We start from the raw sequence: 57047 nt of genomic DNA on the forward strand, positions 1-57047 counted from the left end.
GCAAACTGCAAACTGCAAACTGCAAACTGCAAACTGCAAACTGACGTTACTGCCCCACCATAAACACGGCATTGCTAAATAGCAGTTTACCGTTTTCCCAGAAACTGCGGAACAGCGGGTCATCAACCATATAAACCACTGAACCACGGCCCATGGGTTGTACGCCGAGCAGCAAACCGTTATTGATTTTCTTTTTTGATTCCTGACCAACAAAACCTGATACGTAGCCATCCTTTTTAATAGTACCAACATTCCAGCCGTCATCACCCGAAAAAAGGTCGTAGATATCATCATTCAGCTTTAATGAATAGTAGTAATCCGGCAAGCCAAAGCCAAGCGGATGGGTATTATCAAGGTTCAGTTTATAAATAGCACCGGGGATGGATTCGCTAAGCGCCAAGCGGTCACGGTCTCCATATAATTTAACGGTTTTATCCTTGTCCTTTTCTTTGTCCTTGTCTTCTTTTTTCTCTTCCTTATGCTTAATCAGGAAACCTTTTTTATCAACCAATAATGATACGGCATTATCCACAGCTATCAGCCTGCCGCCATCACGGATCCAGTTCTGTAGTTTCTCGGAAGGGAAATCTTCATAACGGCCATCGGGGCAAATCACCACATCAAACTCTCCCAATTTTGTGCGAGCCAAGTCCTGATACCTTATTAAAGTAACCGGATACCCAATTTGCGCTTCAAACAAATGCCAAACCTCGCCCATAGCTTCCGAGTTAATACCATCACCGGCAATCAAAGCTATTTTGGGCTGATGGATATATCTTACCGCATCCGAACCTATATCCGATCCCTTATCAACAAACCCGGTTGAAATAGGGGTAAGCTCCTGGTTGAGCGATGCAGCAGTTTGCGTAACCACCTGATCAAAGTCAGCCAGATCATTGCCTGCGCGGGTAACAATTAATGAGCCTGCTGTGAACTGCTTGCCACCGGCTTCAAAAGGCTTTTCGGCATAGCGAACTTTGATCTTCTTTTTAAGCAAGGCAGCCAAAAATTTCACATCATTAACAGATTGCCATGCCGATACATAAGCGTAAGCATGGGTATTTACCAGCGGCTTAGGCTCAGCCACGCTCCATTCTGTACTGGCAGGTTTAAAAGACTCCTTGAGCCCGTAAGCCTTTAAACCATAAGCATATGGAAGCGACCATGCTGTAATATCGTATGTATTGGAATCGGGTATAAATGTTTTTGGTTCCAAAAGTACGTGCAGCAATACTGCTTTAGGCTGATAGGCATTAATTACCAGGTCATTTGCACCAACATTATATTGTTCTGTTTTTTGGGTAACATAATTAAAGCCGGTAACCGCCTTATTAGCTAAACCAAAACCATACTGAATACCGTTGCGGCCCAGCATTTTTGCCAGTGCGTTAACTTTGTTGTTATTATCATTTTTGATGACATAAGTTTTGTATTCGCCCGGAGGGTTGGCACGGCTGTTATCAAAAAACTTTTTGTACTCGTCCAGAAGTTTTTGAGTATTTAATGCGGCTATCTCCAACGTGCTTAAGCTGGTTGAATGGTGATGGGCCACGCGCTGCACCAATGTAAGAGTATCACCGTTACGGGTAACCACAGCCAAACCGGCACTAATGCCACCTTGCTCATAAGTCATGCCGATAGAACCATTATATAAAGGATAAGTATCGCCGTATGACGGGTACAGTAAATCAAATTCATATTTGGTGAAATACATCCAGCCGTTCTGATCAAAATACTTGGCGTTATTTTTACCAATAGTGATCTGGAACTGGCGCTGCCATGCGGTGATATCTTTGTGGTATGGCTCGGCAGCAGGGGCAAAGTAATATGGTGCATTGTAACCTTGTTCGTGATAATCAACATGAACCTGTGGCAGCCATTGATTATACAAGCCAACACGTGCCTGAGTTTCTTTTTGTTGTTGCCATGCCCAATCGCGGTTAAGGTCAAAGTAAAAGTGGTTTACCCGGCCACCCGGCCATGGTTCAACGTGTTCACGCGATGTAGGGTTAGGATCCGGAGCAGCGCCAACTACAGAGTTGTAAAAATTCACATAGCGGTCGCGGCCGTCGGGATTTAAACAAGGGTCGATAACAACAACCATATTTTTGAGCCAGGCCTTAGTGGCGATGTTTGCCGGATCAACCAGGTCAAACAAAGTCCACATTGAAGCTTCGCTTGATGCTGGCTCATTACCATGCACGTTGTAGCTTAACCAGGTAACAACCGGCATGGCGGTGCTGCCGCCACCGCTTTCAATTCCGGCCAGCTTAAGGTTATTATGACGAATCTCTTCCAGCCTGCCAATATTTTCATCAGATGCTATGAACATCGCCAGTAAAGGCCTGCCCTCATTGGTAGTACCAAACTGCTGCAGCTTTACATTTTTTGAGGCCGAAGCTACATATCTAAAATATTCAACAATACGGTAATGTGGCGTAAAATGCTCTCCCAGCTTATACCCCAGAAACTCCTGCGGCGACTGAATTTTTTGCGCAAAAACCGGGCAAAAAAAGCTGATAAATACAAAGAGAAGTAAATGTCTTTTTATCATATAATATATAATAATGTGTAGGAGAAAAGAGATAAGCTAATATGCATAAAAATATTGGCAGATTAGTGAATGTGCAAATTTCAGATGTGCAGATATTTGAATGTGCAAATTTCAGATGTGCAGATATGCAAATGATTGAAAGATGCTTTGCTGTTATTTATAGCGATGCAAAGTATTTTTAAATTTGTACATCAGCACATCTGGAATTTGCACATTTATTATTTAAAATCTGCACATCTGGAATCTGCACATTTATAATCACTCATCCATCATTTGCATATCTGCACATTCGCACATCTGAAATTTAAATGAATTCTGCACATTTGCATATCTGCACATTTGAAATTTATCATGACACCTATCCAGGCCCTGCAAAAATATTTTGGTTATAGTGCCTTCAGGCACGATCAGGAAGCTATTATTCAAAATATACTAAAGGGGCAGGATGTTATGGCACTGATGCCTACTGGTGGCGGTAAATCATTGTGTTATCAACTGCCTGCTGTATTACTTGATGGGCTTACCATTGTGATATCGCCGCTTATTGCGCTGATGAAAGACCAGGTAGATAGCCTGAATGTTAACGGCATCCCGGCGGCTTTTCTTAATTCGTCACTAAACCCTGAAGAAACAAGGGTTTTAGTGAACAGATTGAGGAACAACGAGATCAAACTACTTTACCTTGCCCCCGAACGCCTGTTCAGCGCCGAGAGCAAGGATAACAAAGAGAATAAGCTCATCCCCTTTCTGAAAACGCTGAAAATAGCCCAGATAGCCATTGATGAAGCACATTGTATCTCGTCATGGGGGCATGATTTCAGGCCCGAGTATTTAATGCTTGCCGGGCTTAAGGAAGAATTTCCGGCTGTACCGGTTATAGCACTTACAGCTACAGCCGATAAGCTCACGCAAAAAGATATTCTGGAGAAATTAAATTTGCATTCGCCGGCAATATTTGTATCCTCATTTAACAGGGCAAATATCACTTACCGGGTAACTCCTAAAAAAAATAGCTTTAAACAGCTCATTGCCTTTTTGAATGAGCATAAAGATGAGTCGGGCATTATTTATTGCCTCTCCCGTAAATCAACCGAAGCTTTGGCCGAGGATTTAAAGGATGAGGGCTTTGCTGCCGAAGCTTACCATGCCGGCTTAAGCAACGATGTGAAAGCCCGCAACCAGGAAGCCTTTTTACGCGATGACCTGAAGATCATTGTGGCAACCATCGCTTTCGGCATGGGTATCAATAAATCAAACGTGCGCTATGTGGTGCACGTTGATCTGCCTAAAAACATTGAAGGCTATTACCAGGAAACCGGCAGGGCAGGGCGCGATGGCTTACCATCCGAAGCATTGCTGCTTTACTCGCCCGGTGACGCTATGAAATTACAAGGCTTTGCCAAGGTTGAGGGTAACGAACAACAAAGCCGTATCATGCTCAATAAGCTTAATGATATGGTGAAGTATTGCCAGCTGCTGTCATGTCGCAGGCAATACCTGATGAAATATTTCGATGAGCAATTTCCGGCCAAATGTGGTTCATGCGATGTTTGCCTTACCGAGTATAAACGTTTTGACGGTACGCTGATTGCTCAAAAAGCGTTATCGGCAGTAGCCCGGTTAAATGAACGCTTCGGGGCAAACTACGTGATCGATTTTTTACGGGGATCAAAAAGCGACAAGATCCGCGAAGAGCATAAACAGCTTAAAACCTACGGCATTGGCGCAGATATCAGCAAGGCCGACTGGCAACATCATATCCGCGAACTGGTAACCATGGGATACCTGCAAACCGCCGGGGATGAGTACCCGGTTTTAAAGCTTACGGCACAAAGTGCAGATATATTAAAAGGCGGCCAAAAGGTTGAGTTTATTGAGATAGAAAAGGTAGAAGAAGTTCATCACGAAGAAACCTTACCATACGAAATACCATTGTTTAACCGCCTGAGAGAGGTTAGGAAAGGCATTGCGGAAGGCGAAAACGTGCCTGCTTACGTCATCGTATCGGATGCTACTTTACAGGAAATGGCAACATACCTACCTCAAAGTCTTGATGAATTGCGAATGATCTCTGGTTTTGGCGACATTAAACTTGCCCGTTACGGTCGCGAATTGCTTGAACCCGTTAAGGTTTATTGTACCGAAAAAGGCCTCGGCTCAAAAATAAAGCAGAAATCACCGAAACGTGAACGAAAGGCGAAATCACCAGGGCAAGCCAAATCTTCTTCGCGAAGCAGTGATACTAAAGCCGAAACGTTTAATTTATATCGTTCCGGAAAAACCATTGCCGAAATAGCTGCTGAACGTGGTTTCACTACATCAACAATAGAAACGCACCTGAGTTATTATGTACAAAACGGCGATCTGGACATAACCGAAATAGTACCTCAGCAAAAGATAGCTGCTATTTCCGATGCTGTTGAAAGTTACGGAGCAGAAAAGCTGTCACCATTAAAAGAGATCTTAGGCGAGGACTACAGCTACGGCGAGATCAGGGCTGTGATAGACTGGATGAAGAGGTAGGAATAATTTTTGTTAAGGCTAATTTAACCATGCGCTCGTTTGCAGCCACCAAGACAAAAAATATGTCATTGCGAGGAGGAACGACGAAGCAATCGCATACTATACAGAGCAGAGATGCATTGGCTACGGGATTGCCACGCTACGCTCGCAATGACATAGGCTTTAACCTTGCACTCGTTTGTAACGAGCGCTCAATATGGGTTTGCGTTTTAAACGCAAGCCCTGGCGATACAATCGCCAAACTACGTTAAGCACTCGTTACAAACGAGCGCAAGATAATTGTACTTTTGATTTACGTTTGCCATTATAAATACACATGACTACTACAATCACACTCTACGATATATACACCAAACACCCCGTAATCAGCACCGATACCCGGAGGATAACGCCGGGCAGCCTGTTCTTCGCACTCAAAGGCGATAAGTTTGATGCCAACACTTTTGCGCAAAAAGCAGTGGAGGCAGGTGCGGCTTACGCTGTAATTGATAACTCTGAATATCAACTGGGCAATCAATATTTATTAGTTGAGGATGTTTTAGCTACATTACAGGATCTGGCCCGCCACCATCGCCGCCAGCTTAGTATCCCGGTTGTTGGGCTTACCGGCACCAATGGCAAAACGACAACCAAAGAGCTGATCAATGCCGTGCTTTCACAGCATTTCAAAAGCCAGGCTACCCAGGGCAACTTAAATAACCACATTGGCGTGCCGCTTACTTTACTAACCATCGATGCCAGTCATGAAGTTGCCGTGATTGAAATGGGGGCCAATCATCAAAAAGAAATAGAACTACTGTGCAGTATTGCTCAACCATCGCATGGCTTAATTACCAATGTTGGTAAAGCACACCTGGAAGGTTTTGGCGGAGTTGAAGGTGTAAAGAAGGGTAAGGGGGAGTTGTATGATTTCTTTGCCGCCCTGCCCCTTAAAACGGGGGCAAGCAAAACAGATGGCGTTGTCTTTGTTAACAGCGATGATACTGTTTTAATGGAGATGGCTGCAGCCCGTCGTTTGCCTCATGTGGAGTATTATGGAACCGATGCCATCGATAACCTCATCAGTGGCGAACTGCTGGAAAATTCTCCGCTCCTGACTTTGGAGTGGACCAACAATAAAACCGGCGACAGTTATAAAGTTAAAACCCAGCTAACCGGCACTTATAACCTGCCTAATATTTTAGTGGCGATATGTATCGGCACATATCTGGGCTTATCGGCAAATGAAATTAATGCCGGTATCGAAGGCTATCAACCTAAAAACAACCGCTCGCAAATTGTACAAACCGCCACCAACACCCTCATTTGCGATTACTACAATGCCAACCCGAGCAGCATGTTTGTGGCCATTGAAAATGTGGGTAAAATTGAAGCAAAAAGGAAAGTGCTTATTTTGGGGGATATGTTTGAAATGGGCCCCGAAGCAGCCACTGAACACGCGTCTGTTATCCGCAAAGCAATGGATACTGCTGTTGATGAACGGATCTTTATCGGCAAGGATTTTTTAAGTCAACAGTCTGAAGCCGGAAGTGGGGGTGAAGCAACCTTTTATGAAACATCTGAAGATGCTATCGCAGGCTTGAAAGCTCACCCTATCACTAATTCAACTATCCTGATCAAAGGATCAAGAGGAATGGCTTTGGAGCGGCTGGTGGAATTGTTTTAAAACATGAATACAATCCTATAAAAGCGTCATTGCTGAGGCACGAAGTAATCCCAAACTATACCGAGCGGATCTGCTAATAGGAGATTGCTTCGTACCTCACAATGACGTGTTTTTTTCGTCACTTGTCTTTATAGTAAATCCACATTACTCCCGCCTCAAACTATCAACAGGATTAGCCAGCGCGGCTTTAACCGATTGGAAACTGATAGTAATAAAGGCTATTAAAAGGGCAATTACGGCAGCTAAGGCAAAGGTTGTCCAGTTTATGCCAATGCGATATGCGAAAGCATCCAACCAGTGGCTCATAGCCAGCCATGCTATAGGGAAGGCTATTACAATAGCTATCAACACCAGCTTAATAAAATCTTTCGCCAACAGGGTAACCACACTTCCTACTGTTGCGCCTAAAACTTTTCGCACGCCTATTTCACGGGTTCGTACCTGAGCTGTAAAGGCTGCCAAACCAAGCAAACCAAGGCAGGAAATAAAAATCGCTATGCCGGCAAAGTAATTAAACAATGCTCCTTCACGCTGTTCGCCCTGGTAAAGGTTATTGAATTCTTCGTTCAGGAAGTTATAAGAAAAAGGAAACTCCCCGTTGTATTGCTTAAACTGGCTACCCACTGCGGCTATAGCTGCGGCAGCATTATTGGTGCTGGTTTTTATATACATAGTTTGATAAACGGCCGGGCGATAAAAGAAAATAGCGGGTGCAATTTTCTCGCGCAGACTGGCAAAATGAAAGTCTTTAATTACGCCGATGATAGTCCCGTTTGTTTTTTGGAAACGGAAATGCTTGCCGATAGGGTTTTTCATCCCGATTTCCTTTACGGCGGCTTCGTTAAGTATAAAATGAGTGGAATCTGCTACTGCGCCGCTAAAGCTGCTACCTTGCTGCATTTTGAGCTTAAAAAACCGGATAAAGTCCTTATCTATCCCCATGGGGTGAAGGATAAATGTCTGGCCCGGGGCCTTGCCATCCCATGAATTATCCCCCGATATCATGCCGCTACTAATGATACTGCTCGTTGCATGGGTTACGGCCTCTATGCCGGGCTCCTTCAAAAGCTCGGCCTTTATGGCATCATAATGCCTTGAGGCGTCACGCAGCCAAACACCAAAAACGCGGCTTTTATCGTACCCTAAATTTTTTGATTGGATGTATTTGAGTTGCCGGGTAATAACCAAAGTACTCACAATAAGCACCACCGAAAAGGTAAATTGCAGCACCACCAGTATCTTACGAAAAAGCACATCGCCTATACCATTTGATATTTTGCCCTTAAGTGCCTTCAATGGTTCGAAAGATGAAAGCAACAATGCCGGGTAAATGCTGGATAATAACAGGGTAGCGATTATTGTTCCCGCGATAACCAGCCAAATATGGTAATCGGAAAGGTTAAACACCAGCTGTTTACCTGCTATTGTATTAAATACCGGCATCACATTATAAATTACCAGCACCGCCAAAACCGACGAAAGCACGAACAACAAGGCTGTTTCGATCACAAACTGCATAAACAATTGTGTTTTTGCGGCGCCGATGATTTTCCGCATGCTGATCTCCTTGGCCCGCAGCATGGCCCGCGCGGTTGAAAGATTAACATAGTTAATGCAGGCAATAACCAATATTACTAAAGCTATAATAATAAAAATGCGTACAGTGCTGATCCCGCGGTCGGTGCCATCGGCATTGTAAAGATGCATTTTACCGATAGGCAGCACGAGATAGTCGGCATCAGTATCCTCGGGCTTCCGTTTCAGGTGAATACTATTCAAATCGGCCGATAGCTGTTTTAATGATGTGCCGGGTCTTAGCTGCAAATAGGTTTCATAGGCATAATTACTAAAATCATGGTTCACATCAACTTTAAAGACCTTAACGTGATAGCTCATGGGCATGATCATGTCATAATGAATGCTTGAGTTAAGCGGAAAATCATTAATAACACCCGATACCGTAAAATTCTCTTTATTATCGGCAACAATAACTTTTCCGATAGCATCCGCGCTCCCGAAATATTTCTTAGCTGTGCTTTTTGTGATCACCACCGAATTATCGCTTGCAAAAGGCTTTGCCTTATTACCCTCAATCAACGGAAAATCAAAAACGGTAAACAGCGACGGATCGGCAAAACCAACCGCCTGCTCTCTGAAAACTTTATCCTGGTATTTATACAATGAAAAAAGCCAGTTATCGGTAAGGCGCACCTGGTTTTGCACGACCGGCAATTCCTGTTTTGCCAATGGCCCCATTGGGGCAACCGTAACTTGCCAAATCTGTTTTGAGGCACCGGTTCCTCCAAATAGCTCTATCCGGTAAATATTAGATGCGTTTTTATGGAAGCTGTCAAAGCTAAATTCGTCCTGCACCCAAAGCAGGATCAGGATGCCAATGGCAAGGCCCACAGTTAACCCGGCAATATTGATCACCGAATAAAATTTATTGCGAACGAGGTTACGCCAGGCTGTTTTGATATAGTTTTTCAGCATAATAAAATCGACTTTATCTGATTGCATAACAATCAAAACAATGCCAATACTGCAATTTACTACTTATCAACCACTTAGATAAACACTACAATATATTATCGTTCGGATACGGACAATTGAGTGTTCATTTATGCAACGGAGTGGAGAAGCTATCAACCCTCAAAGACAGGAGTTATCATATTATGATTTACCAGGATCCGCATCAGCATATCAACCGAAAAATCGCGCGTTATATCAATACTGATGAAATCTGTTTCGCCATTTTTAATCTCGCAGGCATCCCGGTCAAAATATAACACGAGCCCGCGCATACTACCCGAAATAATGACAATGCGTTCATTATTAATGAGCTTAAAACTATTGCGCGTACGCTTAAAAAAGCTGCACAGGTTTTTAATATGCCTATAGGTAAGTAATGAAATGATCATGCTGTCAGCTTTTAATAATGGTGGCCAGTCGCTGTCTTATAATGATTTCTTTAACACTGTCAGGCAGCAAACTGTTTAATAAAACAAGCATCCGGTTTATCATACCGGGGATGATCTCTTTTTTTCCTTTCAGCAAACCATCCACCGCTATACGTGCTACGTGCCCGGGCTCCATAATGGTTGCCTTTGATATGCCTTTGAGCTTATTATTCATCACCAGCAGTTCGGGTTTGGTATTAATACCTCCGGGACTAAGCAGGCTGATCTTTACGTTTGAACCATGCAGTTCCAGCTGTAAGCATTTGGTAAAATACCTTATGAATGATTTGGTTGCACCATAAACCTGCTTTTTAGGCACCACAAACAAACCGCCCAAACTGCCTACATTTAATATATATGAAGTAGCCGAGGTATCGGTCTGGGCCAGAAACAAGCGTGTAAGTAGTACAGGTGTAATCACGTTCAGTTCAATTTGCTTTTTATAGAAACCGATGTTGAGGTCTTCAAACCACGACCAGTTGCCCAGGCCTGCGTTATTGATAAGCAGGTGCGCCGTAATTTGCTCATCACTAAGGTAATTAAAAATTGCCGGGTAACTTTCGGCAAGTGTTAAATCAATTTCCAAATAATTCACTTTAACCTCAAAGTTTTTGCGGATAAAGGATGCCAGCTCGGGCAAACCCGATGAAGGCAGCGATACCAAAACCAGGTTTATTTGCCGCGATGCCAGTTCAATGGCAAATGATTTACCCAGTCCTTCGCTGGCCCCAGTTATGATAGCAGTTTGGTTTATCATGGTTCAGGCTTGTTTAAGGTAATTAATTGTTCTGTGCATGCCTTCGGTAAAAGGGGTTATCCGGTAACCCAGTTGCGTTATGGCCTTATTGCTGCTATATTTTTGATCATATTTCAACCGCTCTGCAAATTCGGGCAGGAAGAAAGGAGGCAGACCGGTAAGCATGGTTTTTATCTTTTCAAAGTGGCTAAAAAATTCAATTGCTTTTAAAGGCAGGTGAATAAGGCGATGCTCTTTACCTGAAACTTCATGTATCACATTAAAAAAATCGTTAAAACTGATATCCTCTCCTCCTAAAATATAGCGTTCGCCGCTCCGGCCTTTTTCCATGGCAGCTATATGCCCGTTAACAACGTCGTTTAAAAAAGCATAGTTGGCTACCTGCTCACCGCTGCCTGGAATAAAACGCCATTTGCCGCGCAAATAGGCCGAAACCATTTTACCTACTGTGTTACTTTCGGTAACAGGCCCTTCGCCATATACACGTGATGGATTTACGGTAACGATGTGTATCCCCTGCTTTGAAAAGTTTTGCACCTCAAGTTCGGCCAGGTATTTGGTACGCTCATATGCCATGGGAAAGCCTGCTATGCGTGGATCGTTTTCACTCATGGGGTGTTTAACCGTTGGGCCCCATACGCCGCAGGTTGATGTGTATACAATTTTTTGCACCCCGGCATTAGCTGCAATTTCAAGTACATTGCGGGTGCCAATAACGTTGGTTTCGTGATAATCATCAGGATTGCGGCACCACATTTTGGCCATGGCGGCCGTATGATACACCTGCCGGCAACCCTGAATAGCCCTGCCCAGGCTTTGGCGGTACAGGATGTTACCAGTAACCGGCTCAATATTTTTATGCTTTATTAAATACGGATGATCGGTATTACGGCATAAGGCTTTAACATCGTAGCCCTGCATAGCCAAATCCAGGCTAAGCTGCCTGCCAATAAAACCTGTTGCCCCGGTTACTAAAACTTTCATACAGGTATTACAACCTCACGATGGTTTACCCCTATGTATGGAAAAGAATTTTTAAATCATTTTTTAACCTATAGTTTTAATGCAGTAAATATTTAAATTTGACTTATCGCTACAACAAAAGCCTTTACCAAACATGAGCTCACCACAAGACCCCTATAATACTTTTGCCGGTTTTTCGCCCGAGGAGTTGGGCTTTTTACAACATGCAACACCCGATTTAACCGAAAATCAAAAGAAATATTTCTACATGGTTTACAGCAACAAGCGCAAAAACTCACAGGATATATTATTATTTACCCTGCTTGGGTTTGTTGGCTTTGCAGGGATCCAGCGTTTTGTATTGGGCCAGATAGGCATGGGCATCCTTTACTTTTTTACAGGAGGACTTTGCGTTATAGGTACTATTGTGGATCTGATCAACAATAAGTCGATAACTTTGGAGTATAATAAAAATATGGCTTACGAAAGCTACCAGATGGCTAAAATGAGCAGCTAAGGTATGTTAATAATGCCCTCTTAAAGAGTGAATTTTTATTGTTTTCTCTTCTTCTAACACCTCGTAAATTATCCGGTGCTCCTGGTTTATTCGCCTTGACCATAATCCTGTAAGATTATGTTTAAGCATTTCGGGCTTACCAATGCCACTAAATGGATCTTGGCTGATAGCATGAAGTAATTGATGTATTTTATTTTGAATGGATTTATTACCTGATTTCTTTCAGAATTGAATGTCTTTCTGAGACTCTTCAGAATAAATTATTTCCATAGGTCATCAGTCTTGATCGCCTTGTATCTCCCGGCCTCAAAATCCTCTTTACTACGTTTTATTTTCTTAACAAATTCGGGATCATATGCCGACTTTTCCTCTTCAAACTGGATTTTTAAGGCTTTCATAAACGCTTTCAAAGCATCTGATTTCTCTTTATTTTCAGGATGTGCAATTAAAATTCCCATATATCAAATTTACTGTTTTATTTTTTCTTTTACTTTAAGAACGATTTATTTAATAGATTAGCTTAACTGTAAATATGAAATTATCAGCCCTAACCGCTTACCTCGAAAGCCTTGCGCCGCTTAACTACCAGGAAGATTATGACAACTCAGGCCTTATAGTTGGCAACCCTGATCAGGAAGTAAACCAGGCACTTGTTTCGCTTGACTGTACCGAATCAGTGGTTGACGAAGCTATCGCTACCGGTTGCCAGGTAATCATATCTCACCATCCTATCGTTTTTAAAGGGCTCAAGAAATTTAACGGCAAAACCTATGTAGAGCGCGTGGTTGAAAAGGCCATCCGCAAGGGTATTGCCATATATGCTATTCATACCAACCTGGATAGCATCATGACCGGGGTTAACGCCCGCATTTGTGAAATCCTGGGTTTAAAGAACACCCGCATACTACTGCCCAAACATAACCTGATCAAAAAGCTGGTTACTTATGTTCCTTTAAGCCATGCCGACGCCGTACGCGACGCATTGTTTAGTGCAGGGGCGGGTAACATTGGCAATTACAGCGAAACCAGTTTTAACGCCGAAGGTACCGGCACGTTTAAGGGCAATGAAGCCGCCAATCCTTATGTGGGCGAAGTTGGCAAACGCCATAAGGAAAATGAAGTAAGGATAGAAACGGTTTATCCGGCAAACCTGGAAAGCAAAATACTGATGGCGCTGATCCTGGCCCATCCTTATGAGGAAGTTGCCTATGATCTTTATAACTTAACCAATCAGCACCAGCAAGTTGGCTCTGGTATGATAGGAGAACTGGAAATACCGATCAACGAGGAAAGTTTCCTTTTCCATGTAAAGGATAAGATGCGTACGCACGTAATACGTCATACTAAATTGTTAGGTAAACACGTTAAAAAAGTGGCAGTTTGCGGTGGCTCGGGAGGCTTTTTGCTGAAGCATGCCATTGCCGCCGGAGCGGATGTTTTTATCACAGCCGATTACAAGTATCACGAGTTTTTTGATGCCGAAGGAAAGATAGTTATTGCAGATATCGGACACTTTGAAAGTGAACAATTTACGCAGCAATTATTGTATGAAATAATTAGAAAAAAATTCCCTATCTTTGCCGTCCGTTTAACAGAAGTAAATACAAACCCCGTCAAATATTTTATTTAATGGAACAAACCGTAGAACAAAAGCTTAAAGCTTTATACGAGCTACAAACTATCCACACCAAAATTGATAGGATCCGCCAGGTAAGGGGCGAATTGCCAATGGAAGTTGCCGACCTTGAGGACGACGTTGCAGGCCTTGAAACCCGCATCCAAAAGATCAAAGGTGAACTTGACGATGTGGAAGATGACATAGTTACCCGTAAAAACCTGATCAAGGAAGCTCAGGCAAACATCAAAAAATACGAAGGCCAGCTTAACGAGGTTAAAAATAACCGCGAATATGATGCTATCTCAAAAGAAATTGAGATCCAGGGCTTAGATATACAAGTTAGCGAAAAGAAAATCCGTGAATACGGCTTCGAAATCACTAACAAAACCCAGGTTTACGAAAAAGCATTGGCCGATTTGGAAGCACGTCAGAGCGACCTTGATGCCAAGAAAGAAGAATTAGGCACAATTACTGCCGAAACTGAAAAAGAAGAAACCGAATTGAACGCACAGGCTGCAAAAGCTACTCAAAACATTGAAGAGCGTTTATTAACTGCTTACACCCGCCTACGTCAAAACGCAAAAAACGGATTGGCAGTAGTTACTATTCAGCGTGATTCATGCTCTGGTTGCTTCAACCAAATCCCGCCTCAGCGCCAGTCAGATATCCGTCAGCGTAAAAAGATCATCGTTTGCGAGCATTGCGGACGTATCCTTGTTGACGAGCTAATGGCTTTGGAAGCTGAAGAAGCATAAGCAACCAATATATAAATGTTTAAAACAAAAAAGGCATCCAATGGGTGCCTTTTTTGTTTTAAACATTTATATATTGGCTCTGTTAAAATCAATCAATGCCAAACCTAACACATGCCGTTTCAAGAATTAAATTTATCATTAACATTTGTTGGTTATTAACAACAGTATCCTTTAACGCATTCGGCCAAAATAATAATGGCAAAATCAATTGGGTGGCTTACAGGGCAAACTCTTTACGTGATGACGAAACAGAAAGTACTATTCTGCTTTCACAAAACGCAAAAGGAGATATCTACAATCCGCTCAACTTGCTTATTTTAAAAACAAGTGAATGGATACTGCCTGACCCTAAGCCGGACTTAAGCACCGAAACTGCTTTAAAAAAACTGTTTTCCGCCCTGGGCGATCAGGCTAATGACAGTATTTCTACGCCAACGGCACAAATTGAAACTACCATTTCGTTTTCAAACTCGAGAATACTAAGCTACAAAGTCAGGGTAGACTCCCGGGGAAAAGACTTACTTTCACCTTATATCGAATATCTGAACATCGACCTTGAAAAAAACAAACTCATTGAAACTAAGGATATATTTGATGCGAACAAACGAATGCAATTCAATGCTTTTCTGAATACTTACGAAAGCAATCATAAACGGGAACTCCTTAAAAACTACCAGGCGATACTATCCGAACGAATTGCCGATCAGATCTCCGATGATCAGGAAATATTAACTAAACCCAACTATACGCTTAATAAGGTGTACCCCCAAAAGCCTGATACTGCTAAAATCATCAATTTACAAGCAAAGGGGATTGTATTTCAGGTTAAGCTTGTGGATAGGAATTTTACAAGATACAAAGAGGGCAATGAATACATCTCATTTGTATTTATTCCCTACATCTTGTTAAAACCTTATTTTAATACCCGATCGTCTCTTTTCAAAACGATGATTAACCTATGCAAGTAAAGTAATAACCATTCATAAAAAACATGAAGTTTAAGAACCGGATTACTTATTTCATCCTCATTATAATTACCATAGTACTGGGGCTATTATCAAGACATTTTGCCATTATCCCTTTATTTATCGGCGATATTTTATGGGCTACGATGGTTTACTTTATCATGTGGTTCCTTTTTATCAATAAGCCTATTAAATTCAATGTGATAGCGGCTTTGATATTTTGCTTCGCGATAGAGTTTAGCCAGCTTTATAAAGCGCCCTGGATAAATGAACTGCGGCACACCTTGTTTGGCAGGTTAGTGTTGGGTGACGGTTTTTTGTGGAGTGATTTGTTGTGTTATGTCATTGGGGTAGGGATGGGCGTTGGGGTTGAGAAAGCTATTTTGAAACGTAACCGGCCCCAATAATCGCGCTGCGTATTTGCTTATATAATTTATTCAGGATGCTCCTTTGATTTTGCTGATAATGCATATTCAACTGCTTTTCATCCGAATATTTAAAAGACAAATCAAACTGATCAACCTGCTTTTCTATAAATTCACCGCCCCAGTATATTTTAAAAATGGAAATACAAGTATGATCACGAATCACATCCATCAATACAAGCTTTCCATTATTCATTACTTTAATTCGTGGCGTTAAAATCCTGGCTGTTCTAATTTCAGCCATCCCTTCAGAAATCGTATTAAAGAATTCCCGATCTATTAACTTAGCCCTATGTTCGTTACACTCGTCAAATCGTTGCTGGTATGACTTTCCTTTCTCCAACCATGCAACATATTTGATATCGTACACGGTACATCGCCCATCAATAACAAGCCTTGGATGAGCTCCGCTACAGCTGACATTATAAACCATATACCTGCTAACATTTTCACTCTTAAAGCTATCAAGCTTTGCTTTTACTTTATCATCCGTTGTAAGTGTATAATTCTGAGCGCAAGCGAAGGTTTTAGTATAAATTGCGAGCATGATAAGCAGCAGGTATCTCATAAGGCAATATACAAATCACAAACTAAAGGAACTCCTTCCTCTCAAAACATACTCGTCTGCTTCCCCTTCCTCGGTACAAATAAGCTATAGTCGTATTCGGGCATCTCCCTGTCGCCCATAAAGCGTTTACAGGCCATTTTAAACATTTGATGGATAGATTCGGCTATTTTCCCGTCACCGCTCATCCGGCGACCGTAATCGCTGTCATTTAAGTTGCCATCATGTGTTGAGCGAATCATGTTCAGCACCTTTTCTGCCCGGTCGGGGAATGCTTTATAGATCCAGTCGCTAAAAATTTCGGCTATACTGCCGTTGAGGCGCACCATAGTGAAACCAGCGGCCAGAGCGCCACGGTCTGCCGCCGCCCGGATAATGTTAGGGACTTCATTGCTATTTAAGCCGGGTATAATTGGGGCTGCCATCACCCTTACCGGGATTCCTCTTTCGGATAGCTTCTGCACCACTGCCAGCCTGCCGGTTGCAGTTACCGTACGCGGCTCCAGTTTTTGCCTTAGTTGCTCGTTAAGGGAGGTGATGGATACATTTACATGCACCAGGTTTAACTTAGCCATATCCGCAAGCAGATCGATATCGCGCAGGATCACGTTATTTTTGGTAATGATACTTACCGGGTTTTTATATTTCCAAAAAACTTCCAACAGCTTCTGCGTTATCCCCAGTTTACGTTCAACTGGCTGATAGCAATCTGTATTGCCCGATAGCATGATGCAAACCGGCTTATAATTTTTTTTGTTGAAATATTGCTCAAGCAGTTCGGGCGCATTGGGTTTAATGATGATCTTCCGTTCAAAGTCAAGCCCGGCGCTAAAACCGTAGTATTCGTGACTGTTACGGGCATAACAATAAATGCAACCATGTTCACAACCCTGATAGGGGTTTATGGAATACATATGGCTAAGGTCGGGGCTATTGGATTCGCTTACTATTTTTTTGGGTGTCTCTTCAAAAAGCTGCGTGTTGGTATTTTCAAGCAAAGGCTCGTCGATGCCCTCGATATGATCAAGTACATACTTGTTTTTCAGAAACTTATTGTGGGTATTTACCTGCGCCCCTCGTCCCTTAAAAAAATCCGGATTTTCCTCATGTGACATTGAACAAATTTGCTAAATTTATTAGCAAATTACAATTCAATCAGTTTATTTTTTATACTGTATAAAACCAGCCCAACGCGGCTTTTGATCTGGAGTTTCTCAAAAAGCTGATCGCGGTAGCTATCAACGGTGCGCACGCTGATATTCATGGTGTCGGCAATTTCTTTATAGGTAAGTTCGGTACCGGTGAGGCGCAGAAACTCGATCTCGCGGGGGTTAAGCTTGATATTCTCTAATTTGCTGTTGAAATTGGTGATCAGGTGGCGGGTTACAAACTCGGGGTAATAAAGCTCTCCCTGCGAAACCTTTAAAAGGGCCTCTTCAACTTCGTAAGGTTCAGAATCTTTAAGCAGGTAGCCTTTAACACCCATTTTCACCATGAGCAGCACCTTTTCAGCATCCTCAAACATGGATAATATAATAACCCTGACACCGGGGTGTTTAGCCCTGAGCACCTGCGCGGCCTCAACGCCGTCCATAACCGGCATGCTAATATCCAGCAGTATAATATCCGGAACTATACCCTTGCTTATGGTATCAATTAGTTCCTGCCCGTTTGCGGCCTCAAATAGTATATTGTATCTTTTAAAATTGGTAACAAGAGCGGCCATACCACTCCTGAAGAGTTTATGATCATCAACTAAGGCTATTTGAATGGGTTCCTTTAGCATAAATTTGTTGTACCAGGGGATTGAACGACAATTTTATCTGGCAACCCTTACCAGGCGAGCTGGTAATAATTACGTCTGCGCCTACTAAAGCTGCCCTGTTTTCAATGTTCCGCAATCCCGAACCGCCCTTATTATCAACCTTTTCGGCATTGAAACCAGCACCATCATCTTCGATGAGCAAATTAAACATTTGTGCAGTATAATACAAACCGATTTTAAGGTTAGCCGCTTTAGCGTATTTTAAAGTATTATTTACGGCCTCCTGGAAGATCCGGAATATCACCAGCTCGCGCTGTTCGCCCAAACTGTACACATCTCCCTCAACCTCAAAAGCAACATTAATAATACCGCTTCGGGTTAACCGATCGGTTTCGGTTTCAAGGGTTTTTATAAGTCCGTACGAACTGATATGCTCAAAGCTCATGCTTTTTGAAAGGTTTCTCAGATCATTGATGGTTTGAGAAACAAGTTCGCGGTTTTCATTTACCCGCGCCTTTTTTTCGTCGTCGAGACTATTGTTCAGTAAGCCCAGGTTCAATTTTACAAATGACAATACCTGTGTAATATTATCGTGGATTTCGCGGCTTATATCATTGAGTGTTTGCTCCTGGATCTCTATCTGGGTTTTAAGCATTTCCTGCTTAAATGAAGCTTTCAGATTTTCGCGCTCAAGCAGGTTTTTATTTTGCTTCTTTTGATACATCAGCATAAAGCCAATGATAAATACGCCAAGTAATAGCATAAGTGCAGAACCTGCTATTATAACGAGGATAACCTGTTCTTCCTGAAAAAGCATATAAAGGCTAAAGAAAATAAGAAATTCAGTGCAAAAGTTGTTAGGTTAAGCAGTGTCGCCGCTATCAGATAAAAATGATAATTATTTCGATAAACCATATAGCTGAAACATGCATAAAAAAACGTCGTGGATAAATAATAAAAAAATATACCAGTTAACGCCAGAAACGGAGGATGGGTAATCAGCTCAATATATTCGTCGCTATCATTATTCAATAGGCGATAATAATAATTGCAGATCATCCATATCAAAAACAAATCTTGTATTACTGTAGCAATAGTAGCTCTTTTAAATACCCCTTGTATTAACAAGATATCAGCTATTGATAGTAGTATAACAACACCCGCAGCAATATAAATCCTTTTACGTCTTTTCAAACGTTCATCAAACGACTGGATAAACTTTGTAAAAAACGCGAAAAGAATAATATCTTCAATATTGTTGCACCAGGCATTTGATTGATGAAGATTTAGCCAGTTAAAGATGTTCACGAAATCATAAACAAGGATAAAGCTTAGCACAGGCAGCAAAGCCTTAAAATTCCTGTCGAGCGACCGGTATGTAAAAAGGCAGCATACAAACGCTACCACATCCATTACAAAATAAAAACTCTCCAGCATGAATGCTAAAATAGCACATCTATTTCAGCATTCATGTAAAAGGATAATTTATTCTACGCTTTACACATTGGCGGACATTCTTTTCCTGTGCCCACAGCTGCAAGCCCATCTACAGAGAGATTTGCAACCAAATCGCTTTGTATAGCGTCTATGTGCTCATCTACTCCTGCTCCTGCAACGGTAGGAACAATAGCAACCGAAGTTTGGTGAGGTGCGTTGCCGTGATTGGCATCGTGAACGCCAAAATGCAACCTTACACCAGTTGCTTCAGGGGGCAAAGCTTCAACAAACTTTTTCAGCTTATCAATTGCAATCCAGGTTGATTCCGTGTCGTTAACTTCATGATGCTTGTCAATAATTGCCTTACGGGTTTCTTTGTAACGGGCTACCATTTCCCGGGCTGTTTTTAAATCAATAGGATCCATATAATTTAGGGTGTCTTTAAATCAGGCCTAATCTAACTAATTATAATAAAACAACCTACCCGTTATTTCACGGTATTATATCCCGTTTAAACACCCAAAAACCAATTATCAACCTGCAACACAATACGTCATTTTATATGTTAAAAAGCCATGCGTAAGTTTCTGCAAAAGCTACTAACTAAACCTGTTGCCCGCCTTGCTGATAAGCTCTCGTCGAGGCCGGACAAGAAAAGGGTAAACAGGTCATTGAACCGTTTATACAAAAGCCTGCTTACAGGCTCGGGCAAAAAAGGCCTTATAGTACCCTTTGATGCAGAAAAAGATAAATTCATTATCCTGTCCGATCAGCATAAAGGCGCGCGGGATGATATGGATATCTTCGCACTCGCAGAAAGAAATTACCTTACGGCGCTTGATTACTATCATGAACAACAGTTCTTCTATATTAACCTCGGCGATAGCGAAGAGCTTTGGGAAAATCTGTTCATTACCATAAAAAAGCACAACAAAACCACCTTTAAAAGCGAAAAGCGGTTCATACAACGCAAAGCTTTTATGAAAATTTTCGGCAATCATGACCTTTATTGGGACAACGATCCCTTAGCGGCGGTAGGCTTAAAGCAAATCTATGATGAAGCAGTCAAGATTTACGAAGGGGCCGTTTTACAAACTCAAATCAATGGCAAACCTTTAAATATTTTCATGACGCACGGCCACCAGGGCGATCTGCAAAGCGATGGCAACTGGTTCAGCAAGTGGTTTGTATCCGATATTTGGGCGCCTTTCCAGGCTTATCTTAAAATTAATCCCAATACCCCGGCAAATAATGATCTGCTCAAAACAGACCACAACCGTATTATGTATGAATGGAGCCAGAGGCAAAAAAACACATTGCTTATAACCGGACACACCCATCAACCGGTATTCAGATCACTTACCCACCTCGAAAGGTTATATAACGATATTGCTAAAGCAAGAAAATCAGGAGACGATAAACTGGCCGATGAACTAAACAAACAAATTGTAAACAGGCAGATAAAAGGTGATATCGTTCCTGATTTCAGCACATGCGATCCAAGCTATTTTAACAGCGGTTGTTGTTGCTATGATGACGGCGATATAACAGGCATTGAAATTGCCGATGGCCAAATCCGGTTAATTAAATGGGAATACAACGCACAGAATCAAAGTGAAAGGATAATACTGGAGGAGTGCAGACTGGAAGAATTATTTTGAGGGGAGAGGCCAAGGCGACAGATAAAAGAATCAAGACGAAAGAATCAAGATAATCCTTAAATCCTAAAAATCATGGTTCAAAAAAATCAGCGGTCAGCCTTCCAGCATAAAAACAAAAAGCTCTTTAGGCCCATGAGCGCCTAAAACCAGTGTTTTTTCAATATCGGCGGTACGGCTTGGCCCGGTTACGGTGCTGATCATGGATGGCAATTGATTACCATATTTAGCTTTAATAAGTTTAAAACCATCTTTCAGGTCCATTACCATTTGGGATGTATAGGCAAGTACAATATGAACCGATGGGTAAATGCTTAACCTCCTGCCCGCCATATTACCGTTAGAGAGCAAAATACTGCCATTACGGGCAATCAAAGCCTCACACAGGGTAAAACCAACTTCGGCTTGTTCAAAGTCTTTATCGGTTTCGTAGTGCGGATATTCAAACTGGTTTAATATGTCCTGTAGCTTAGGTTCCCAGCAGTATATTTTGTGCCATTTACGTTCTTCGGCAAGGGTGAGCAGGTTTTCAATAAACTGCAGTTCATCTTCACAAAAAACAAACTGGCCGGCCACATTCGTAAACTGCTCTGCAAAGATAACCTCTGGCATATCTTCGGCAGGCGGGTAAAGGGGCAGGTCTTCCAGTTGAGGGTATGGGTTATCCCTTTTCTCCAAAAGCGCTTTCCTGATTTTTTTAAGCAGTTTTTCTTTTGATGTAGTGATATCCCTCATGGCTAAAAAAGAAAAGCCACCAGCTTTGCCGGTGGCTTTGTATTATATTTTAAAAATTAAAGTTTCGGATCTTCGCTGTCTATTCTTGAAAGTTCAGGATTAGTCAGCGTGTCTGGAATAGCGTTGTTATCCACATCCGGGTTTAACGCAGCTTCTCCGTTTACAAACTTGTCATAAGTTGTACGTTCATCAAACGGACGTTTGCCTAATATCTCTTCCAAATCACTCTGGAACAATACTTCTTTCTCCAACAATTTTTGAGCTATCTTTTCAAGGCCATCACGTTTCAGATTAAGCAGGTCTTTGGTTTTTTGATAAACCACATCAACCAGCTTACGTACTTCGTTATCTATCATTTCGGCTGTAGTATCTGAGTATGGTTTGTTAAACTGGTACTCGCCCTGCGGATCATAGAATGATACATTACCAACACTGTCATTCATACCATAAATTTTGGTCATGGCATAGGCAAGTTTGGTAATGCGCTCCAAATCGCTCAATGCACCGGTAGAGATTTTACCGAAAACGATATCTTCAGCAACACGACCACCCATTGATACACTCATTTCATCAAGCAATTGCTCGGTGGTATACAAAAACTGCTCTTTTGGCAGATATTGGGCATAACCTAAGGCAGCAACACCACGGGGAACGATAGATACCTTAACCAATGGGTCGGCATGTTCCAGGAACCAGCCTGCAATAGCGTGACCAGCTTCGTGGTAAGCAACAATGCGTTTTTCTTCGGGAGAGATGATCTTGTTCTTTTTCTCCAAACCACCGATAACGCGGTCGATAGCATCCTGGAAATCGGTCATATCAACCGACTCTTTATTTTTACGGGCGGCAATCAGCGCGGCCTCGTTACAAACGTTAGCAATTTCGGCACCTGCAAAGCCAGGAGTTTGGGCTGATAATTTTTTGGCATCAACACCATCAGATAATTTAATTGGTTTCAGGTGAACTTTAAAGATCTGCTCACGGCCAATCAAATCCGGTTTATCGATTGATACCTGCCTGTCGAAACGTCCCGGACGCAACAATGCTGAATCCAGTACATCAGGGCGGTTGGTAGCAGCTAAGATGATGATACCTGAATCGGTACCAAAACCATCCATCTCAACCAACAACTGGTTCAGGGTGTTTTCGCGCTCATCATTACCACCTACAATATTGTTTTTACCACGGGCACGACCGATAGCATCAATCTCATCGATAAAGATGATACAAGGTGCTTTGTCTTTTGCCTGGCGGAACAAGTCACGTACACGTGATGCACCTACACCAACAAACATCTCCACAAAGTCCGAACCCGAAAGTGAGAAGAAAGGCACCTGCGCTTCACCAGCCACAGCTTTGGCAAGCAAAGTTTTACCAGTACCCGGCGAACCTACAAGCAGTGCACCTTTTGGGATTTTACCTCCCAGGTTGGTATATTTTTTAGGATTTTTAAGAAAATCCACGATCTCCATTACCTCTTGTTTAGCCTCTTCCAAACCGGCAACATCATTAAATGTAACTGTTACCTGGGCTTCTTTATCAAACAGGGTAGCTTTTGATTTACCAATGTTAAAGATCTGGCCGCCCGGACCACCGCCCGAACCACCGCTCATCCTGCGCATAATAAAGATCCACACACCGGCAAACAATATTACCATGATAACACCTTGTACCAACCAGTTTGATAACAAGCTTTCATGGCCCTGCTCAAATTGCAGCGAAACCTTTTGATCATCCGGTACATCTTTCTGAGCATCAGCGATTGACTTTTTCAGGCTTTCATAAGAAGCATCAGTAAAAGTAAACTGTGGACCGCTGTTAGGATTAGTATTGAAAAAGCTTTTTTCTTTTGAGATGTTGTTAGCAAAATAAGGTTTTGACAAACTTTGCTGTTTAATATAAACATCGGCCATTACCAGATCGCCGTTTTTGTAAGCTACAATTTTCTGAACATCATTTGTGCGCAGCATGTTGGCCTCAAACTCCTGGAAAGTAACCGCTTTACCTGATCCGCCGTTCAATAAAGCCGGGATCAATAAAAAAGCCAGGATAACAATACCATATAACCACATGATATTGAACTTTGGAGGTTTTGGTGAGGGCTTCTTGTTCACAATTTTACGGATAGGTCTTGGATTTTCTGATTTAGAATCTTTAATATCTTTCATTTCTTTTAACGAGCTCAAACTTACAATCTATAATTTAAATTTTACGCGGTAACAGTAAGACTATGCGTTGAGCCTTTTTGTGACGGATGTTTATGCACTTTTATAATATTTAATATCTGCATCGCCCCACAAATCTTCCACACCATAAAACTCACGTTTATCGGTCCTGAACACATGGACTACAACATCCACGTAATCAAGCAGTATCCACTCGCCATGCTCAATTCCCTCTTTGCGCCAGGGTTCGGCTTGGGTGGCTTTGAAAATTTCATCCTCAATGCTATTTGCTATAGCTTTTACCTGTGTCGACGAATCAGCATGACAGATCACAAAATAATCTGCTACTGAACTGAATATATTACGGAGGTCTAACCTTATAATATCATTGCCTTTTTTTTCCTGGATACCATGTATTGCCAGCTCTGAAATATAGGCAGATTCACTTAACACTTTGTTTTTTACCATCAAAAAGAATTAGTTTTGAACGTTTTTGAGTATAAAATTATTACACTTTGCAAAATAACATATTTTCAGGATTATTTGTTGGTCAAAATTTAGTAACAATTAAACAAGTTGACTCAACAAATAGTTTTCTTAAAAATCTACTGTCAAATTCCAAGCCAGTACCCGAAGGTACGGTCATTATGGCAGAAGAGCAATACGCTGGCCGTGGCCAGCAGCAAAATACCTGGCATAGCGAACCCGGAAAAAACCTTACTTTCAGTATTTTATTAAAGCCGCATTTTTTACCCATTGATGCGCAGTTTGATTTGAACCGCGCAGTAAGTTTAGGGGTTTATGATGCACTGCAGCCCATCCTGGGAAATCAGTTAAAAATTAAATGGCCCAATGATATTTATTATGCCGACAGGAAACTTGGCGGCATGCTCATTGAAAACACCATACAGGGCACCCAGCTCAAAGACTCGGTTATTGGCATAGGATTAAACATAAATCAGGAAAATTTCCCGTCCGGTGCCTTAAATGCCACCTCTGTCAAACAAATCTTACAAAAGGATTATGATTTAACACGCTTATTATCGGAAATTTGCAAACAGCTTGAAGTATACTATCTGAAACTGAAAGCTGGGCAAATTGATTTTGTAAGGAATACTTACTTAAGCCGATTGTATTGGTTAAACGAGGTTAAAAGTTTTGAGTCAAATGGCAGTGTATTCAATGGCATTGTAAAAAATGTACTGCCAAACGGCCTGCTGGTTATTGAAGATACTAACGGGCAGCAAATGGAGTTTAACCTCAAAGAATTGAAATTTTTAAATAAATAATAACTATAAAAAACAAATGAAGAAACTATTGGTATTGGTAACCGCGCTCATCATCAGCGTTGGCGCTTACGCTCAGATCGAATCGCCGGTGAGGTGGTCATACGCGGCAAAAAAGGTAAATGACAAAGAAGCTGTGGTATTTTTAAAGGCAACCATACAAAACGGCTGGCACATTTATTCACAAACCGTAAAAGATGGCGGCCCAATAAAAACTTCATTTGATTTCACTCCTTCTAAATTATATGCCGCTGTTGGCAAAACTACCGAGCCTACACCGGTAACCAAATACGAAAAATCATTCAGCATGAATGTAAGCTATTTTGAAAAAGAAGTTGTTTTCAGCCAAAAAATCAGTTTAAAATCGCCAAAAGCAACAGCCGTTACAGGTAAACTAACCTACATGACCTGTAACGACATGAAATGCCTGCCACCGGAAGATGTTGATTTCACTATCCCTTTAGGTAAATAATTCAGCACACCTTAATAGTAGTCATGAAATTATTAAATAAAGGTGCTTACCTGCGCGCCGGTCTTATCACATTAATTGCCCTGATCATCCTTAACATAGCCGGAGCAAACCCAGCCTATGCCGTGCAAAAAAAAGCTGCCGATACTACGGTATCAGCAGCCGATGTTACATTTACTGATATCCCCACTGCTGCTGATAGCTTAGCCATCAGGAAAAAGCAAGCCGATTCGGTAAAAAAGGCAGAAGCGGCTAAGGTTACTAAAACAAGTGCCAGTGCTTCAAAAACAGCAGAAAAGCCAAAATCACTTTGGCAGATCTTTATTGAAGGTTTATTAGGCGGCTTCACCGCGGTAATTTTGCCTTGTATCTATCCATTGCTGCCTTTAACTGTAAGCTTTTTTACCAAAAAAAGTGGAAGCAAAAGCAAGGCTGTTATGCAATCGCTTATCTACGGTGTATCAATCATCGTAATTTATGTTACGTTAGGCTTGTTGATCTCTATCATTTTTGGATCAGATGCACTTAATGAACTGGCCACAAACGGCATATTTAATATTTTCTTCTTTTTACTGCTCATTGTATTTGGTATCTCGTTCCTGGGAGCATTTGAAATTGTGCTGCCAAGCAAACTGGCCAATAAGCTTGATGAAAATTCGGATAAAGGCGGCCTGGCAGGTATATTTTTCATGGCAGCAACCCTCGTTGTTGTTTCTTTCTCCTGTACAGGGCCTATTATAGGTACATTGCTGGTTGATGCGGCCTCAAAAGGTGACCGTCTTGGCCCGGCAATGGGCATGTTTGGCTTTTCGCTGGCTTTAGCTTTACCTTTTACCATATTCGCGCTATTCCCTTCGGCACTTAAAACCCTGCCAAAATCAGGCGGATGGCTTAACAGTGTTAAAGTTGTATTGGGTTTCCTGGAGCTTGCATTTGCACTGAAGTTTTTATCAAATGTAGATTTGGCTTACCACTGGAACTGGTTTGACCGCGAAATATTTTTATCGCTGTGGATAGCCATTGGTTTGATGATTGGCCTTTACCTGATCGGCAAGATCAAGTTTTCGCACGATAGCGATGTTAAATACTTAACCATCCCACGTACCTTCCTGGCTATAATTGTATTTGCGTTTGTTATTTACATGATTCCTGGTTTGTGGGGTGCGCCTTTAAAATCAATTAGCGCGTTTTTACCTCCGGAGGCTACGCAGGATTTTAACCTTTCCAATATTCCGGACGGTTCAGGATCAGCGGCGGCAAGTCCATCGGCAGCTATACCAGCAAGCATTGGTGAACGTAAATATGCTGCCAACTATACCCGTATAAAAACCAAAGGCCTGGATGCATGGTATGATTATGATCAGGCTTTACAGGTTTCAAAGGCTCTTCATAAACCAATACTCATTGACTTTACAGGTTTTAATTGCGTTAACTGCCGTAAAATGGAAGCCAACGTATGGTCGGATCCGCAGGTGTTTAGCCGCATTAAAAATGATTTTGTGCTGCTACAGCTTGTAGTCGATGACAAGGCCGAATTACCGGCGGGCGAACAGTTTGTATCCGATTACAGCGGTAAAAAGATCACTACACTTGGCGGCAAATGGAGTAACCTGGAAGCCCAGCGCTTTAACTCAAATTCGCAGCCATTGTATGTAATGCTTGATGGCGATGGCAATTTGCTTAAAGATGCTTCGGGTGCCGAGATACCAACATCGCCTGCAAATTATGACATAGCCAGCTACCTTAAATTTTTGGATAGTGGCTTAGCTGCTTACAAAAAATAGGGATCGGGTTCAAAAAATAAGTGTAAATTCGCGCAAAATTCAAACTCCGTGCTTTATTGGTTAGGCGCGGCGTTTGAATAACGAACAATATTTACAACCCTAATTAGTTATGAATAGGTTAGCCTGTTTATAACCAAAACAAAAAAATGACTCAGATCAAAAATATCGGCGTTTTTACTTCAGGTGGTGATGCACCCGGAATGAACGCTGCCATAAGGGCGGTAGTACGTGCCGCAATGTATTACGGAATTGAAGTCACGGGGATTCGCCGTGGTTACGACGGCATGGGTAAAGGTGATTTTTTCACCATGAACCGTAAATCCGTTTCAAACATTATTCAACGCGGCGGTACTATACTCAAAACCGCAAGGTGTGATGATTTCAGAACACCCGAAGGTCGTAAAAATGCTTATGAACAACTGGTGAAAAACAAGGTTGATGCATTGGTAGCCATTGGCGGCGACGGCACATTTACCGGAGCTAAGGTTTTTGGCAGCGAATATGACATCCCGGTAGTTGGTTTACCTGGCACAATTGATAACGACCTTGTAGGTACCGATTTTACTATTGGTTATGATACAGCTATTAACACAGTTGTTGATGCCGTTGATAAAATCAGGGATACTGCCGAATCTCATGATCGTTTATTTATAGTAGAAGTAATGGGCCGCGACTCGGGCTTGATCGCCTTACGTACAGGTATTGCTACCGGTGCCGAAGCTATCCTGATCCCTGAAAGCAAAACCGGGCTCGAAGGTTTATTTAACCGCCTTGAGTTTGGCCGTAAAGACAAAACATCACGTATTGTAATTGTTGCCGAAGGTGACGATACAGCCGGCGGGGCATTTGAAGTTGGCCGTTTGGTACAGGAAAAATTCCCTAACTATGATACCCGTATCTCTATTTTGGGCCACATACAACGCGGCGGCGCACCAAGCTGTATGGATAGGGTATTGGCAAGCCGTGTTGGCGCTGCTGCTGTTGAAGCTTTACGAGACGGGCACCGCAACGAAATGATAGGCCTCATTAATGGCGAAATAGCTTATACACCGTTTGAGCATGCCATTAAACATCACCAGGGTATTGATCCTAACATGATTAAACTGGTTGAAATGCTTTCTATGTAATTTCGGCTAAAACGATAAATAAAACAGCCCGGACTTAAACATCCGGGCTGTTTTATTTGGCAATAGTACTGTCAACAACAAGCCTTATAGCTTTATCAATTTCGGCACTCACGGTAAACAGGTGTGCTATGATCTCTTTATTTTCGGGATTATAAAAATCTTCACGGTCCATCAGGCCGATAAGCCCAAGCATACTTGCTACCGGCCGGCGCAGCTCATGCGAGCTTAAAGAGGCAATATTTCTTAAACGATCGTTCTGGCTAACAAGCTCCTTCTGTATTTTAAGCCGTTCGGTAATGTTATGGCCAAAACAACCTGCACCTATTATATCGCCGGCTGCGGTATAAATAGGGTTAAAACTAACTTCAAAGTATAAACGCTGCCCGCTTGCGGGGTCAATGCTTTCACTGATAATATCATACCGCTCTCCGCTTAAAGCACGATTATAATAAACAGTCCAGTCATCAACTATTTGCTTGCTAAAACCTTCGTGCTTGTAGGAGTACTGCCCTTTGTAAGGCTTTATACCTGTTAAATAAGTAACCTGCTCAACATAAGCCTGGTTCATGTACAAATAGCGCAACTCCTTATCAACCGACCAAATATGGTCCTGGGTATTATTGATCAATGCTTCAAGGCTGTCTTTAATTTGCAAAGCCTCTTCGCGTATTTGCATTTGAGGTGTAATATCCCTGCCTATTCCCTGTATTTCAACCACCACTCCGCTATCATCAGTTATGGAAACAAACTCCCATTCGGTATCATGCAAGCCCCCATCCTTAGCCGGCTTTTTATGAACAAGCCTGATGATTTTGCCCGGATTATTAATACAGTTTATAAAAGCCTCTTCGCACAGGTGCGCCTCCTCCGGAATGGTCGTTTTTGAAAAATGATAACCTATGATCTCTTTTTCTTCATAACCAAAGGTTTTCAAAAAGCGGCGGTTAACAAAGCTAAATTTGCCGTCGATGCCTATCCTGACCAGGAAATTGGTTTGCGAATCAATAAGTGAGTTTAGAAACTGTTCGCGCGGTCCCGGCTTACTAAATGGAATCGATCCGGGAACAGCTGCCAGCGCAGTAGTAATAGTACTAATAATGATTTTGTGGCCAGTAAGCCCGTCAATGGTAAGTGTCCGTTTTTCGGTTACCTTCTTTTGGAGAGCTTCAAGGAGATAGGTTATTTGAGCGGACTCATTCAAGTCGAGCCCTTCCGTTAGCTCCTTTATATGTGCAAGTGATTCTGGTTTTACCAGCCCATTCAAAAAGTCACTGTTTTTATGTAGATGGTCAGCACCTACTTCAAAAAGATCATAAAAGCTTTCGGTTACAAACAGGTATTTCTGTTCATTAACATCAAAAACAATAGTGCAGTTTCCTTTTGCAGAAGGATTAGGGTCAAACATGTAAACAAGCCGTAAATACTTAAAGGTATAGCTATTTATATGATAAACAAATAACTACAATAATTTTGCAGCAACTTCTTTCCAGGTATTTACACGCTCATAATCGGTAAGCAGCATATTATGTGGCGAGCTATAAAGTATTTTACGGCCGTTAAATGTGGCGAAGTTTTTAATCCGGTCGTCAATCATGATATCTACATCAAGGATCTTGTGCCCGCAAAAAATAATATTTGTCCAGGAGATGAAAGGAAAGTGTTCTTCAAGCCATTCCTGCTTATCCTCCAATGAATATTTAAATTCCATAGCGGCCGATGCGATGTACACATCATATTTTTCATGAAGGGCTTTCACCACTTCCTGCGCATCGGGCATCACGGGGATATCTCTGAAAAAACCACGCTCGTTAATGTAAACCCTTAGGGTTTCGCTTAAATGCGGCGGCAGGATCTCCCTAAACTCCTTGCCTTCCATATTGCCAAGGCTTATTTCTTCATTATGCCTTTCCTTATACATGCTGATGAATTTGCCAATGGTATCGGCAATAACTTCATCCATATCAATAGCTATCCGTATTTTTCTGTTGATGCTCATGGCTGGTAAGTTCCGATTTTTTTAAATTACTGCAATGTTAAGTTTTAAAAAAGCACCCGAAACCGATAATTAATTAACCACTCACCTGATCAACCCAATCAACCACTCACTTAAAAGATAAATAATTAATTATCAGCTATTTTAAATTGTGATAAAAATTAATACCTTTGCATCCCCGCAGAAAGAACTCCGGGGATAATGTTGAATACATAAAAATTTACAATGGCAACTAAGATCAGACTACAAAGACACGGTAAAAAAGGCAAACCTTTTTATTACATCGTGGTAGCAGACTCACGCGCTCCACGTGATGGACGCTTCATTGAGCGTTTAGGTTCATACAACCCAAACACAAACCCAGCAACTATTGACATCAATTTCGACAAAACTTTAGATTGGGTTAACAACGGTGCCCAACCTACAGATACTTGTCGTGCAATCCTTTCATACAAAGGTGTGCTGTACAAAAAACACTTACAAGGTGGTGTTAAAAAAGGTGCTTTAACCGAAGAGCAACTGGAAACCAAATTTGCTGAGTGGCTTGACCAAAAAGACAGCAAAATCACCGGTAAAAAAACCAGCCTTAACGTTGCTAAAGACGAAGCCCGCAAAGCTGCTTTAGCTGCTGAAGCTAAAAAGAGCGAAGAAAAAGCTGCTGCTATAGCTGCTAAAAACGCTCCTGTTGCTGAAGAAGAAGCCCCTGCAGAAGATGCAGCGACTGAAGAAGCTGAAAGCGCAGAATAATTTATTGATTAAGCGTACAGAACGCAAGAAGTATTATATCTTGAATCCTTACGTTTGATTTCTTAAATCCGAATAATGGCGAGGCAAACAGCTTCGCCATTATTGTTTAACTCATTTTATATGAAAGCTGAAGATCATTTCAGGATAGGTACAGTTTTAAAAACCAAAGGCCTGAAAGGCGAATTGCAGATCTACGTTGATTTTGATGGCATTGAAGATATTAAGTTCAATGCCGTATTTATTGATATCGCCGGAAAGATGATCCCTTACTTTGTATCATCAATAAAATACCTGCAAAAAAACAACGCCTACCTTAACCTGGAAGACGTTGATACCATTGAAAAAGCAGCAGTGTTGGCTAAACGCGATATCTACCTGCCCAACAAATTAAAACCCAAGAAGAAGAAAGGCGAATTTACCCTGAACGACATAGAGGGCTTTATCGCTATAGATGAAACTCACGGCGAACTGGGTGAAATAATAGCCGTACAGGAATACCCTCAGCAATTGATAGCTACGGTGCAATACAAAAACAAAGAGGTGCTTTTCCCTTTAAATATTGAAATAATTAAAGGTATCGATGTAGAAGGGCGAGAAATTTATATTGACCTGCCGGAAGGATTGCTGGATATTTACCTGGAAGGGTAAGTTTAGAAGCGAGACCTTAGAATAAAGAAACAAGATCCCCCGATGCCCGTGTCCCCACGGGCATTTTTTATTGGATAAGATTTCAAAAAATATTTTGTCAAATATATTTGACATTTGTAAAGTTTATTTTACTTTTGGTAAGCCAAACTTTACAATTATGAAATCACGTTTTTTGTTCCCGCACTGGTTCAGGTACCTTGGGCTGGCCCTTTTCCTGATCCATATCCCTATTGTAATGTTTAAAAAAGAAATGGGTTTTAGCATGCACGACGAACCCGTAAGCGACGACCTGTTCAACAGCCATCATATCTTTTTCATGGCCACCACGCTGCTTATGGCTATAGGTTTGTTCTTTGTCGCCTTTGCTAAAGAACGTATTGAGGATGAGCAGATCTTTAAACTCCGGCTCGACTCATTGCAATGGGCCATCTATGTAAATTATATACTTTTGGTGGTGAGTTTAATATTAAGTAAAGACACCGAGCATATTTTGTTTCTAAATTTATTGGTACCGCTTGTATTTTTCATCGTTCGTTTCAGGTGGAAAATTTTTCAAAACAACCGCCTCATCAATAAGGAAGAGGGGCAGGCATGAAAAATAACATCCGGGTTGAGCGCGCTATCAAGAACATTACCCAGGCCGAGCTGGCAGAGTTGATCGGGGTATCGCGGCAAACTATCAATACCATCGAAAGTAACAGATATGTGCCGTCTACCGTGCTGGCTTTAAAAATAGCCCGCGTATTTGGCAAACCTGTTGAAGATATTTTTTCGTTAGACGACGAAGATTAACCAAACCAATATAACCATGGCAACAAAACCAACTTTCGCGCCGCAGTTAGCCATTCCGCATGGTGTAACCGATATCAGCTTTTACATTAAAGCTTTAGGCGCGGTCGAACTCAGGCGTTTTAGTAATGACGATGGCAGCATCCATGTATCGGAACTTTCGATAGATGGTACTATTTTCCACCTGCATGAGGAAACGGAACGAACGGCCGTACTTTGTCCGGATACCGTAAAGGCAACCAGCGTAACCATTGGTCTTTTTGTTGATGATGTACACGCGGTGATGGAACAGGCCAAACAAGCCGGCGCCAAAATAGCATCCGAAGTAACGGATTGGGACTACGGCTACCGACAAGGAGATTTTATTGATCCTTTCGGGCATAGATGGATGATTGAAAAGGCAATATAGATACAGCACTTTTATAAATATGTCATTGCGAGCGCAGCGCGGCAATCTCGTAGCTAATGCATGTTCGATCTGCATGGCTACGAGATTGCTTCGTCGTACCTCCTCGCAATGACATAATTTTTAATATTTTCTTACAGCACAACTTTAACCACTTCATCCCATGGCAAAGCAACCCACCTACGGCAACGGCAAAATATGCTATATCGAGATCCCGGCCAATGATATCAGCGTATCATCAAAGTTTTTTGAAAGTGTTTTCGGCTGGCAAATTCGCACCAATAATGAAGGCTTTGCCTCATTTGATGATGGCGTGGGCGAGGTAAGCGGTATGTGGGTAACCGGTCGCGAGCCTATGGGCAAAGCCGGATTACTGATCTCCATTATGGTTGATGATGCCGAAGCCACACTTAAACTGATTGAAGCCAGCGGCGGTATCATAACCCAACCTATAGGTAAAGATTTCCCGGAGATCACGGCACATTTTACTGACCCAGCGGGTAATTTATGGGGGATCTATCAGCATAGAGGATGAACTAAGAATCAGGAAAGCAAGATGCAGGAGTCAAGACGATTTCTGAGAGAGGACATTTTTCAGTAATCTTGCATCCTGATTCTTTTATCCTGAGTCTGAAGAAAGTATGCGTTTCGATATCATCTCTGTTTTGCCCGGTTTGCTTGAAAGTCCTTTTGCACATTCTATTTTACAGCGTGCGCAAAAAAAAGGAATCTCCGAAATTGTTGTCCACAACCTGAGGGATTATGCTACCAACAAGCAAAAAAGCGTAGATGATTACCCTTACGGCGGAGGCAGCGGCATGGTGATGACCATTCCACCGTTTGCAGCCTGTATCGAAAAACTAAAATCTGAGCGAGACTATGATGATATCATCTTCATGTCGCCTGACGGCGAAACGCTGAACCAGCGCATCGCCAATCAACTCTCCATCAAAAAAAATATCATTATTCTTTGCGGCCATTATAAAGGCATCGATCAGCGCATCAGGGACATTTATGTTACCCGCGAAATCTCGATAGGCGATTATGTACTTTCGGGCGGAGAGCTGCCCGCAGCCGTACTGGTTGACGCTGTAGTGAGGCTTATCCCTGGCGTATTGAGCGACGAAACATCGGCCCTGTCCGATTCCTTCCAGGATGATTTACTGGATGCCCCGGTTTATACCCGCCCAGCCGACTGGAACGGCCACAAGGTACCCGACATCCTTTTAGGAGGTAATACTCCAGAAATTGAAAAATGGCGCCACGAACAGGCATTGGAGCGTACAAAGGCACGCAGGCCAGATCTTTTGGATAAAGGGGAATAGTGGTGAGCGGTTGATTAGGTGAATGGAGAATGGTTGCCTCACGCGTTAACAGCCCCCTTATCAACTATTCTCCACTCACTAAAACAATCACCTAACCGAAAAAACCACTCACCTAATCAACTCAATCAACCACTCACCAAAACACCAACCAAAACTCCTAAATTAGATTGCAACCAATTAATGCATACTGCATTATAGTAGCGTTGCAGCTATGAACCCTAACCACACAGAAGCCCAGCTTATTGAACAATGCCGTACCAACCCGGCTGCCTTTGGGCAGGTGTTTGACCGTTGGTATAAACCAGTGTTTGGTTACGTTATGCGCCGCTGTGGGGATTATGATCTGGCCAGGGATATCGCGGCAGAAACTTTTCTGAAAGCTTTTTTGAAGATAGGCTCGTTTAATGGAAGGGTATAAGTATTTCATCGTGGCTTTACCGCATTGCCACTAACGAGCTCAATCAATATTATCGCAGCAGCAAATACAAACCCGAATCGCTACAGCAACTGCTGGAAAATCCGCAGATGGAAAAACTGTTGCATGACCACGCCGGCAATGAGCGCGAAATGATGGAGCAGGAGTTAAAAGCCTATGACGATTATAATCGCATCCGCAAAAACCTGCTTAAGCTCGATGTTAAATACCAGGAGGTAATTTCATTAAGATACTTTGAACAGAAAACCAATACCGAGATCAGCGAGATCCTGGATAAAAATGAAGGCACGATAAAATCGCTGCTTTCGCGTGGCTTGGAGAAATTAAGAAATACACTTTAACCATTGCAACCAAAACCAATTAATGCATTATAAGGGTAATTAACATGAAAGATCAGGACGAATTTTTAAAGCAAATGGAAAATCTAAAAGTACCCGATGTAAACCCATCCCAACATCAGGATGTAGTAAAAATGGCCATTATGAACGCCGGGCGTTCGGCCGCCCTGGGGTTATGGCTGGTGATAGTGCCATGCTATTTTTTAGTATGCGTATTTATGTATTACCACTTTCACGTAAATGCCAACTGGTTTAGTGCAATGTTCAGTGTGATGTTGCAGCTCGAAAAAGTGCCGTATATCGATGTCATCGGCCCCGTGGTGTTATTTATACTGCCTATCATGTGCATTGTCATCAACCTGCTGTCTATCATTCACGTTGGGATTAGGTCAATTGATCCCGAAAGGCGCAAGGTAAAAGAGCTTAACATCAGCGTGAGGCTTAAACTATGGAACATCATATTGATCCTGGTTAGCCTGCTCATTGTATTCGCGTTTTTAAACTATGCCATGACAGAAAACATATCCATCAAAAACTAATCATCATGAAACTAAACTGGTTTACCCGCAAAGGGATAATTTACCTACCTGTATCCATTATTGGCTGGGCCATATTAGCCATTGCACTTGCTTATGCTGTTTTTACGTTTATTGATATCGATAAACACTCACATTCGGTAAGCGATACACTCATCAATTTTGTATTCAACCTGCTTTTGATTGGGTTGGTGTATACGTTAATTGCTTATTTCACCGAGAAGAAGCCGGTGCCGAAGATTTCTGAACAATGAAAGCAACCCCAATCTCAGACAAGCCTTACGAAATTTTGAAAACTTCGTAAGGCTGCATAAACCACAACCGACTGTTAATAAAAAAACTAAATGTGGAAATTTTTAAATTTGACTTTCATTTATTGAAAATAATCCCTATACTTGCAATCCGATTTTTACGGGCTAAAAATCGCATTAAGAGCTTAAAATCATGGATTTAGTAAAATTTGTTGAAGAGCAATCAGTAGAAAAAAAGCAGCTTCCATCCTTCAAAGCTGGTGATACTGTAAGTGTTCACTATAAAATCAGAGAAGGAAATAAAGAACGCGTTCAGGTTTACCAAGGTGTGGTAATTCAGCGTAACAGCGTTGGTGTTAGCGAAACTTTTACTGTGCGTAAAGTATCAAATGGCATTGGCGTTGAGCGTATCTTCCCGGTTAACTCTCCAAACATCGACAAGATCGAAGTTAACAGTGTTGGTAAAGTTCGTCGTTCAAAACTATACTACCTGCGTGCCCTTACTGGTAAAGCAGCTCGTATCAAGTCAAAACGCGTTTAATTTACCCAACCGCTTAGCGGTATATAAAAAATTAAAAGGCCTTTCTGAAAGAAATTTCGGTAAGGCCTTTTGCTATATGATGGTTTTTAGGCTGCCAGCATGGTAATTAATTGATTATCAAACGAAAATGCATTTACTTACAGAACCTCAGACTTAAACTGTCTCAAGCTGCCGCGGGTTTATAACCCGTGGTGAACCATAGCTTAAGCTTTCAGCTTAACACACAAAGTATTATTGAAGCTAAAAGCTTCAATAATACTGAATCACAGGTTACGCTATCGCTAAACCTGCGACAGTATTTTTACTATTCCAATAAATAAAAATTGTCATTTCGAGTGAGCAGGGAAGGCCCTTCGCAACGGGGGCGAAAGAGAAATCTTATACGCCAATATCTGTAACCGTTAAAGCATGATGTAGAAGATTTCTCCTCACTCCATCAATTTATCCCTACGCCCGTTTGTCGAATGACAAATCGCTATTTATGCAGAGCGATTGGCGCATGCAAACTATCCAGGCATAAAAAAAGCAGATGAGCTCCCCATCTGCTTTTTTTATGCAAAACGTACGTTAATTATTCGCTGTCTGCTTCTTTAGCTGCATCCTCGTCAACCTTTCTAGCTTTTGATGCAGATTTTTTAGCAAGTTTCTCTGCAGCACCTTCTTTTGCAGCCGGGTTTTCAACCTCTTCAGGCCGGTCAGCAACCAGCGAAGGAGCAGGCGTAATGCTATTCATTGTTGGTGTTTCTTCTACCAAAACGGCAGGTTCAACAGGGGCCGCAGGCGGCTCCGGAACAACAATTGCATCGGGTTTTGCAGCGTTCTTTACTGGTTCAGGATCAACCAGTTCAGCTAAAACGGTGCGACCGCCTTTTACCACGTCACCAATATTTACAAGAATCTTGGTACCCAACGGCAGGAAGACATCCACCCTTGATCCAAACTTAATAAAGCCAAATTGCTGGCCCTGATCAACAATATCACCTTCTTTTACATACCATACAATACGGCGGGCCAATGCACCGGCTATCTGCCTGAACAATACCGTTACACCTTTACTGTTTTCAATAGCGATGGTTGTACGTTCGTTCTCTGTTGATGACTTGGGGTGCCATGCCACCAGGTATTTGCCTTTATGGTATTTAAAATAGCTTACCACGCCCGCAATTGGGTTGCGGTTTACGTGCACGTTAACCGGCGACATGAAAACCGACAGCTGAACGCGTTTGTCTTTTAAAAACTCGGTTTCTTCAGTTTCTTCAATTACTACAACCTTGCCATCGGCAGGGCACAGGATAGTATTTTCGGCTGTTTCAATATCGAAAAACGGACTGCGGAAAAACTGCAGTATGATCAAAAATAAGGCACCCGAAAAAATATAAACTATCCATTTTAAGGTGTGCGCAGTTGGCATGTAAAACTGGATCAGCGCATTTAAAACAAAAATGAACAGGATAGTAATAGCGAGTGAGGTATAGCCTTCTTTATGTATGGTCATTATTTATAGGTTTTAATACAAAACTACTAATTTGAAATTAAGTACAGGTATGCATATACAATTGGCGCGGCCATCAGCAGGCCGTCAAACCTGTCGAGCAGGCCACCGTGGCCTGGTAATATGCCGCCAGAGTCCTTTACGTTTAGGCTCCGCTTGAACATGGATTCGACCAAATCGCCCATAGTGCCAAAGTTTGAAATGATAAGCGACATGATGATCCAGTCGAAACAGTTGTACTCTGTATAGAAACGGCTCAAAATATATGCCGCAAAAGCGCAGATCAGGATGCCCCCGATAAAGCCTTCCCATGATTTTTTGGGCGAATGCCTTTCGAACAGTTTATTACGGCCAAACTTGCTGCCCACCAGGTAAGCCCCGGTATCGTTGCTCCACAGCATAATTAAAAAGCCAAGCGGTATGTGAAAATTGAATACCCCATCGCCGCGCGTAAAGGCCATGGCATGGAAAAACAGGAATGGCACAACAGCCATCAGTAAGCCTAAATAAGTGAAGCCTATATTAGTAAAAGGAGCGGCAGACTTTTTATACAACTCCCCTATAGGGATAAAGCTAAACAGTATGGGCAGCAGTATAATGTATTTATATGCCGGAAAATAGCAGTTGGCCGCGAAAAAGAAAAACATAATTACTCCGGCAAGCGCCCCGGTAAAACGCTCGGGCTGTATACCGCCCTGCTTAACCAGTTTGTAAAACTCAAGCAGGCAAAACAAGCTCAATAACAGGTAAAAAACACTAAATACATATGGGCCTAACAAATTAGACCCAATCATTACGATAATAAAAAATAAGCCAGTGATGGCGCGTTGTTTCATATATTAATTTGATTGAGGATCATGATCTCAATAGCCTTACTAAAATCCTCCTGGTGAATATAAACCTCTATTTCGCCAAAGTTGCGGTGCGATGAATCCTGTTTATTCAGCAAAACGGTATCAATATGATGCCCGGTAAGCATCTGCTTAACAATTTCTGATTGGTAAAAATTAGTTGAAGTAAAAATTTTAACCCAGTTTTTTTCCATTTAACTCAACAGCGGGCTTTTTCCTTTAGCAGTATTTCTGTACATAAAAAGCAAAATTAAAATAATTATTACGCTTAACGCATAGCTCTGGTAATTAAAAACGTGCTGATCGTTAGGATCAAGCGTTATGCGCTTTTGCGAGTACAGGTACAGGATCACTACCTGGGTGGCGTTATTTAAAAAATGTGCCCAAACGCTTGTCCAGATGCTGCCGCTCCACATCACAAAATAGCCAAAAAATACGCCCAACGCTACACGCGGCAAAAAGGTAAAAAACTCCATATGGAAAGCACTGAATAATATAGCGGTGATCCAAATAGCGGCGTGCGGATTTCCCGTCCACCTAATCATGATGGTTTGCAAGCATCCCCTGAATAAAAATTCTTCGGCAACAGCGGTCAATAGCCCAACAACTAAAACGGCAAAAAGCATGTCTGATACGGTTTTCATTTGCAGCATGGCTTCCGTAGCTTTTTGAGCCTGGGCCTCCATAGCACGTAAAGCATCTTCCAGGCTTTTTAAAGGAGCCGGTAAAGCCAGTTTCTGGTTAACATTTACCAACACTTCCATAACCGGCGAGGAACAGATCATAATAGATAGAATCAGCAATAACAGTACCGGTGGAAATTTGGGAGTAACCTTCAAATAATCTACAGGTTCTTTTACGATAAAGCGTGCAAAAATTACAGGGACAAGATACAAAGGCAGCGTGGTGCTGATGATCTGTAATGTCCATAAAGCGGCACCAACATGCGGATTTTGAACATTAAAGGTAAAAGTATCGGTAAGCGTTTGCGATCCGAATATCAACCCAATAATACCGGCAGCTATTAAACTACAGACAATCAGCAGCCCAACAGTGAGCGCTATTAATATAATAAACTGTAAAAACGGTGTTATTTGACTTCCCTGTGGCTGAGGGGATTGAGATGGGGCTTTTATCATTCGAGGTAAAATTCGTATTTTTGCAGGCTAAAGATAAGGATGTCTGTACAAATAGGAAATATTGATTTAGGGGAGTTCCCGCTGTTGCTGGCGCCGATGGAGGATGTGAGCGATCCACCCTTCCGTTATGTGTGTAAGCAAAACGGCGCGGATATGATGTATACAGAGTTCATCTCAAGCGAGGGCCTGATCCGCGATGCGGCAAAAAGCAGGCAAAAGCTTGATATTTTTGAATATGAAAGGCCTATCGGCATCCAGATCTTCGGCAGCGATATCGACCACATGCGCGAAGCTACCGAAATAGCTACGCTGGCGGGGCCCGACCTGATGGATATCAATTATGGCTGCCCGGTAAAACAGGTGGCCTGTCGTGGCGCTGGTGCAAGTCTTTTGCAGGATATTGATAAAATGGTTGCCATGACCAAAGCAGTTGTTGATGCAACACATTTACCGGTAACCGTAAAAACCCGCCTTGGCTGGGACGATAACACCAAAAACGTTTACGAAGTTGCCGAACGTCTGCAGGATGTTGGCATCAAGGCGCTTACCATACATGGCCGCACACGTGCACAGATGTATAAAGGCGTGGCCGACTGGGCGTTGATACGCGATATCAAAAAAAACCCGCGTATAAAAATCCCCATTTTCGGCAATGGAGACATCGATTCGCCAGAGAAGGCAGCTGCATGGCGCATGGAATATGAGGTTGATGGCATGATGATTGGCCGCGCAGCTATCGGTTATCCGTGGATTTTTCGCGAAATTAAGCACTATTTTAAAACCGGCGAATACCTTGATAAGCCAACAATTGCCGAACGAGTTGCTGCTTGTCGCGCTCATTTATACAAATCAATAGAGTGGAAAGGCCCTAAAACAGGCATTTTTGAAATGCGCAGGCATTACTCTAACTACTTTAAAGGGATAGATCATTTCAAGGAGTTCAGGATGCGTTTTGTTACTGCCCCTGATCTTGAAGCAGTTGACCAGATACTGGCCGAGATCGAAGAAAAATATGCCATTGAAATGGCTTAATATTTGCTCCCTTTCTATATATTTGAAATAAACGATACTTGTCACATGGTTACCACTATAACTGAGGGTGTTAAGGTTTCCATCGAAACCATATATCAGCCGGAGTATTCAAACCCGGCAAACGATCATTTTATGTTTGCTTATAAGGTAAGCATTGAAAACATGACCAACTACGCCATCAGGTTGATGAGCCGCCATTGGTACATCTTTGATTCAAACGGCGCAAAACGAGAAGTGGAAGGCGAAGGAGTAGTAGGCTTGCAACCCGTTATTGAACCGGGCCACACGCATGAGTACGTATCGGGCTGCAACCTCAAAACAGATATGGGCAACATGAAGGGCGAATATCATATGATCCGCCTGTTGGATAACGCCAATTTCAATGTGCAGATTCCTGAGTTTTATTTGATAGCACCGTACAGGTTGAATTGAGAGTTGTAAGAAACAAGAAGTCAAGATTCAAGAAACAAGAGAGAAAAAATAAAGAAGCCCTGGCTGATTGCTCAGTTAGGGCTTTGTTATATAATGTACTTCCTGGGGACAATTGTTTAATTCCAGGGAAAATATAGCTTAGCGTTGTCTTTCCCGGTGTTGCGCCGCCTGATGCCGTGCAGGCACCTGCCTCTGCGGTGTCCTGGCCCGTTGCTGATTTACCGGTCTTGGCTGATTACCTTCGGGCCTTGGCTGATTATTTACCGGCCTTGGCTGGTTACTAACCGGATGATCGGTACTTTCTGAAGGGCGAGGCTTTCCGGGGTTATTGTTGACGTTGCTCCTTGAGAATGACCGGGCATTGTTTCCTTCCGGTGTAAAGCGGCTCCCGTTAACCTTGTTCATGGCTGCGGTAGTGGGGTGACCGTTATTATTTTTTGCAAACTGACTTTGGTCTTTTACCGCAACTTGTCGGTGGGTAATTTGATCAGAGGTGGGCTGTATGTGATTTTCCTTTTCGGCAGCCCGCTCCTGTGGCTGCGGTTTTGCGGCTACACCACCCGGTCCGTTAAAACTGTTATTGTTAACGGTAACATTATTAACCACTGTTTTATTGATATAGGTATTATGCACAACCGTGTTATTAACATTTACAACGGCCGTGTTATACTGAAATGAATTACCCGCCCAGCGACCGCCAACATAGCCGGTACCAACATAACCGTAGCCATAATTTACCCCTCCGTAAAACCCGATATGATGGCCCCAATATCCTTCATGATAAACATAAACGGCGCCGTCATAACCCCAGTAGCCTGGCGTCCACAAATAACCAACTGCCGGCGGGCTTACCCATACGCCCGGTACCCAATAATATCCGCCATCCTGATCATAAGCCCAGTAACCGGGAGTCCATAAATATCCGTCGACAGGGCAGGGAGGCTGGGTATAAGTTGGCAATACAGGCGGCGCTATATTCACAGATACCCCTACACTGATTTGTGCATAAGTTTTAACTGATGCTACCGACACTATCAAAAGCACCATCAATACGCTTGTTATCTTTTTCATAATCAATGATTTTAACCAAACCTACCTGCATAATATGAACATTACATTAAGTTTTGGCCGGTTAAATGAACGGATCATGAAGTTAGAGATTTGAAGACAGCAAGAAGTCAAGATTCAAGAACCAAGAAGGAAAACCCTGAAAATAAAAGAACCCTAACTGAATAATCGGTTAGGGTTCTTTTGTTGAATGTCAACCTAAAACATTCTTGTTTCTTGACTCCTGCTATCCTGCTTCTTTCTCGGCTCTTGAATCTTGATTTCTTGTCTCTTGAAGCTTAATTCCTTCTGTTATTAAACAAAAACGAAGCATAATAAACCAGCGTAGCCAAAGCACTAAGCGCAGCAACTACATAGGTCATGGCTGCCCACCAAAGGGCATCTTTAGCCATTTCATGTTCCTGCCCGGTTTGTACTACAGCATAGTTGTTATCTAACCAGGCCAAAGCGCGGCGACTTGCATCAAACTCAACCGGCAGGGTTATAAAGCTAAAAAATGTAACCAGCGCCAGGGCGGCAACGCCAACTGCCAAAACATAGGGGCTTCCGGAAAAGAACAGCAGCATAATGCCGATGAACAATGTCCACTGGGTAATAGTTGACGCCACATTAATAGCGGGCACCATTGCCGACCGGAAACTTAGCCAGCCATAAGCTTCGGCATGTTGTACAGCATGACCGCATTCATGTGCGGCAACAGCGGCGGCGGCAATGCTCCGGCTGTAAAAAACATCGGTGCTCAGGTTAACTGTTTTTGTTTCGGGGTTATAATGGTCGGTAAGCTGTCCGTCAACACAAATTACCTGTACATCAAAAATACCATGGGCGCGCAGCATCTTCACGGCTACTTCCTGGCCCGATAAGCCAGACATTAAGCCTATTTCAGAATACTGCTTAAATTTACTCCTGAACCGCCATTGTACAATAAAGCTTACCAGGGCAACAATAATCATCAGGAACCAGGCCGAGTTTGGCGCTATGTATCCCATAATTAGTGAAATGTGATTCATATGATTGATAAAAAATATATTTTAAATTAAGTAGTTTAAAACACTGTAAACGTTACAGCTCCTGTTCAAAAATTATTCCGCTTTATTTAAACAATTCCCTTTTTGCAGCCCGATTATTTACTTTTGACAGCAATGGAGCCATCATTTTCATACTGGGAACGCACCGCTTTTACCGATAATGCCGATGTTATTATCATAGGCAGCGGTATTGTTGGCTTAAGCGCTGCCCTGCACTTAAAAAAACAACAGCCAACGCTAAAAGTTTTGGTGCTGGAGCGGGGCTTTTTACCATCGGGCGCCAGTACTAAAAACGCCGGTTTCGCATGTTTTGGTACAGTTTCGGAGCAAATTGAGGTAATAAATCAGTCTTCTGAAGAAGAGGCCATGCGTTTGGTGGCCTACAAGTGGAAAGGCCTGCAACGCTTGAGGGAAAACTTAGGTGATATCAACATAGATTATCATCAACACGGCGGTCACGAACTCTTTATGGATCATGAAGAAAACCATGCCCGCAACTGTATTGATCAGATAGATCATCTCAATAAATTATTGCAGCAAACTATCGGCCGGACTGACATTTATTCAGTAGCTGATGAAAAAGTTGCAGCATTTGGCTTCAGTAAAGTGAAGCATATCATATACAATCCGCTGGAAGGGCAGATACATACCGGCAAAATGATGCGGGCCTTGTTATATAAAATATATGAACTGGGCGTACTGGTACTTAACAATTGCAGCATCTCGGCAATTAAGCAGGAAGATAACGCTATCAGGTTAAATACATCGCAAGGTGTGTTTAAAGCCGGTAAAGTGATTTTAGCTACCAATGCCTTTGCAAGCCAGTTATATCCTGAGCTGGATGTAGTACCCGGCCGCGGACAGGTAATGGTTACCAAACCTGTTCCCGGGCTGAAGCTAAAAGGCACCTACCACTTTAACAAGGGTTATTACTATTTCCGCAATATTGATAACCGGGTATTGTTTGGCGGCGGTCGCAACCTCAATTACAAAGCCGAAGAAACCTGGGATTTCGGACATACCGATGAAGTGAAACAACAATTAATAACCTACCTAAACGAGGTTATCCTTCCCGGACAAAACGTAGAGATTGATTACTGGTGGAGCGGCATCATGGGTTTTGGACAGCAGATCAGCCCGATAGTAAAACAAGTGCAGCCCGGCATTTTCTGTGCGGTGAGGTGTAATGGCATGGGCGTAGCTATGGGGAGTTTGGTGGGTGAGGAAGTGGCGGAGTTGATGTTGAGTTCATAAAACTCCACTTTTAGTAGAAAAGCACAAGTCAGCCGTGCACAAGACTTGCGCCAGTAGCTGTAAACGCATAACAGGATTTATCAAAGCCCACAGCGTGAGTAGGGATTGCGGGCAGGAAAGGCGAGGACTTGCAACGGAAAGCCCGGCCCGTTAGCTAACGGGAACGCCCATATTATGAAACCGATCGAAAAACACTCTTAATAATCAATAGCTTATAATCACGTCATTATAAGATTTATCTTCTCCACCTGACAAAACACTTCTTAGTACACACCGCACAAAATTTTGTTACTTTTGCTCATATTGCTATACTAATTTATGAGCGAAGAAAGATCACTGAACTTTATAGAGGAAATTGTTGAAGAAGATTTGGCTGCCGGTAAAAACGACAACCGTGTACTTACCCGTTTCCCACCCGAACCAAACGGTTACCTGCATATTGGCCATGCCAAGTCAATTTGCCTTAACTTTGGTTTGGCAAAAAAATATAATGGCCTTACCAACCTCCGTTTTGACGATACCAATCCCGTTAAAGAAGATGTTGAATATGTTGACAGCATTAAGGAAGATGTAAAATGGCTTGGCTTTGATTGGGCCAATGAGCTTTACGCTTCCGATTATTTCGACCAGCTATACAATTTTGCTGTCGAGCTGATCAAAAATAACCTGGCGTATGTTGATGACAGTACCGCCGAAGAAATTGCAGCCCAAAAAGGTACACCTACCGAACCGGGTACACCAAATCAATACCGCAGCCGCTCAATTGAAGAAAACCTGCAATTATTTGCCGACATGAAGGACGGCAAATATCCTGACGGTGCCAAAGTACTGCGTGCAAAGCTCGATCTTGCATCACCAAACATGCACCTGCGCGACCCGCTGATGTACCGCATTAAACATGCCCATCACCACCGCACAGGCGATAAATGGTGCATTTACCCGATGTATGATTTTGCACACGGCCAATCAGATGCTATTGAGGAGATCACCCATTCTATCTGTACGCTGGAGTTTGTACCTCACCGCCCACTGTATGATTGGTTCATCGAGAAGTTGGATATTTTCCCGTCAAAACAATACGAGTTTGCCCGCTTAAACCTTAACTATACGGTGATGAGCAAGCGCAAGCTGCTGCAATTGGTTACAGAAGGCCATGTTGACGGCTGGGACGATCCGCGCATGCCAACTATCAGTGGTTTACGCCGTCGTGGTTATACCCCGGCTTCTATCCGCGAGTTTTGCGAACGTATCGGCGTAGCCAAACGCGAAAACATGATAGATGTTGGCCTGCTGGAGTTTTGTATCCGTGAGGACCTGAACAAAACCGCATGGCGCCGTATGGCGGTACTTGATCCGGTTAAGCTGATCCTGGATAACTATCCTGAAGGCCAAACAGAAGTGATGCACGGCGAAAACAACCCCGAAGTTGAAGGCGGCGATGGCAGCAGGGAGTTCCCGTTCGGCCGTGAGTTGTGGATAGAGCGTGAAGACTTTATGGAGGTTGCTCCTAAAAAATTCTTCCGCTTAGGTATCGGGCTGATGGTTCGCCTTAAAAACGCTTACATCATTAAAGGCGAAAGCATTGTTAAAGATGCAGATGGCAACATCACCGAAATTCATTGCAGCTACCTGCCCGAATCAAAATCAGGCAATGACACCAGCGGCATCAACGTAAAAGGCACTATCCACTGGGTGAGTGTTGAACACGCTAAAACTGCCGAGGTAAGATTGTACGACCGTTTATTCCAGGTAGAAGACCCGTCAAACGAAGATGGTGACTTTAAGGACTACATCAATCCGAACAGCCTGCAGGTATTGTCAACCGTATACATCGAACCAGATTTGGTTAATGCCGAGTTAGGCAAACCGGTTCAGTTTATGCGTAAAGGCTATTTTACTTTAGATAAAAACTCAACCGAAGATAAACTGGTGTTTAACCGCACCGTAACGTTGAAAGACGGCTGGGGTAAAAAGTAAGTTATCGCCCCCCTTAAAAATCATGTCATTGCGAGCGCAGCGTGGCAATCGCACGGAAGCATATCCGCCCTGTATAGCATGCGATTGCTTCGTCGTTCCTCCTCGCAATGACATGTTTTTTGTCTTCCGAACCAACAATGGCAAAGCCTTGAGCTTTAAGCATTCTGCCTTTAGCTTCTATTCTCCTTTAAATTCAGCCTTCCGTTTCTCCATAAACGCAGCTACACCTTCTTTAAAATCTTTTGTACCGAAGCATTTGCCGAACTCGGCGACTTCGGTTTCATAACCGTTAACACCATCGGCATAAGCAGCATTGATACTGCGGATGGCTGCGGCAAGCGCCAAAGGGGCGCGGGTTAAAATCTTGTTCAGGATCTCTTCGGCTTTCGCTAATAGTTCTTCGGGGTTAACTACATAAGTAACCAGTCCATATTGCAGAGCATCGGCCGCTGTGATCATATCGGCAGTCAGGATCATTTCCAGGGCTTTACCTTTGCCTACTAATTGGGCAAGGCGTTGAGTGCCGCCATAACCGGGGATCAGGCCTAATGTAACTTCCGGCAGTCCCATTTTGGCATTATCAGATGCTATACGGATGTGGCAGGCCATAGCCAGTTCAAGTCCGCCGCCTAACGCAAAACCATTTACAGCAGCTATTATCGGTTTGCTTCCATTAGCTATTAAATCAAAAACTTCGGTATGCCCTGTGCGTGAAAGCTGTGCGCCACCCACAGCATCAAGTGCAGCAAATTCGCTGATATCGGCCCCGGCAACAAAGGCTTTTGGCCCGGCTCCTGTAATGATAACACCGCCCACCTCCGGGTTTTGAAAAGCTTCGGCAATGGCTGTATGTAGCTCGGCAAGTGTATCTTTATTAAGGGCGTTCAGCTTGCTTTCGCGGTTAATAGTGATGTATTGAATACGGCCCTTGTTTGTTATCAGCAAGTTTTGAAATTCCATGGAGATTAAAAATTACGGTGTTCATGCACCCAACCGGTTATGTATTTTACAATATCCTGTGTGCTTGTTCCGGGTGGAAAAAGTTCGCCTACGCCAAGTTTCTGCAGCTCCAGCATATCCTCATGCGGAATAATACCGCCACCGGTAACCAAAACATCATCCATTTTTTTCTCTTTAATGAGATTGATGATCCGCGGAAATACCGTCATGTGTGCGCCCGAAAGTATGGAGATGCCAATAGCGTCAACGTCCTCCTGCAAAGCGGTGTTCACCACCATCTCGGGTGTTTGGCGCAATCCGGTATAGATCACTTCCATACCAGCATCGCGCAGCGAAGTGGCAATAATGCGCGCGCCTCGGTCATGCCCATCGAGCCCTACTTTGGCAACTAAAACACGGATTGGTCGGTTAAAGGTATTACTCATGAATAACCTATTGGTTTCCGTAAATGTAGTAAGAAAATTATGGAAGTTGTTTAAGTAGTTTGGTCCTAATGAATTGAACAGACACTCGCATCGACTCACCCCGGCATCGCTGCGCTCGCCACCCCTCTCTACGCTTCGCGTAAAGAGGGGATTTCTATTTTTTATTTCCTTATCCTCTTTGCGGCGAAGCCGAAGAGAGGGTCGCCGTGCGAAGCACAGGCGGGGTGAGTCAACTCTGCGCCCTGATTCAACAGATTCAATCCTGTTTAATAGCCGGCAAATTCTTCACCGCTTCCAATAACGCCGCCTCCGAAGCAGCATTAACATTCACCAGGTAAAACAGCTTAGCCCCTTTTGCTGCCGCCCATCGCCATTCAAACTCGTTGACGGATTTTATACTGCCGTTATCAAACCACCATGCCGCATAGATCTTATCCTTCGCTTTGGTAAGTACTCCCCAATAAACCTCACGACCGGCAATAGCCCCTCTTTTTATCTCACTGAAAACATAACCGCTCCCCTGCCAGCAAATCATCGGGTTGTGCTCCAGGCAATAAAACGGGGATGGTTTAACGTAAACCAATGCGCCGGCCTTTTCAAACTTGATTACCCCGCTTTCCAGTACAGCTTTTTTATAACCGGTTAGTGATACGTTGCTTACGTTTTTGTCATTCAGGTCATCCATTGATTTGATGTTGAGAGTTATTACAACCAACATGGCTGCCAATACTAAGTGTATCAACGGAAAGCGCAGTTCATCCGGTGCCAGCCTGATGGTTTTGTAAAACCGGGGATCGATGTACGGCTTTTCGGTCCGTTTTAATACGAATGAAGAAAGGCACAATAAAGGCAATACCACATAAATGAGCAGGCAGATGATCCCGGTAAGGTCGTGCATCAAGGTACCTGCCGGTATTTTGAAAAATACCAGCAGCAGGATGCGGCAAAGGTTGCACAAGATGTTTAGCGCAAAAGTAAACACCAACAAAAACAAGATCCACATCAGGTGCAGTTGCTTTGCCGCTTGCTGCTGGTAATGAGCTATCATGAACAGGCAGATCATGAACGAGGCAGCCAGCATATGCAGACCGGCACATGCCTGATCCACAGAAAATTCGGAACCTTTAAACTGAATGACGTTGCCTGCTGCACTGGCGACCATTCCCATTTTTGCCAATAGCGAGGCGGCTACCCCGCTGAGCCAGATCCTCAACGGGAAACTGAATGTATTACTTATATATTCAAATGCAGGCGAGATCAGCAAGAGCAGCAGGAACAATACCGGACTTATTTTTCCTTTCAGGTTCTCCAAAAAGAGTAATGCTGCAAACAGCAAGGCCAGGAACAAATCTGTTTTAACCGGAAAACAAACAGCTATTGTTGCAAAAATAAGGGCAGGGATAAGGTATCGTAAAGAAGTCCCTCCCCGTTTCACTTTGCAGATATAAGGCACGAGTGCCAGGCCAAGCAGCATATTGGCATCCCACTTAAAATAAATGATACATAGCCTTGCTGTAATGCCAATGTATATTAACCAGCAACTGTTGATGATTAACCTGCTGCCGGTTAATTTAAATGGCACATATTCACGCAAATTATAGCTCCGGCTGAACATGTTTGTTCTTGTATACTAAGAAGTTTATAACTGCTATTACAACCAGTATCAGCAACCACTCGCCGGGTTCGGGTACTGCGCCCGATGATTTTGCGGAAGCATTTTGAAGACTGTTCTTATTTTCATCAATCCCGAAGCGTTCATAATCTTTTTGAGTTTCCAATACAATAAGACTTGAAACCGGCGAGGCTATAAAAGCCTCATTAGCCTCATCGATAATATCCGGCTGCACATAGGTTTTATCAAAATAATGCGGACCAACCTTTTTCATAATGTCATTATAGGCAAACAGCCGTAACAGGTGGTCGGGCGCATTTCCGGCTTTTAAGGTATCGGCAGTTTGCTCAATAACCAAACCCGATTGGGCAAGCACCACATGGGTTGAATCTTCCTGCGAGCGGGTAAATTCATGCTTCGCGAGCCCGTCTTGCAGCGTTGCTACATCACCTTCATTATAAGTAAACACCCGCATCTCCTTCAGTGCTTTTAAATATGGCGTTAGGTTTGTGCCGATATTATATAACTGCAATGGCTTAGCATCGGGCAGATAGCTGGTTAGTGCTTTGCCAAACTCCGATTCATCAAGATCGCCCAGGTTAGGAGAGGTTTCGGCGCATTTGGTAATGAGCAATGAACTTTCAGGATTTTTGATCTCATTAACCGGGAACATACTGAAATTAAGTTTGCCCATCCTGCTGTAAACATGATCGAGGTTCTCCTCAGTCAATGTTTCCAGCTTACCATCATAATAGTATACCTTTTTGGTTTTGATGGCCGGCCAAAGCTCGTCAAGTTCGCTCCTTGTCCAGCTTGCATTTAAATCGAGGTAGATGGCATCCGGGTTAAAGCTTGTTGTTTGCGGCTGATAATCTTTTAGTTGATAGCCTTTGCCCGCAAATGTGAACGGAACACTTGCAAGGGGAGGAGCTTTAAAAGTGATCTGTTCATCGGGCTGATAGGGACGATCGGCAGCGTAAATTCCATTACTGATTTCGTCAAAGCCCGACATGTTTAGCCCTTCAGGCATCCGGGAAAAAGATACCTGGATAGCTTCTACTGCGCCGCCGGGCGATGGGCCATCGAAATAACTGCTTTCATAGGTAAGCATATCGCCTTGCTTACGCAGCGGACTGGTAATACCCACCCGAAATTTGCGGTTTTCTTCGGGTGTACAAGGGAAAATTCGTGCTGTTACGGTATTGCCCTCCTGCCAGTGGATCACTGATGGGTCATACTGTTCAACCCCCACAATCTCGTGATAGGCCGAATCGGCTTTAGCTTGGGTGGTAAGCCTTGACTTTTGTTCTTTACCATCTATCCATAATGATAACGAACTAACAACCGAACCCTCCGGAACATGGAATGTATAAATGGCTTCTTGCTTGCTAAGCCAGGCCCGTACTCCCCGGTTTTCAGTATTATGCACGGTCAGTGTTTTTTCGGTATAAGCTAAGCGGTATTCAGGGAAGATTTTTACATTGGTGATCACGTTGGCTGTTTTTAGCTTATCGCCGCTCCAAAGCCGTTCCTGTGCCTGGTGCCGTGAATCGTACATAGCTTCCAGTATTTTTATCCGTTCCTTTTCGTCAAGGTTTAAGTCGCCGCCAAACAGGCTTGCTATCACTATAAAAGGATCATGTTGCATGGGCTCATCAAATGAGGCTTTATTCCAGTTGCCCCAAAACCAGCTGTCGCTAAGGTTGGCAGTTTTGTACACGATACCTGCTTTAATGATCCGTTGCGCTATGGCATTTTTAGGAATACTTTGACTGATCACCACCCATGTTGGCAGTTTGCCTTCGGACAGTGTATTGTGATTGATAGCAAGATTAACTCCGTTATTAATGCTTTTCCATTGCCATATGAAAATACTGCATGCTACCACAGGTAACAATAAACCGGCCCCCAATGCCATTTTTAATGACTTGTTGCCCCTTACCGCTTTTCTGATAGTAAGAAACGTAGCTATAGCCAAACCCATCGGCACAAAAACATGTAGTGAAAAACCCAGCGCAATGGCAGCAAAAATACCGATGAGATACATGGAGGTAAGGTATACGCTGTAGTAAATAAAAAGCAGGAAAGCTATACCCAGGAAAAATACTAAAACGTGTTTCATCCTTAAACCGAGCTCGTTTATAAACACTGAACTTATAATGGCGATAGTGGAAATACAAATAACAACCGACAGCCAGGTAACCGATGTATTGAAAACAGCGATGCTCAGGTTAAGTGCAAAGGCGCTGATAAACCAGAGAACCAGGAGCAATACCCAATAATGCAGGCGTTTGAACCCTTTAAATATCACCACAAAGAAAAACACAAGGGAGGCCAGGTAATTAAAGCAAAAGGCGCCGAAAGCGATTCCCTCGGTAAGTTCAAAAAGGCCGGACTCTTCAATAACAAAGAGACCGGCAGATATAGTGATTAGGATTAGGCCAAGTTTAAGAACACTGTCTTCAAATAAAATTGCTTTAAGGTTTTTCATATTTTATAAATTAAAAGTACTTTGCATTTCAAAGTTTATAGACAAAAAAAATTATAGCTTTTGTTGCTTGATCAAATTTTCGAGCGCGAGGAGGTGCAGCCTGAAGGCGGAGCGCCCTTTTTCGGATGCCAGGTACCGGGTATTAGGTTTGCGGCCAATGAAAGTTTTTTCCACCTGGATGTATTCTTCCTTTTCCAGCGCTTTCAGGTGCGATGCCAGGTTACCATCGGTAAGGTTAAGCAGTTCTTTAAGCGAGTTAAAGTCGTAGCTTTCATTAGCAACCAATACGCTCATGATTTGCAGGCGGATGCGGTTTTCAAAGGCTTTGTCAAACTGATCTAATGATATCTTCACTTATCGTATCTAAAATGCATTACTGTACCATAAATAATATGGAGCAAGCCAAAACCAATGCTCCAGAAAATTAAGCCGTAGCCCGGCATCACAGCACAAAGCAAACCTAATAAAATCTCCAATATCCCCAAGCTCCTAATGCCCGAATATGTATAATGGCTGCCGGCAACTAACGACATACCGTAAAATATCATTGTAGTGGGGGCCACAACGCCATAATAACCACGGTAAACCAATATCATGGTAAATAAACCGCCGCTAACCAACGGGATTGCCATATTAATGAGCAAACGTTTGCTACCGGCATTCCAAACTGATTGCCCGGTTCTTTTAGCCTTGCGTACCGACAGCCAGATCCCTGTGCCAATTGACAGTACAAGCACGGCAACTGCCACAACAAATAATTTAACAATCAGCAATTCTTCATTGTAAGTATGGCGCTCCCTAAGTGTAGCATACTCGCCCTGCAGCAAATTGTACCCTATGCCTGCGCCAATAAACGCGTAGACGCCGGCCATTACGCCCGAAAGGCCGCTAAGCGAAATAAATTTGGCCGAACGCTCCATCAGGTCGCGGATGGAGCTTAACTCTGCATGAATGTCTTTGTCTTCCATTAAAAGTACTTTGTTGTTCAAAGTTAAATATAAGATTTGAATTTGCAAGAGGGAGAAGGATTTTTCTCAAATTATTTAAATACATCACGTATAGTTAACTCACCCAGTCTGCGCTTCGCTGGCCCCCTCTCTTCGCCTTTGGTGGAAAGTAGGGGTGACCAGCGTATCGATGTCGGGGTGAATCAATACAACGCAGTTTTTATCTAAATTTAATTTTCAGTATTTATTGAAAGTTTAAAACATTTCATATATTTGTTTCAGAAAACACTGAAAGTTATGAAAACGCTCAAAAACCACATGATCCTGTTTGATGCCGAATGCCCCATGTGCCGTGTTTATACCCACGCTTTTGTAAAAACCGGAATGCTTGACCATAATGGCCGCTCTTCATACCAGGAAGAAACACATGCCGGTACATGCCCTGTTTATGACAGGCAACGGGCAGTTAATGAAATAGCGCTGATCAATCTGGAAAGCGGGGAGGTTACTTACGGCGTTAAAAGCCTGTTCAAGATCATTGCGAATACCTGGCCGGTATTTGCTCCCTTATTTGCCTTTAAGCCATTCATCTGGCTTATGAGCAAAGTTTATGCTTTCATATCATATAACAGGCGGGTTATTATCCCCGCTGCCGAAACCGGCTTTGAGTATCAGCCTACATTTAAACTCCATTACCGTTTACTGTATTTGCTGTTTACCTGGTTTTGTACCGGCTTTATCCTTACCGCTTATGCACATCTACTTGTGGGAGTGGTTCCTTTAGGTAACCCTTACCGCGAATACCTGATCTGCGGCGGGCAGGTCCTTTTTCAGGGCGCCGCGATTTGCAGCTTTGATCGCCGTAACCTGTGGACCTACCTCGGCAATATGATGACCATCTCTTTCGCCGGTAGTTTATTACTGCTGATAGGTTTGGGTATGAGTCATCTTTTCCAACTCAGCCCCGTAGTTTATACATTATATTTTATGGCGGTTGCCGGGCTGATGTTCCTGGAACATATCCGGCGTACCAAACTGTTGGGCCTGGGCTGGGTGCTCACCGTTACCTGGGTAACTTATCGCATAGTTTTATTGTTGCTTATTTTAAACCTTAACTGATCATGAAGCCTTATAAAAAAATTGTGCTGGCCGGTGGTAACGGCTACCTCGGCACGGTGCTGGCTAATTACTATCGCGATTTGGCAGATGAAGTGATCATCCTTGCCCGCAAACAAAAACTGGTAGATGGCAATGTGCATACCGCTGTTTGGGACGGCGAAACCGAAGCCGGCTGGACAGTACACCTCGCCAGTGCCGATATGCTGATCAACCTGTGCGGTAAAAATGTAAACTGCCGGTATACCGAAAAAAACAAAAGGGAGATCATCCGTTCAAGGGTAGTACCAACCGAACTATTGGGAAAGGTGATCAATAAAATGGTTAACCCGCCAAAAGTTTGGATCAACGTAACCTCTGCCACCATTTATCGCCACGCCGAAGACCACCCGCAGGACGAGGAAACCGGCGAAATAGGCTATGGTTTTTCTATCGATGTTTGCAACATCTGGGAAAGCACTTTCTTTAAAACAGATACACCCAACACCCGCAAAATTGCCCTGCGAATGGGCATTGTTTTAGGCCGGAGCGACAGCGTTTTTCCGCGGTTGCTTAACCTGGTAAGGTTTGGCCTCGGTGGTAAACAGGGCGATGGGCAGCAATACATAGCCTGGGTACACGAGCATGACGTAGCCCGCAGTACGCAATGGCTACTTGATCACCCCGAACTAAACGGTATATTTAACTGCACCGCTCCCGAAAGCGTAAAAAACACAGATATGATGCGGGCCATCCGCGAGGCTTATGGAGCTCCACTTGGCTTACCAGCTCCACAATGGCTACTGGAAGTTGGTGCTATCGTGATAGGCACAGAAACCGAACTAATATTAAAAAGCCGTTGGGTAATGCCCAAACGTTTATTGGATAGCGGGTTTAAATTTCAATATGAAAAAGCTGAGCATGCGGTGCATGATATTTTGAGTATAAGGGAATGAATAGTTCGGTAATAGTGCATTTTTTGAACCAGACTGGTGCACGTGAAAATTATCAACAGAGCCTTGAAGAATAACAACAATGAAACGACCAGTATATACTATATTCAATGTTATTTACCAAATTATAATATGTTGGCTACTGGTTTTTTTGAATGCATATTATAATGATCTGATTATTCCAGAAAGTTTGGCGCGATCATCGGGAAGAATTGGAATAAAAATACTTATCGCATTGGCCGAAAGTTTATTATTTATATTAATTACCTACGTAATTAATCGAGCCGTCTTAAGTGATCTTGAAGATAAAGAAAGTCAAAAAAGCGTTGCAAACAAAACTGGCAAAGTACAAATAACCATCACAGTGTTTTTTATAGTATCAACAATCCTTAGTTGATAGCTTTAGGTATCATCTTGCACTCGTTGCAAACGAGCGCAAGATACAAATGATTGATGGAGGGCGCGGCAATCGCACGGAAACAGATCCGATCTGTAGCGTATGTTATTACTTCGTTCGGATTAAAATTAGTTATATTAGGCTTAATGAAGTGCTATTTGTCACGAGTATCCGCCCTGCTATTTTCCATTTTGCTGGCCAATAACTTAAGGGCACAGGTAAAACCCAATAACTACACTGATTACCACGTGCACCTGCAAGATTCAGCCACAGTGCAATTGGGATACCGCATGATGAAGGCTTTCCACCTGAAAGCTACCAAGATGGATTCGCTTTGCTTTGACGCTGACACCATTATCAAGCGACTTGATAAGGCAAAGTTTTATTCGGCCTGGATCATATCAAATGCCTATTGGTTTGGTTCGCCGGTAACACCCGTGGAGAATGAATACGAAGAAGTAAAAAAGCAAAACGATTGGATAGCCGCGCAGGCTGCACGAGATCTCGACAGGTTGAAAGCCTTTATGAGCGTCAATCCGTTAAAGCCGTATGCCATAGGCGAGATTGAACGCTGCGCTGCCACCAAACGCTTTGCCGGCCTCAAGCTTCATTTTGCCAATAGCAAGGTTAATCTTTTTGATAAAGCCCAGGTTAAGCAGTTGCAGAAAGTATTTGCTGTTGTTAATAAATACAACCTGCTTTTGCTCGTTCATTTCCGTAACGGCCAAAAGTGGGATGGTATAGCGAACACCGAAATTTTATTAAAACAAATACTGCCTTTTGCAGGAAACACCAAAGTGGTTATCGCTCACATGGCCGGTTGGGGCGGTTACGACCGGCAAACCGATAAAGCGTTAGCATTAATTGCAGCTTATCTGCATTCAGGCAAAACGCCTCACTTATACCTCGATATCAGCGCCGTTTTCCCGCTCGGTTCAGATAAAGACCCCGTCAAACCCATCAAAGGCAGGGTAACCTGGCACCCGTTGATCGCCCTCAAAAAACAGATCGAAAAGATTGGTACAGATCATATCGTATTCGGAACCGACTGGCCGTTAACAGATATCGATACGTATATCAAAATGTTGAATAAAAGTTTAGGTAAACAAACTACTCAACAGATATTGAATACGCGGGTGGTTGCCAACTGAATGTTTAAAACCTTGCCGTCTTTTTAAACAATAAACTCA

61 protein-coding genes and 1 pseudogene are annotated in these 57047 nt (G+C 42.9%); 32 read left to right on the top strand and 30 right to left on the bottom strand.

Annotated features, from left to right (window positions below; translation table 11 throughout):
- Positions 1-46 precede the first annotated feature (46 nt).
- A complete protein-coding gene (locus BMX50_RS07995; protein WP_091209935.1) occupies positions 47-2554 on the bottom strand; it encodes a M14 metallopeptidase family protein in 2508 nt (835 codons plus the stop codon).
- 351 nt (positions 2555-2905) lie between these two features.
- Here BMX50_RS07995 and recQ point away from each other — a divergent pair, with 351 nt between their 5' ends.
- Both recQ and BMX50_RS08005 read left to right on the top strand, forming a co-directional pair.
- Positions 2906-5077, top strand: a complete 2172-nt coding sequence (gene recQ, locus BMX50_RS08000) for a DNA helicase RecQ (protein WP_091209937.1) — start codon at positions 2906-2908, stop codon at positions 5075-5077.
- A gap of 316 nt (positions 5078-5393) precedes the next feature.
- Positions 5394-6743, top strand: a complete 1350-nt coding sequence (locus tag BMX50_RS08005) for a UDP-N-acetylmuramoyl-tripeptide--D-alanyl-D-alanine ligase (RefSeq protein ID WP_091209939.1) — start codon at positions 5394-5396, stop codon at positions 6741-6743.
- 144 nt (positions 6744-6887) lie between these two features.
- Here BMX50_RS08005 and BMX50_RS08010 read toward each other — a convergent pair whose 3' ends face one another.
- The 4 genes from BMX50_RS08010 to BMX50_RS08025 form a co-directional block, all read right to left on the bottom strand.
- A complete protein-coding gene (locus BMX50_RS08010) occupies positions 6888-9263 on the bottom strand; it encodes an ABC transporter permease (protein WP_208864664.1) in 2376 nt (791 codons plus the stop codon).
- 125 nt (positions 9264-9388) lie between these two features.
- Positions 9389-9664 carry a hypothetical protein gene (locus tag BMX50_RS08015; RefSeq protein WP_091209941.1) on the bottom strand — a complete coding sequence of 92 codons (276 nt, stop codon included), beginning with the start codon at positions 9662-9664 and terminating at the stop codon, positions 9389-9391.
- 4 nt (positions 9665-9668) lie between these two features.
- The gene (locus BMX50_RS08020) at positions 9669-10460 is read right to left on the bottom strand and encodes an SDR family NAD(P)-dependent oxidoreductase (protein WP_091209944.1); all 792 of its coding nucleotides are present in this window, start codon (positions 10458-10460) and stop codon (positions 9669-9671) included.
- 3 nt (positions 10461-10463) lie between these two features.
- Positions 10464-11444 carry an NAD-dependent epimerase/dehydratase family protein gene (locus BMX50_RS08025; RefSeq protein WP_091209946.1) on the bottom strand — a complete coding sequence of 327 codons (981 nt, stop codon included), beginning with the start codon at positions 11442-11444 and terminating at the stop codon, positions 10464-10466.
- Between the two features lie 133 nt (positions 11445-11577).
- Between BMX50_RS08025 and BMX50_RS08030 the strand changes: the two genes are divergently transcribed.
- Positions 11578-11940, top strand: coding sequence for a TM2 domain-containing protein (locus BMX50_RS08030; protein WP_091209948.1), 363 nt, complete (start codon positions 11578-11580; stop codon positions 11938-11940).
- Positions 11941-11946: 6 nt separating this feature from the next.
- Here BMX50_RS08030 and BMX50_RS08035 read toward each other — a convergent pair whose 3' ends face one another.
- Both BMX50_RS08035 and BMX50_RS08040 read right to left on the bottom strand, forming a co-directional pair.
- Complete coding sequence (locus tag BMX50_RS08035; RefSeq protein WP_208864677.1) at positions 11947-12141, bottom strand: Txe/YoeB family addiction module toxin; 195 nt, start codon at positions 12139-12141, stop codon at positions 11947-11949.
- Positions 12142-12200: 59 nt separating this feature from the next.
- Positions 12201-12398, bottom strand: coding sequence for a DUF2683 family protein (locus tag BMX50_RS08040; RefSeq protein ID WP_091209951.1), 198 nt, complete (start codon positions 12396-12398; stop codon positions 12201-12203).
- A gap of 74 nt (positions 12399-12472) precedes the next feature.
- Between BMX50_RS08040 and BMX50_RS08045 the strand changes: the two genes are divergently transcribed.
- The 4 genes from BMX50_RS08045 (at position 12473) to BMX50_RS08060 (ending at position 15685) form a co-directional block, all read left to right on the top strand.
- On the top strand, positions 12473-13570 hold the full coding sequence (locus tag BMX50_RS08045; protein ID WP_091209953.1) for a Nif3-like dinuclear metal center hexameric protein: 1098 nt from the start codon (positions 12473-12475) through the stop codon (positions 13568-13570).
- Positions 13570-14313, top strand: a complete 744-nt coding sequence (locus BMX50_RS08050) for a zinc ribbon domain-containing protein (protein ID WP_091209955.1) — start codon at positions 13570-13572, stop codon at positions 14311-14313. The genes BMX50_RS08045 and BMX50_RS08050 overlap by 1 nt, the downstream gene beginning before the upstream one ends.
- Positions 14314-14408: 95 nt before the next feature.
- Positions 14409-15281, top strand: coding sequence for a hypothetical protein (locus BMX50_RS08055; protein ID WP_091209957.1), 873 nt, complete (start codon positions 14409-14411; stop codon positions 15279-15281).
- A 23-nt stretch (positions 15282-15304) separates the two neighbouring features.
- Positions 15305-15685 (top strand): ribosomal maturation YjgA family protein, encoded by a 381-nt coding sequence (locus tag BMX50_RS08060; RefSeq protein ID WP_091209959.1) that lies wholly within the window; start codon positions 15305-15307, stop codon positions 15683-15685.
- Here the strand turns inward: BMX50_RS08060 and BMX50_RS08065 are convergent.
- The 6 genes from BMX50_RS08065 to BMX50_RS08090 form a co-directional block, all read right to left on the bottom strand.
- Positions 15657-16250, bottom strand: a complete 594-nt coding sequence (locus tag BMX50_RS08065) for a hypothetical protein (protein WP_143065124.1) — start codon at positions 16248-16250, stop codon at positions 15657-15659. The two genes, BMX50_RS08060 and BMX50_RS08065, sit on opposite strands and share 29 nt — an antisense overlap.
- Positions 16251-16312: 62 nt before the next feature.
- On the bottom strand, positions 16313-17383 hold the full coding sequence (locus BMX50_RS08070; protein ID WP_091209963.1) for a PA0069 family radical SAM protein: 1071 nt from the start codon (positions 17381-17383) through the stop codon (positions 16313-16315).
- 29 nt (positions 17384-17412) lie between these two features.
- Positions 17413-18054, bottom strand: coding sequence for a response regulator transcription factor (locus BMX50_RS08075; protein WP_091209966.1), 642 nt, complete (start codon positions 18052-18054; stop codon positions 17413-17415).
- The gene (locus tag BMX50_RS08080) at positions 18020-18850 is read right to left on the bottom strand and encodes a sensor histidine kinase (protein ID WP_091209968.1); all 831 of its coding nucleotides are present in this window, start codon (positions 18848-18850) and stop codon (positions 18020-18022) included. The genes BMX50_RS08075 and BMX50_RS08080 overlap by 35 nt, the downstream gene beginning before the upstream one ends.
- Entirely contained in the window at positions 18814-19470 is a 657-nt protein-coding gene (locus BMX50_RS08085; protein WP_091209971.1) for a hypothetical protein, read from the bottom strand. The genes BMX50_RS08080 and BMX50_RS08085 overlap by 37 nt, the downstream gene beginning before the upstream one ends.
- 53 nt (positions 19471-19523) lie before the next feature.
- A complete protein-coding gene (locus BMX50_RS08090) occupies positions 19524-19895 on the bottom strand; it encodes a hypothetical protein (RefSeq protein ID WP_091209973.1) in 372 nt (123 codons plus the stop codon).
- Positions 19896-20045: 150 nt separating this feature from the next.
- Here BMX50_RS08090 and BMX50_RS08095 point away from each other — a divergent pair, with 150 nt between their 5' ends.
- Positions 20046-21131, top strand: coding sequence for a metallophosphoesterase (locus BMX50_RS08095; RefSeq protein WP_091209975.1), 1086 nt, complete (start codon positions 20046-20048; stop codon positions 21129-21131).
- Between the two features lie 93 nt (positions 21132-21224).
- Here the strand turns inward: BMX50_RS08095 and BMX50_RS08100 are convergent, their stop codons facing one another.
- The 3 genes from BMX50_RS08100 to rsfS form a co-directional block, all read right to left on the bottom strand.
- Positions 21225-21863, bottom strand: a complete 639-nt coding sequence (locus BMX50_RS08100; protein WP_091209977.1) for a LutC/YkgG family protein — start codon at positions 21861-21863, stop codon at positions 21225-21227.
- A 56-nt stretch (positions 21864-21919) separates the two neighbouring features.
- Positions 21920-24031 (bottom strand): ATP-dependent zinc metalloprotease FtsH, encoded by a 2112-nt coding sequence (ftsH, locus tag BMX50_RS08105; protein ID WP_091209979.1) that lies wholly within the window; start codon positions 24029-24031, stop codon positions 21920-21922.
- Between the two features lie 90 nt (positions 24032-24121).
- Positions 24122-24496: a ribosome silencing factor gene (gene rsfS, locus BMX50_RS08110; RefSeq protein ID WP_091209981.1), complete on the bottom strand. Its 375-nt coding sequence runs from the start codon at positions 24494-24496 to the stop codon at positions 24122-24124.
- A gap of 47 nt (positions 24497-24543) precedes the next feature.
- Between rsfS and BMX50_RS08115 the strand changes: the two genes are divergently transcribed.
- From BMX50_RS08115 to pfkA, 4 genes are all read left to right on the top strand, one after another.
- Complete coding sequence (locus BMX50_RS08115; protein WP_091209983.1) at positions 24544-25317, top strand: biotin--[acetyl-CoA-carboxylase] ligase; 774 nt, start codon at positions 24544-24546, stop codon at positions 25315-25317.
- A gap of 16 nt (positions 25318-25333) precedes the next feature.
- On the top strand, positions 25334-25786 hold the full coding sequence (locus BMX50_RS08120; RefSeq protein ID WP_091167161.1) for a protein-disulfide reductase DsbD domain-containing protein: 453 nt from the start codon (positions 25334-25336) through the stop codon (positions 25784-25786).
- A 23-nt stretch (positions 25787-25809) separates the two neighbouring features.
- Entirely contained in the window at positions 25810-27567 is a 1758-nt protein-coding gene (locus tag BMX50_RS08125; RefSeq protein ID WP_091209985.1) for a protein-disulfide reductase DsbD family protein, read from the top strand.
- Between the two features lie 146 nt (positions 27568-27713).
- Positions 27714-28694, top strand: a complete 981-nt coding sequence (pfkA, locus tag BMX50_RS08130) for a 6-phosphofructokinase (protein ID WP_091209987.1) — start codon at positions 27714-27716, stop codon at positions 28692-28694.
- Positions 28695-28746: 52 nt separating this feature from the next.
- Here pfkA and BMX50_RS08135 read toward each other — a convergent pair whose 3' ends face one another.
- Both BMX50_RS08135 and BMX50_RS08140 read right to left on the bottom strand, forming a co-directional pair.
- Positions 28747-30099 carry a PAS domain S-box protein gene (locus BMX50_RS08135; RefSeq protein ID WP_091209989.1) on the bottom strand — a complete coding sequence of 451 codons (1353 nt, stop codon included), beginning with the start codon at positions 30097-30099 and terminating at the stop codon, positions 28747-28749.
- Positions 30100-30153: 54 nt separating this feature from the next.
- On the bottom strand, positions 30154-30690 hold the full coding sequence (locus BMX50_RS08140; RefSeq protein WP_091209991.1) for a 5' nucleotidase, NT5C type: 537 nt from the start codon (positions 30688-30690) through the stop codon (positions 30154-30156).
- Between the two features lie 222 nt (positions 30691-30912).
- On the opposite strand from BMX50_RS08140, the gene BMX50_RS08145 reads away from it, so the two are divergent.
- The 12 genes from BMX50_RS08145 to rplS all read left to right on the top strand — a co-directional run bounded on the left by BMX50_RS08145 (position 30913) and on the right by rplS (position 36704).
- Entirely contained in the window at positions 30913-31434 is a 522-nt protein-coding gene (locus tag BMX50_RS08145) for a 30S ribosomal protein S16 (RefSeq protein ID WP_091167150.1), read from the top strand.
- A 75-nt stretch (positions 31435-31509) separates the two neighbouring features.
- A complete protein-coding gene (gene rimM, locus BMX50_RS08150; protein WP_244280900.1) occupies positions 31510-32082 on the top strand; it encodes a ribosome maturation factor RimM in 573 nt (190 codons plus the stop codon).
- Positions 32083-32239: 157 nt separating this feature from the next.
- Entirely contained in the window at positions 32240-32677 is a 438-nt protein-coding gene (locus tag BMX50_RS08155) for a hypothetical protein (protein ID WP_091209993.1), read from the top strand.
- Positions 32674-32874 (top strand): helix-turn-helix transcriptional regulator, encoded by a 201-nt coding sequence (locus tag BMX50_RS08160; protein WP_091209995.1) that lies wholly within the window; start codon positions 32674-32676, stop codon positions 32872-32874. The genes BMX50_RS08155 and BMX50_RS08160 overlap by 4 nt, the downstream gene beginning before the upstream one ends.
- A gap of 16 nt (positions 32875-32890) precedes the next feature.
- On the top strand, positions 32891-33280 hold the full coding sequence (locus BMX50_RS08165) for a VOC family protein (RefSeq protein WP_091209997.1): 390 nt from the start codon (positions 32891-32893) through the stop codon (positions 33278-33280).
- A 160-nt stretch (positions 33281-33440) separates the two neighbouring features.
- The gene (locus BMX50_RS08170; protein WP_091209999.1) at positions 33441-33812 is read left to right on the top strand and encodes a VOC family protein; all 372 of its coding nucleotides are present in this window, start codon (positions 33441-33443) and stop codon (positions 33810-33812) included.
- A 106-nt stretch (positions 33813-33918) separates the two neighbouring features.
- A complete protein-coding gene (trmD, locus tag BMX50_RS08175; protein ID WP_091210001.1) occupies positions 33919-34602 on the top strand; it encodes a tRNA (guanosine(37)-N1)-methyltransferase TrmD in 684 nt (227 codons plus the stop codon).
- A gap of 211 nt (positions 34603-34813) precedes the next feature.
- Complete coding sequence (locus tag BMX50_RS08180) at positions 34814-35020, top strand: RNA polymerase sigma factor (protein WP_091210003.1); 207 nt, start codon at positions 34814-34816, stop codon at positions 35018-35020.
- A gap of 2 nt (positions 35021-35022) precedes the next feature.
- Complete coding sequence (locus BMX50_RS08185; RefSeq protein ID WP_262494033.1) at positions 35023-35379, top strand: RNA polymerase sigma factor; 357 nt, start codon at positions 35023-35025, stop codon at positions 35377-35379.
- A 44-nt stretch (positions 35380-35423) separates the two neighbouring features.
- A complete protein-coding gene (locus BMX50_RS08190) occupies positions 35424-35915 on the top strand; it encodes a hypothetical protein (protein ID WP_091210007.1) in 492 nt (163 codons plus the stop codon).
- 5 nt (positions 35916-35920) lie between these two features.
- Complete coding sequence (locus tag BMX50_RS08195; RefSeq protein ID WP_091210009.1) at positions 35921-36166, top strand: hypothetical protein; 246 nt, start codon at positions 35921-35923, stop codon at positions 36164-36166.
- A gap of 190 nt (positions 36167-36356) precedes the next feature.
- Positions 36357-36704 carry a 50S ribosomal protein L19 gene (gene rplS, locus BMX50_RS08200; RefSeq protein WP_090532282.1) on the top strand — a complete coding sequence of 116 codons (348 nt, stop codon included), beginning with the start codon at positions 36357-36359 and terminating at the stop codon, positions 36702-36704.
- A gap of 841 nt (positions 36705-37545) precedes the next feature.
- Here rplS and BMX50_RS08205 read toward each other — a convergent pair.
- The 4 genes and pseudogenes from BMX50_RS08205 to BMX50_RS08220 form a co-directional block, all read right to left on the bottom strand.
- Positions 37546-38199, bottom strand: a pseudogene (locus BMX50_RS08205) (phosphatidylserine decarboxylase family protein); the annotation flags it as partial.
- A gap of 26 nt (positions 38200-38225) precedes the next feature.
- A complete protein-coding gene (locus BMX50_RS08210) occupies positions 38226-39032 on the bottom strand; it encodes a phosphatidate cytidylyltransferase (protein ID WP_091210010.1) in 807 nt (268 codons plus the stop codon).
- Complete coding sequence (locus BMX50_RS08215) at positions 39029-39241, bottom strand: putative signal transducing protein (RefSeq protein ID WP_091210011.1); 213 nt, start codon at positions 39239-39241, stop codon at positions 39029-39031. The genes BMX50_RS08210 and BMX50_RS08215 overlap by 4 nt, the downstream gene beginning before the upstream one ends.
- Entirely contained in the window at positions 39242-40186 is a 945-nt protein-coding gene (locus BMX50_RS08220; RefSeq protein WP_091210012.1) for a CPBP family intramembrane glutamic endopeptidase, read from the bottom strand.
- A 39-nt stretch (positions 40187-40225) separates the two neighbouring features.
- On the opposite strand from BMX50_RS08220, the gene dusB reads away from it, so the two are divergent.
- Together dusB and apaG are read left to right on the top strand one after the other, a co-directional pair.
- A complete protein-coding gene (dusB, locus tag BMX50_RS08225; RefSeq protein ID WP_091210013.1) occupies positions 40226-41218 on the top strand; it encodes a tRNA dihydrouridine synthase DusB in 993 nt (330 codons plus the stop codon).
- A 45-nt stretch (positions 41219-41263) separates the two neighbouring features.
- Positions 41264-41650, top strand: coding sequence for a Co2+/Mg2+ efflux protein ApaG (gene apaG / locus BMX50_RS08230; RefSeq protein WP_091210014.1), 387 nt, complete (start codon positions 41264-41266; stop codon positions 41648-41650).
- Positions 41651-41788: 138 nt separating this feature from the next.
- Here the strand turns inward: apaG and BMX50_RS08235 are convergent, their stop codons facing one another.
- Positions 41789-42721 (bottom strand): YXWGXW repeat-containing protein, encoded by a 933-nt coding sequence (locus BMX50_RS08235; protein ID WP_091210015.1) that lies wholly within the window; start codon positions 42719-42721, stop codon positions 41789-41791.
- A gap of 275 nt (positions 42722-42996) precedes the next feature.
- Positions 42997-43728, bottom strand: coding sequence for a zinc metallopeptidase (locus BMX50_RS08240; RefSeq protein ID WP_091210016.1), 732 nt, complete (start codon positions 43726-43728; stop codon positions 42997-42999).
- 132 nt (positions 43729-43860) lie between these two features.
- Here BMX50_RS08240 and BMX50_RS08245 point away from each other — a divergent pair, with 132 nt between their 5' ends.
- Both BMX50_RS08245 and BMX50_RS08250 read left to right on the top strand, forming a co-directional pair.
- On the top strand, positions 43861-45000 hold the full coding sequence (locus tag BMX50_RS08245; protein WP_091210017.1) for an NAD(P)/FAD-dependent oxidoreductase: 1140 nt from the start codon (positions 43861-43863) through the stop codon (positions 44998-45000).
- Positions 45001-45318: 318 nt separating this feature from the next.
- Positions 45319-46977: a glutamine--tRNA ligase/YqeY domain fusion protein gene (locus BMX50_RS08250; RefSeq protein ID WP_091210018.1), complete on the top strand. Its 1659-nt coding sequence runs from the start codon at positions 45319-45321 to the stop codon at positions 46975-46977.
- A gap of 177 nt (positions 46978-47154) precedes the next feature.
- Here the strand turns inward: BMX50_RS08250 and BMX50_RS08255 are convergent, their stop codons facing one another.
- The 6 genes from BMX50_RS08255 to BMX50_RS08280 form a co-directional block, all read right to left on the bottom strand.
- Positions 47155-47937, bottom strand: coding sequence for an enoyl-CoA hydratase/isomerase family protein (locus BMX50_RS08255; protein WP_091210019.1), 783 nt, complete (start codon positions 47935-47937; stop codon positions 47155-47157).
- A gap of 5 nt (positions 47938-47942) precedes the next feature.
- Positions 47943-48362, bottom strand: a complete 420-nt coding sequence (locus BMX50_RS08260) for a cobalamin B12-binding domain-containing protein (protein WP_091166978.1) — start codon at positions 48360-48362, stop codon at positions 47943-47945.
- A 256-nt stretch (positions 48363-48618) separates the two neighbouring features.
- Positions 48619-49977, bottom strand: coding sequence for an exosortase N (gene xrtN / locus BMX50_RS08265; protein WP_091210020.1), 1359 nt, complete (start codon positions 49975-49977; stop codon positions 48619-48621).
- Positions 49958-52465, bottom strand: coding sequence for an XrtN system VIT domain-containing protein (locus tag BMX50_RS08270; protein WP_091210021.1), 2508 nt, complete (start codon positions 52463-52465; stop codon positions 49958-49960). Before BMX50_RS08270 ends, xrtN begins: the two co-directional genes overlap by 20 nt.
- 51 nt (positions 52466-52516) lie before the next feature.
- On the bottom strand, positions 52517-52819 hold the full coding sequence (locus BMX50_RS08275; protein ID WP_091210022.1) for a winged helix-turn-helix domain-containing protein: 303 nt from the start codon (positions 52817-52819) through the stop codon (positions 52517-52519).
- The gene (locus BMX50_RS08280; protein WP_091210023.1) at positions 52816-53433 is read right to left on the bottom strand and encodes a hypothetical protein; all 618 of its coding nucleotides are present in this window, start codon (positions 53431-53433) and stop codon (positions 52816-52818) included. Before BMX50_RS08280 ends, BMX50_RS08275 begins: the two co-directional genes overlap by 4 nt.
- 276 nt (positions 53434-53709) lie before the next feature.
- On the opposite strand from BMX50_RS08280, the gene BMX50_RS08285 reads away from it, so the two are divergent.
- From BMX50_RS08285 to BMX50_RS08300, 4 genes are all read left to right on the top strand, one after another.
- A complete protein-coding gene (locus tag BMX50_RS08285; RefSeq protein ID WP_091210024.1) occupies positions 53710-54531 on the top strand; it encodes a DCC1-like thiol-disulfide oxidoreductase family protein in 822 nt (273 codons plus the stop codon).
- 2 nt (positions 54532-54533) lie between these two features.
- A complete protein-coding gene (locus BMX50_RS08290) occupies positions 54534-55463 on the top strand; it encodes a TIGR01777 family oxidoreductase (RefSeq protein WP_091210025.1) in 930 nt (309 codons plus the stop codon).
- 79 nt (positions 55464-55542) lie between these two features.
- Positions 55543-55857: a hypothetical protein gene (locus tag BMX50_RS08295; RefSeq protein ID WP_091210026.1), complete on the top strand. Its 315-nt coding sequence runs from the start codon at positions 55543-55545 to the stop codon at positions 55855-55857.
- A 158-nt stretch (positions 55858-56015) separates the two neighbouring features.
- Positions 56016-57008, top strand: a complete 993-nt coding sequence (locus BMX50_RS08300) for an amidohydrolase family protein (RefSeq protein ID WP_167667843.1) — start codon at positions 56016-56018, stop codon at positions 57006-57008.
- The last annotated feature ends 39 nt before the right edge of the window (positions 57009-57047 follow it).

Source organism: Mucilaginibacter gossypiicola (assembly GCF_900110105.1).
Lineage (GTDB): Bacteria > Bacteroidota > Bacteroidia > Sphingobacteriales > Sphingobacteriaceae > Mucilaginibacter > Mucilaginibacter gossypiicola.

Coding starts and splice junctions, on each gene's coding strand:
- BMX50_RS08290 (WP_091210025.1), top strand. CDS start 54,534: ATGAAGCCTTATAAAAAAATTGTGCTGGCCGGTGGTAACGGCTACCTC.
- BMX50_RS07995 (WP_091209935.1), bottom strand. CDS start 2,554: ATGATAAAAAGACATTTACTTCTCTTTGTATTTATCAGCTTTTTTTGC.
- BMX50_RS08160 (WP_091209995.1), top strand. CDS start 32,674: ATGAAAAATAACATCCGGGTTGAGCGCGCTATCAAGAACATTACCCAG.
- BMX50_RS08280 (WP_091210023.1), bottom strand. CDS start 53,433: ATGGAAGACAAAGACATTCATGCAGAGTTAAGCTCCATCCGCGACCTG.
- BMX50_RS08030 (WP_091209948.1), top strand. CDS start 11,578: ATGAGCTCACCACAAGACCCCTATAATACTTTTGCCGGTTTTTCGCCC.
- BMX50_RS08220 (WP_091210012.1), bottom strand. CDS start 40,186: ATGATAAAAGCCCCATCTCAATCCCCTCAGCCACAGGGAAGTCAAATA.
- BMX50_RS08190 (WP_091210007.1), top strand. CDS start 35,424: ATGAAAGATCAGGACGAATTTTTAAAGCAAATGGAAAATCTAAAAGTA.
- BMX50_RS08180 (WP_091210003.1), top strand. CDS start 34,814: ATGAACCCTAACCACACAGAAGCCCAGCTTATTGAACAATGCCGTACC.
- xrtN (WP_091210020.1), bottom strand. CDS start 49,977: ATGTTCAGCCGGAGCTATAATTTGCGTGAATATGTGCCATTTAAATTA.
- BMX50_RS08165 (WP_091209997.1), top strand. CDS start 32,891: ATGGCAACAAAACCAACTTTCGCGCCGCAGTTAGCCATTCCGCATGGT.
- BMX50_RS08260 (WP_091166978.1), bottom strand. CDS start 48,362: ATGAGTAATACCTTTAACCGACCAATCCGTGTTTTAGTTGCCAAAGTA.
- BMX50_RS08285 (WP_091210024.1), top strand. CDS start 53,710: ATGAAAACGCTCAAAAACCACATGATCCTGTTTGATGCCGAATGCCCC.
- BMX50_RS08170 (WP_091209999.1), top strand. CDS start 33,441: ATGGCAAAGCAACCCACCTACGGCAACGGCAAAATATGCTATATCGAG.
- BMX50_RS08295 (WP_091210026.1), top strand. CDS start 55,543: ATGAAACGACCAGTATATACTATATTCAATGTTATTTACCAAATTATA.
- BMX50_RS08050 (WP_091209955.1), top strand. CDS start 13,570: ATGGAACAAACCGTAGAACAAAAGCTTAAAGCTTTATACGAGCTACAA.
- rsfS (WP_091209981.1), bottom strand. CDS start 24,496: ATGGTAAAAAACAAAGTGTTAAGTGAATCTGCCTATATTTCAGAGCTG.
- BMX50_RS08210 (WP_091210010.1), bottom strand. CDS start 39,032: ATGAAACAACGCGCCATCACTGGCTTATTTTTTATTATCGTAATGATT.
- BMX50_RS08020 (WP_091209944.1), bottom strand. CDS start 10,460: ATGATAAACCAAACTGCTATCATAACTGGGGCCAGCGAAGGACTGGGT.
- pfkA (WP_091209987.1), top strand. CDS start 27,714: ATGACTCAGATCAAAAATATCGGCGTTTTTACTTCAGGTGGTGATGCA.
- BMX50_RS08040 (WP_091209951.1), bottom strand. CDS start 12,398: ATGGGAATTTTAATTGCACATCCTGAAAATAAAGAGAAATCAGATGCT.
- BMX50_RS08255 (WP_091210019.1), bottom strand. CDS start 47,937: ATGGAATTTCAAAACTTGCTGATAACAAACAAGGGCCGTATTCAATAC.
- BMX50_RS08065 (WP_143065124.1), bottom strand. CDS start 16,250: ATGCTCGCAATTTATACTAAAACCTTCGCTTGCGCTCAGAATTATACA.
- BMX50_RS08100 (WP_091209977.1), bottom strand. CDS start 21,863: ATGAGGGATATCACTACATCAAAAGAAAAACTGCTTAAAAAAATCAGG.
- ftsH (WP_091209979.1), bottom strand. CDS start 24,031: ATGAAAGATATTAAAGATTCTAAATCAGAAAATCCAAGACCTATCCGT.
- BMX50_RS08075 (WP_091209966.1), bottom strand. CDS start 18,054: ATGCTAAAGGAACCCATTCAAATAGCCTTAGTTGATGATCATAAACTC.
- BMX50_RS08250 (WP_091210018.1), top strand. CDS start 45,319: ATGAGCGAAGAAAGATCACTGAACTTTATAGAGGAAATTGTTGAAGAA.
- BMX50_RS08080 (WP_091209968.1), bottom strand. CDS start 18,850: ATGCTTTTTCAGGAAGAACAGGTTATCCTCGTTATAATAGCAGGTTCT.
- BMX50_RS08070 (WP_091209963.1), bottom strand. CDS start 17,383: ATGTCACATGAGGAAAATCCGGATTTTTTTAAGGGACGAGGGGCGCAG.
- BMX50_RS08135 (WP_091209989.1), bottom strand. CDS start 30,099: ATGTTTGACCCTAATCCTTCTGCAAAAGGAAACTGCACTATTGTTTTT.
- BMX50_RS08055 (WP_091209957.1), top strand. CDS start 14,409: ATGCCAAACCTAACACATGCCGTTTCAAGAATTAAATTTATCATTAAC.
- BMX50_RS08235 (WP_091210015.1), bottom strand. CDS start 42,721: ATGAAAAAGATAACAAGCGTATTGATGGTGCTTTTGATAGTGTCGGTA.
- rplS (WP_090532282.1), top strand. CDS start 36,357: ATGGATTTAGTAAAATTTGTTGAAGAGCAATCAGTAGAAAAAAAGCAG.
- BMX50_RS08240 (WP_091210016.1), bottom strand. CDS start 43,728: ATGAATCACATTTCACTAATTATGGGATACATAGCGCCAAACTCGGCC.
- BMX50_RS08010 (WP_208864664.1), bottom strand. CDS start 9,263: ATGCAATCAGATAAAGTCGATTTTATTATGCTGAAAAACTATATCAAA.
- BMX50_RS08155 (WP_091209993.1), top strand. CDS start 32,240: ATGAAATCACGTTTTTTGTTCCCGCACTGGTTCAGGTACCTTGGGCTG.
- rimM (WP_244280900.1), top strand. CDS start 31,510: ATGGCGAGGCAAACAGCTTCGCCATTATTGTTTAACTCATTTTATATG.
- BMX50_RS08120 (WP_091167161.1), top strand. CDS start 25,334: ATGAAGAAACTATTGGTATTGGTAACCGCGCTCATCATCAGCGTTGGC.
- BMX50_RS08085 (WP_091209971.1), bottom strand. CDS start 19,470: ATGCTGGAGAGTTTTTATTTTGTAATGGATGTGGTAGCGTTTGTATGC.
- BMX50_RS08095 (WP_091209975.1), top strand. CDS start 20,046: ATGCGTAAGTTTCTGCAAAAGCTACTAACTAAACCTGTTGCCCGCCTT.
- BMX50_RS08125 (WP_091209985.1), top strand. CDS start 25,810: ATGAAATTATTAAATAAAGGTGCTTACCTGCGCGCCGGTCTTATCACA.
- BMX50_RS08145 (WP_091167150.1), top strand. CDS start 30,913: ATGGCAACTAAGATCAGACTACAAAGACACGGTAAAAAAGGCAAACCT.
- BMX50_RS08090 (WP_091209973.1), bottom strand. CDS start 19,895: ATGGATCCTATTGATTTAAAAACAGCCCGGGAAATGGTAGCCCGTTAC.
- BMX50_RS08195 (WP_091210009.1), top strand. CDS start 35,921: ATGAAACTAAACTGGTTTACCCGCAAAGGGATAATTTACCTACCTGTA.
- BMX50_RS08215 (WP_091210011.1), bottom strand. CDS start 39,241: ATGGAAAAAAACTGGGTTAAAATTTTTACTTCAACTAATTTTTACCAA.
- dusB (WP_091210013.1), top strand. CDS start 40,226: ATGTCTGTACAAATAGGAAATATTGATTTAGGGGAGTTCCCGCTGTTG.
- BMX50_RS08270 (WP_091210021.1), bottom strand. CDS start 52,465: ATGAAAAACCTTAAAGCAATTTTATTTGAAGACAGTGTTCTTAAACTT.
- BMX50_RS08025 (WP_091209946.1), bottom strand. CDS start 11,444: ATGAAAGTTTTAGTAACCGGGGCAACAGGTTTTATTGGCAGGCAGCTT.
- BMX50_RS08015 (WP_091209941.1), bottom strand. CDS start 9,664: ATGATCATTTCATTACTTACCTATAGGCATATTAAAAACCTGTGCAGC.
- BMX50_RS08245 (WP_091210017.1), top strand. CDS start 43,861: ATGGAGCCATCATTTTCATACTGGGAACGCACCGCTTTTACCGATAAT.
- apaG (WP_091210014.1), top strand. CDS start 41,264: ATGGTTACCACTATAACTGAGGGTGTTAAGGTTTCCATCGAAACCATA.
- BMX50_RS08005 (WP_091209939.1), top strand. CDS start 5,394: ATGACTACTACAATCACACTCTACGATATATACACCAAACACCCCGTA.
- BMX50_RS08140 (WP_091209991.1), bottom strand. CDS start 30,690: ATGAGCATCAACAGAAAAATACGGATAGCTATTGATATGGATGAAGTT.
- recQ (WP_091209937.1), top strand. CDS start 2,906: ATGACACCTATCCAGGCCCTGCAAAAATATTTTGGTTATAGTGCCTTC.
- trmD (WP_091210001.1), top strand. CDS start 33,919: ATGCGTTTCGATATCATCTCTGTTTTGCCCGGTTTGCTTGAAAGTCCT.
- BMX50_RS08045 (WP_091209953.1), top strand. CDS start 12,473: ATGAAATTATCAGCCCTAACCGCTTACCTCGAAAGCCTTGCGCCGCTT.
- BMX50_RS08060 (WP_091209959.1), top strand. CDS start 15,305: ATGAAGTTTAAGAACCGGATTACTTATTTCATCCTCATTATAATTACC.